Below are 57,671 nucleotides of genomic sequence, written 5' to 3' on the forward strand. Positions count from 1 at the left end.
GTTGAAGGTAAAATCAAGTCTATCACTGACTTCGGTATCTTCATCGGCCTGGACGGCGGCATCGACGGCCTGGTTCACCTGTCTGACATCTCCTGGAACGTTGCAGGCGAAGAAGCAGTACGTGAATACAAAAAAGGCGACGAAATCGCTGCAGTTGTTCTGCAGGTTGACGCAGAACGTGAACGTATCTCCCTGGGCGTTAAACAGCTCGCAGAAGATCCGTTCAACAACTGGGTTGCTCTGAACAAGAAAGGCGCTATCGTTAACGGTAAAGTAACTGCAGTTGACGCTAAAGGCGCAACCGTAGAACTGGCTGACGGCGTTGAAGGTTACCTGCGTGCTTCTGAAGCATCCCGTGACCGCGTTGAAGATGCAACTCTGGTACTGAGCGTTGGTGACGACGTTGAAGCTAAATTCACCGGTGTTGATCGTAAAAACCGCGCAATTAGCCTGTCCGTACGTGCTAAAGACGAAGCTGACGAGAAAGATGCAATCGCTACTGTTAACAACAAACAGGAAGAAGGCAATTTCTCCAACGCAATGGCTGAAGCATTCAAAGCAGCTAAAGGCGAGTAATCTTACGCATTTGGGTTTAACAACCTGAATTGTGATTAGTTTACTTGACAGATTGCAGGTTTAGGCCTGTAATCTAGCACAAAGGGCGGCTACGGCCGCCCTTGTTTAATAAGCTGTTAGCTAATTTTCCGTTAAAGGAAACCGGAGGAATCATGACCAAGTCAGAATTGATTGAAAGACTTGCCAGCCAGCAATCCCATATCCCTGCTAAAGCAGTGGAAGATGCGGTGAAAGAGATGCTGGAGCATATGGCTTCAACCCTGGCACAGGGCGAGCGCATTGAAATCCGCGGTTTCGGCAGCTTCTCTCTGCACTACAGAGCACCACGTACCGGGCGTAACCCGAAGACTGGCGACAAAGTGGAACTGGAAGGCAAGTACGTGCCGCACTTTAAGCCGGGTAAAGAACTGCGCGATCGCGCCAATATTTATGATTGAGTTTCACCTGCCATCTGGCGGTAAACTTGGTTGAGAAAAAAGCACCTACGGGTGCTTTTTTCATTTCTGTCGTCCAGCTTTTTTCCTGTCATCTGGAATCAGCCTCCACACTTTTACTGCAACGGCTGCATGCAGCGAATGTTCTTCTGAATCCTTCTCGTAATCGCGACGGATGATGCGCGACAACGCAAACGGTGTGCGCAACACTTCGGCCAACAAGGAGGTGTTGATGCGTCTACCCGAGCTTGCATGCTGCATACTGGCAGGTGTTTTACCGCTTACTGTGCTACCGGCCTTACCGCCGCTTAACGCCATCTATATTGCCATTCCAATTCTGATTGTGTTGGGCACGTGCAGCAAGATAGGGCGGAGAGTAGGCATTACTGGTTTGGTCTTCTGCTGGGGTGTCCTGGCGGCGTGGCAGGTTCAATGGCCTGCTGAAGCTATTCCAGCGAAAAATCGGCAGGTCGAGATACTGCTCACGCAGACCGATGGGCAAACGACACATCAGGGAAAGATTACGACGCTGGAAGGGCATCGGTTGTTTGTCAGCCCGGCAATTGCATTGTACGGCAGCTATCTGCCGCAATCGTCCTGTGCTGGCCAGCGCTGGCGTATGACGATTCGCGCCAGGGCGGTGCACGGTCAGCTCAATGATGGTGGGTTCGATTCTCAACGCTATGCGTTGTCTCAGCATCGATCGCTGACCGGGCGGATTATTGACGCGCAGGTGCTGGATAGTACCTGTAGCCTGCGGGCTCGTTATCTTAACTCGCTAAAAACTACGCTTGCTGATTTCTACTGGCGCGATGTGATGCTCGCACTAGGCATGGGCGAAAGGCTTTCCGTTTCTCCAGAGATTAAAGCGCTGATGCAGGAGACCGGAACATCACACCTGATGGCGATATCCGGCCTGCATATTACGCTAGGCGCATCCATTGGCTGGCTGCTTATTCGCGCGATTCAGTTTTTCCTGCCGGGCTGGCTGATTAACTGGCGCTTACCGCTGCTGGTCTCACTGTCAGGGGGGGTTGCCTACGCCATGCTGACAGGCATGCAGCCACCCGCGCTGAGAACCGTTATCGCCGCGCTTGTCTGGTGCCTGCTGCGGCTCAGCGGCCTGCGCTGGACGGGGTGGGAGGTATGGCTATGCTGTCTGGCGATTATCGTATTCATTGATCCGCTGGCGATACTCTCCGATAGTCTGTGGTTATCAGCATTTGCGGTTGCGACCTTAATATTCTGGTATCAGTGGTTTCCGCTGCGCACGGAGGGTTTTCCGCGCCTGGTGCGTCCCTTGATGAGCCTTGTCCACCTACAGTTGGGGCTGATGCTGCTACTGGCACCGTTGCAGATTCTGCTTTTTCACGGCGTTAGTATGACATCGCTCTTTGCTAACCTGATTGCGGTTCCGGTCGTCACGTTTATTGCCGTGCCGCTGATTTTATGCGCCATGTTAATGCATTTATGTGGGCCTACTGTTATCGAGATGGCGGCCTGGCATAGCGGCGATTGGGTGATGTCGGTAGTCTTTGGCTATCTTAGGCTCCTGCCTACGGGATGGTGGAGGATTGGAAGCGCCTGGCTAGGTATGTCATTGGTGCCGTGGCTGGTGCTACTGATGTGGAAACTGAATGGCTGGCTTCGCTTTCCAGCGGTTGCTGTGTCGTTGTGCACGCTACTTTCATTCCCCGTCTGGCGACAAACGCCACCGGACCGCTGGCAGGTCACTATGCTTGATGTCGGCCAGGGTTTGGCCATGGTTATTTCCCGGGGAGATAACGCGCTTCTCTATGATACGGGACTGGCATGGCCCGATGGCGACAGCGGTGAACAGCTTATTATTCCCTGGCTGCGCTGGCACCAGCTTACGCCACAGGGGATTATTCTCAGCCACGATCATCTGGATCACCGTGGCGGGCTGCATTCGTTGCAAAAAGCCTGGCCTGGAATGTGGGTGAGAAGCCCACTGGGATGGCAGGGGCATCAACCCTGTGCCCGGGGCGAGCGCTGGCAATGGCAGGGGCTTACGTTTCAGGCGCTCTGGCCGTTACCCGGGCCACCAGCAAAAGGCAATAACGGCTCATGCGTGGTCAGGGTTGATGATGGCAAGAACAGTATCCTGCTGACCGGAGATATTGAATTACCGGCGGAAATGGCCATGATACGCCATTACTGGCAGCCGTTTGCGTCTACAATTATTCAGGTTCCACATCACGGCAGCTCGACATCATCGGGAATGGCACTGCTACAACGGGTGGGCGGCGTTGCCGCTCTGGCTTCCGCATCCCGCTATAACGCGTGGCGACTGCCTTCCACTAAGGTGAAGACGCGCTATCTACAGCAGCGATATGCCTGGTTTGATACCCCACATCAGGGGCAGATAACGGTGACATTTAGCGCAAATAGCTGGCGGATTGAAGGCTTACGAGATCAACTTTTACCACGTTGGTATCATCAGTGGTTTGGCGAGACTCGCGATAACGGGTAGAATATGCGGCTATTTCAACACAAGCTGGTTTTTTGAATGCAGAACGACAAAGATCTCTCCACGTGGCAGACCTTCCGCCGACTCTGGCCGACTATTGCACCGTACAAAGCTGGGCTGCTCGTGGCGGGCGTTGCGTTAATCCTTAACGCAGCCAGCGATACCTTCATGCTATCGCTTCTTAAACCGTTACTGGATGATGGTTTTGGTAAAACGGATCGCTCAGTGCTGCTGTGGATGCCGCTGGTCGTTGTTGGCTTGATGATCCTGCGTGGTATCACAAGCTATATCTCAAGCTACTGTATATCCTGGGTTTCCGGCAAGGTTGTCATGACCATGCGTCGCCGATTGTTCGGTCATATGATGGGGATGCCGGTCTCTTTCTTCGATAAACAGTCGACCGGTACGCTGCTGTCGCGCATTACCTACGACTCTGAACAGGTTGCTTCTTCGTCATCAAACGCGCTGATTACCGTGGTGCGTGAAGGGGCGTCTATCATTGGCCTGTTCATCATGATGTTCTATTACAGCTGGCAACTGTCGATTATTCTGATTGTCCTGGCGCCTATCGTTTCGATGGCTATCCGCATCGTCTCTAAGCGCTTCCGTAACATCAGTAAAAACATGCAGAACACCATGGGGCAGGTGACCACCAGCGCTGAGCAGATGCTGAAAGGGCATAAAGAAGTGCTGATGTTTGGTGGCCAGGAAGTGGAAACCAACCGCTTTGATAAGGTCAGCAACAAAATGCGTTTACAGGGCATGAAGCTGGTTTCTGCGTCTTCTATCTCTGACCCGATCATTCAGCTGATTGCGTCGCTGGCGTTAGCATTCGTGCTGTATGCTGCAAGCTTCCCGAGCGTAATGGAAACCCTGACCGCAGGTACCATCACTGTGGTCTTCTCGTCCATGATTGCGCTGATGCGTCCGCTGAAGTCACTGACTAACGTTAACGCCCAGTTCCAGCGCGGTATGGCTGCATGTCAGACGCTATTCTCTATCCTGGATAGCGAACAAGAAAAAGACGAAGGCAAACTGGATATTGACCGAGCAAAAGGCAACGTCGAATTCCGCAACGTAACCTTCACCTATCCTGGCCGCGATACGCCAGCATTGAAAAAGATAAGCCTGGCCATTCCTGAGGGTAAAACCGTTGCGCTTGTGGGTCGTTCTGGCTCAGGTAAATCCACCATTGCGAGCCTGTTGACCCGTTTTTACGATATCGATGAAGGAGAAATTCTGCTCGATGGTCACGACCTGCGCGAGTACAAGCTTTCCTCTCTACGTAACCAGGTCGCGTTGGTATCGCAAAATGTGCATCTGTTCAACGACACGGTGGCTAACAACATTGCCTATGCGCGTACGGATGAATTCAGCCGTGAGCAGATTGAAGAAGCCGCCCGCATGGCCTATGCGATGGACTTTATCAATAAGATGGATAACGGCCTCGATACCGTGATCGGCGAAAACGGCGTGCTGCTTTCCGGTGGCCAACGTCAGCGTATCGCTATTGCGCGTGCGCTGCTGCGCAACAGCCCAATCCTGATCCTTGATGAAGCCACCTCGGCGCTGGATACGGAGTCCGAACGTGCGATTCAGGCCGCGCTTGATGAGCTCCAGAAGAACCGCACTTCGCTGGTGATTGCCCACCGCCTGTCGACCATTGAACAAGCTGACGAAATTATCGTTGTTGAAGATGGCCAGATCGTTGAACGTGGTAACCATAACGACCTGCTTGCCCATCGCGGCGTCTACGCGCAGCTGCACAAAATGCAGTTTGGCGAATGATAGCGAAAATCTGGTCAGGCGAATCGCCGCTTTGGCTACTGCTGCTACCGCTCTCCTGGCTGTATGGCCTGGTGAGCGGCATCATCCGCCTGTGCTATCAGCTTGGTATTAAGAAATCCTGGCGGTCGCCTTGTCCCGTTGTGGTGGTGGGAAACCTCACGGCGGGCGGCAATGGTAAAACGCCGGTTGTCATCTGGCTGGTGGAGCAGCTACAGCGTCAGGGGATTCGCGTTGGTGTCGTGTCGCGCGGCTACGGCGGTAAAGCCGAACGTTATCCGCTGTTGTTAACGGCGCAAACAACTACGGCTCAGGCCGGCGATGAACCAGTCCTTATTTTCCAGCGCACGGGGGCTCCCGTCGCTGTATCTCCGATCCGCGTCGATGCCGTGAAAGCTCTGCTGGCAGCGCACGATCTCCAGCTTATCGTCACCGACGATGGCCTGCAGCACTACCGCCTGGCACGTGATAAAGAGATTGTGGTTATCGACGGCGTACGCCGCTTTGGTAACGGCTGGTGGCTTCCCGCAGGGCCAATGCGTGAGCGGGCCTCAAGGCTGGATTCAGTCGATGCACGCATTGTGAACGGCGGCGAAGCGCTGTCGGGTGAAATTCCGATGCACCTTAAGCCTGGCGATGCCATTAACCTGTTAACCGGCGAGCGTCGTCCGGTATCAACCTTACAGAATGTGGTCGCAATGGCCGGTATCGGCCACCCCCCACGCTTTTTCGCCACGCTTAACGACTGCGGCGCGCATCCCGTGCGTACGGTGGCGTTAGCGGATCATCAAGCGCTGGTCGAAGCAGACGTGCTGGCATTGGTTAACCCCGACCAGACGCTGATAATGACGGAAAAAGATGCGGTGAAATGCCGCCGCTTTGCGCATGAAAACTGGTGGTATCTGCCGGTGGACGCCGTACTGTCCGGTGACCGCGCACAGACGCTGCTTCAGGAACTGATTACCCTCGCACGACGCTAAACGGCCTCGGCGACAATTAGGGGAGTCCGCATGTCTAAGTTGCATCTTACCCTTCGTGCCGCACGCCATCTTCATCTCGCGGCACAGGGGTTGCTTAACCGCCCGCGCCGCTTGGCTAGGGCGGCCGATATTCTTCCTGCTATTCAGCAAATGTCCCTGTTGCAAATTGACACCATCAACGTGGTCGCGCGTAGCCCCTATCTGGTGCTCTTCAGCCGTCTTGGTGCTTATTCGCCATCGTGGCTGGATGAGGCGCTTTCTCGCGGTGAATTAATGGAATACTGGGCACATGAAGCCTGCTTCCTTCCGCGAAGTGACTTCTCTCTGGTCAGGCATCGTATGCTTGCCCCACACAATATGGGCTGGAAGTATCACCAGAGCTGGATGGACGAACACGCCGATGACATCGCCGCGTTGAAATCCCATATTGCACAGAATGGCCCGGTGCGCTCGGCTGATTTCGTTCACCCACGTAAGGGGGAGAGCGGTTGGTGGGAATGGAAACCGCATAAACGTCATCTCGAAGGCCTCTTTACCGCCGGGGAAGTGATGGTTATCGAACGTCGCAACTTCCAACGGGTCTACGATCTAACTGAACGCGTTATGCCTTGCTGGAACGATGAAACCGATGCGCTGGCCCAACCACAGGCCGAGGCCGTTATGCTGGAAAACAGTGCTCGCAGCCTGGGCATTTTCCGCCCAGAGTGGCTGGCGGATTATTACCGTCTGCGCCGCCCCGCTCTCGCTTTACTGCTGGCTGAGTGGCAGGAGCGCCAGTTGGTGGTGCCGGTTGACGTCGAACAGCTTGGTGAAATGTGGGTACACCAGAGCCTGCTGCCGGAATTGAAGCGTGCGGCGGAGGGGAAGCTGAACGCGACGCATAGCGCCGTGCTTTCACCGTTTGATCCCGTGGTGTGGGATCGCAAACGTGCAGAGCAATTTTTCAACTTTACCTACCGCCTGGAGTGCTACACGCCAGCGCCGAAACGCCAGTACGGCTACTTTGTGCTGCCATTGCTGCATCGTGGGGAAATCGTTGGGCGTATGGACAGCAAGATGCATCGTACAGATGGGGTGCTGGAAATTTTTGCACTGTACCTGGAAACGGGCGTGCGGGTCAGCCAGCATCTGGAAAAGGGGCTCATTCAGGCCATTAACGATTTTGCCCGCTGGCAGGGTGCGACGCGGGTGAAACTCGGTGCGGTGGCTGAAAAACTCTTTAGTGAACAACGACACGGTTGGGAGATTGACGTAGACCGGTAGCGCTCTATGATATGCTGCACTGGTTTTCGATACGGCCCATCAGGAGGAACCATGGATCACCGTCTACTTGAAATTATTGCCTGCCCGGTTTGCAACGGCAAACTCTACTACAGCCAGGACAAGCAAGAACTGATTTGCAAACTTGATAATCTGGCGTTTCCCCTGCGTGACGGAATCCCCGTATTGCTGGAAAACGAAGCCCGCGTTTTAGCTGCTGAAGAGAATCGACCATGAGTTTTGTCGTGATTATTCCCGCTCGTTTTGCGTCCACGCGTCTGCCGGGAAAGCCGTTACAGGATATCAACGGCAAACCGATGATTGTGCACGTACTGGAACGCGCGCGTGAGTCTGGAGCCGATCGCATCATTGTGGCAACTGACCATGCTGACGTAGCGAAAGCCGTTGAAGCGGCCGGTGGCGAAGTGTGCATGACCCGTGCCGATCATCAGTCCGGAACCGAGCGTCTGGCGGAAGTGGTCGAGAAATGCGGTTTTAGCGATGATACCGTTATCGTTAACGTGCAGGGCGACGAGCCGATGATCCCGGCGGTAATTATCCGTCAGGTAGCGGAAAACCTGGCGGCCAGCCATTCCGGTATGGCAACGCTGGCGGTGCCGATCCATGATGCAGAAGAAGCTTTTAACCCGAACGCGGTAAAAGTGGTCATGGATAAAGACGGCTACGCGCTGTACTTCTCCCGAGCCACGATCCCATGGGATCGCGATCGTTTTGCCAACAGCCGCGAAGCGATTGGCGATACGCTGCTGCGCCACATTGGCATTTACGGCTACCGCGCTGGATTTATCCGCCGCTACGTCAACTGGGCGCCAAGCCCGCTGGAGCACATTGAGATGCTCGAACAGCTGCGCGTGCTGTGGTACGGAGAAAAAATTCACGTTGCGGTGGCAAAAGAAGTGCCGGGCACAGGGGTGGATACACCGGAAGATCTGGCCCGCGTTCGCGCTGAGCTGAAGTAATCCCGTCGCCCCCTCGTTCTGAGGGGGCAACATTATTGACTACATCTCGGGTATTTCCTGACTTTCTGTTTCAATTTTGATCTTGTCTGGTGAAATTCATATTTCATATGCTCATTATGAAAGCAATGGCTTTCATAGGGGTAATCTGACATGGAACAGCTACGTGCAGAACTCAGCCACCTGCTGGGAGAATCGCTCAGCCGTGTGGAATGTATTAACGAGCAGACGGATACCGCGCTGTGGTCGCTGTATGATGCCGAAGGAAATCCCATGCCGCTGTTGGCGAGGAGCTTTTCATCGCCAGGCGTAGCGCGCCAGCTGGCATGGAAAATCTCCACGCTGGCTCGTCACGGCACCGTGCGGATGCCGGTGGTATATGGGGTGATGACGCATGAAGAACACCCAGGGCCAGACGTACTGTTGCTTGAGCGCCTGCGCGGCGTACCCGTTGAAGCACCCACCCGTAACCCTCAGCGGTGGGACGCGCTAAAAGATCAAATCGTGGAAGCGCTGCTGGCATGGCATCGGGTAGACAGCTCAGGCTGCGTCGGCTTTGTTGACGGTACGCAGGAAAATAGCTGGCCGCACTGGTATCGCCAGCGTATTGAAGTGCTGTGGGGAACGCTCAATCTTTACCAGAATACCGGGCTGACCATGCAGGATAAGCGGCTGCTGTTTCGCACCCGTGAGTGTCTCGATGCGCTGTTTGAAGGTTTTAGCGATAACTGCGTTCTGGTGCACGGGCATCTGACTTTGCGCAGCATGCTGAAAGATTCCCGCAGCGATCAGCTGCTGGCGATGGTAGGACCGGGGGCGATTCTCTGGGCACCGCGTGAATATGAGTTGTTCCGGCTGCATGAGAGCGGGCAAGCGGAACAGCTGCTCTGGCACTATCTCCAGCGCGCGCCGGTCTCAGAGGCGTTTCTCTGGCGGCGCTGGCTATATCTGCTGTGGGATGAGGTTGAGCAGTTGGTTAATACCGGCAAATTCAGCCGGGCCAACTTCGATCTGGCCTCAAAATCACTGCTCCCCTGGCTCTCCTGAGCCCCCTTTCAACCACTGCCAGATTCGTCCCAGCGTCTCATATCCGACCCGGTCGCTGTGCATCAGCCAAACCGGGGAAGGGATGATACGCTCCCACGGGTTAAGCGGAGAGGTGATGGCCAACTGGTTGGCTGGCGCAGGCAGCGGGTGCAGCCCGGCGTGTTGAAAGAAGATCATCGCACGAGGCAAATGAGACGCTGATGTCACCAGTAGGAAAGGGGCGTCGCCGATGGCAGCCTTCACGGCGCCGGCCTCTTCTTCGGTATCTTTCGGGGTATCGAGCACGATGATTTCGCTGCGCGGTACGCCAAGGCTCTCAGCAACTCTGGCCCCCGCTTCTGCGGTGCTTACCGTATTCGTGGTTGCCCGCGCACCGGTGAAGATAATCTTCGCGTCCGGATTGGCCTGCCACAGACGAATACCTTCAGTAAGCCTTGGCAAACTGTTGTTGATAAGGTTTGAACTGGGCGCCCACTCCGGGTTCCAGGTATACCCGCCACCGAGTACAACAACGTACTTCACGGGTTCTTCACCGCGCCATGTCGGGTATTTATCTTCAATCGGTTTGAGTAACCCATCAGCGACCGGCTGAAGACTGAGCAGCAGCAGCGCCAGCCATCCTACGGTAATGGCCCCTTTGCCCAGTTTTTGAAAGCGGGTGAACCAGACCAGGAATATTCCCAAACCTATCAGCAACAGAAGCAGGGGCAGCGGCAGCATCATGCCGCCAATATACTTTTTCAGCGTAAAAAGCATTCGGCACCGTTCCTTTTTTAACCATCCGACCGTATGAATGCAGCGATATTACACCAGATAGCTTCATTATCGCCGTGGGTGTGACAAAATAGCCCCTTTGTCACTGGCGATGTGAGGATGTCCTGTGAAGGATCGCAATTTCGATGACATTGCGGATAAATTTTCCCGCAATATATACGGCACCACGAAGGGACAGCTGCGCCAGGCTATTCTGTGGCAAGATCTTGACGCGCTGCTGGCTAAAATGGGGCCGCAGCCGCTGCGTATCCTGGATGCCGGTGGTGGTGAAGGCCAGACGGCCATCAAAATGGCGGAGCGTGGTCATCACGTAACGCTATGCGATCTTTCCGAAGAGATGATCGCCCGGGCAACGCAGGCCGCCTGCGAGAAAGGTGTGAGCCACAACATGCATTTCGTACAATGCGCGGTCCAGGATGTGGCTGAGCATTTGGAAAGCCCGGTTGATCTGATATTGTTCCATGCTGTGCTGGAGTGGGTGGCCGAACCGCAGGACGTGCTTAACACGCTGTGGTCGGTGCTGCGTCCGGGCGGCGCATTATCATTAATGTTCTACAATGCAAACGGCCTGTTGATGCGTAACATGGTGGTCGGCAACTTCGATTACGTGGCGCTAGGCATGCCTAAAAAGAAAAGACGTACGCTGTCGCCGAACTACCCGCGCGATCCGCAACAGGTCTATCGCTGGCTGGAAGAGAGCGGCTGGCAAATTGACGGGAAAACCGGCGTGCGGGTGTTTCATGACTATTTGCGCGATAAACAGATGCAAAAAAACAGTTTTGATATTTTGCTGGAGCTTGAAACGCGCTATTGCCGCCAGGAACCCTATATTAGCCTGGGGCGTTATATTCATGTCACCGCGCTGAAGCCGCAGACAGAAACAAGGATAAACGATGAGTGAATTTTCCCAGACAGTCCCCGAACTGGTTGCCTGGGCCAGGAAAAATGATTTCGCCATTTCGCTACCCGTCGATAGGCTCTCGTTTTTGCTGGCTATTGCAACGCTGAACGGTGAACGACTGGAAGGTGAAATGACGGAAGGCGAGCTGGTGGACGCGTTTCGTCACGTCAGTGATGCGTTTGAGCAAACCAGTGAAACCATCGGGACTCGTGCCAATAACGCGATTAACGACCTGGTTCGCCAACGTCTGCTGAACCGCTTTACCAGCGAAATCACGGAAGGCAACGCCATTTATCGTCTGACTCCGCTGGGGATTGGCATCACCGACTATTATATTCGTCAGCGTGAATTCTCCACTCTGCGCCTCTCTATGCAGCTGTCGATTGTTGCCAGCGAGCTCAAGCGCGCGGCGGATTCCGCCGACGAGGGTGGCGATGAATTTCACTGGCATCGTAACGTTTACGCACCGCTGAAATACTCGGTGGCCGAGATATTCGACAGTATCGATCTGACGCAGCGCATTATGGACGAGCAGCAGCAATCGGTGAAAGACGATATTGCCCAGTTGCTGAACAAAGACTGGCGCGCGGCTATCTCCAGCTGTGAGCTGCTGCTTTCTGAAACCTCCGGCACCCTGCGTGAACTGCAGGATACGTTAGATGCCGCGGGCGACAAGCTACAGGCCAACCTGCTGCGTATTCAGGATGCGACGTTGAGCCATAACGATCTGCACTTTGTGGACAGGCTGGTATTCGATCTGCAAAGCAAGCTTGACCGCATCGTGAGCTGGGGCCAGCAGGCGATTGACCTGTGGATTGGCTACGACCGCCACGTGCATAAATTTATCCGTACCGCTATCGATATGGATAAAAACCGCGTGTTTGCTCAGCGTTTGCGCCAGTCGGTACAGTCTTACTTCGACGCGCCGTGGGCGCTCACCTACGCCAGCGCCGACCGTCTGCTGGACATGCGTGATGAAGAGATGACGCTGCGCGACGAAGAGGTCACCGGGGAACTTCCGCCGGATTTAGAGTACGAAGAATTTAACGAAATTCGCGAACAGCTCGCCGCGCTAATTGAAGAACAGTTGGCTATCTATCGAACCAAACAGCTGCCGCTGGACCTCGGTCTGGTGGTGAAAGAATACCTGGTGCAGTATCCGCGCGCGCGTCACTTCGACGTCGCGAGAATCGTGGTAGACCAGGCGGTACGTTTGGGCGTGGCGCAAGCAGATTTCACCGGACTGCCGGCTAAATGGCAGTCGATTAATGATTACGGAGCCAAGGTACAGGCGCATGTCATCGATAAATATTGAACAAGTGATGCCGGTTAAACTGGCACAGGCCCTGGCCAACCCCCTTTTCCCGGCGCTGGATAGCGCGTTGCGCGGTGGTCGCCACATCGGTCTGGATGAACTGGACAACCACGCCTTTTTAATGGATTTCCAGGAATATCTGGAAGAGTTTTACGCCCGCTATAACGTAGAGCTGATTCGCGCGCCGGAAGGGTTCTTCTATCTGCGCCCGCGCTCTACTACGCTGATTCCTCGCTCGGTCTTATCCGAACTGGACATGATGGTCGGCAAAATTCTTTGCTACCTGTACCTGAGCCCGGAACGTCTGGCGAATGAAGGCATCTTCACCCAACAGGAGCTCTACGATGAGCTACTGTCGCTGGCCGACGAAGCCAAACTGCTGAAGCTGGTGAATAACCGCTCAACCGGTTCTGATCTTGATCGTCAGAAGCTGCAAGAGAAAGTCCGCTCCTCGCTGAACCGCCTGCGCCGTCTTGGGATGGTGTGGTTTATGGGGCATGACAGCAGCAAATTCCGCATTACCGAATCGGTGTTCCGCTTTGGCGCCGACGTTCGCTCCGGCGATGACGCGCGTGAAGCGCAACTGCGCATGATTCGCGATGGCGAAGCGATGGCGATTGAAAACCATCTGCAGCTCAATGACGAGAACGACGACAATCAGCAGGATAGCGGGGAGGAAGAGTAATGATCGATCGCGGTAAATTTCGTTCGCTAACGCTGATTAACTGGAACGGGTTCTTCGCCCGTACCTTCGATTTAGATGAACTGGTGACCACGCTTTCGGGCGGTAACGGTGCCGGTAAATCCACCACCATGGCGGCTTTCGTCACGGCGCTGATTCCTGACTTAACCCTGCTGCACTTTCGTAACACCACGGAAGCCGGGGCCACCAGCGGTTCTCGCGATAAAGGCCTGCACGGTAAGCTAAAAGCCGGCGTCTGTTATTCTGTGCTGGACGTGATGAACTCACGCCATCAGCGCGTGGTGGTGGGCGTGCGTCTACAGCAGGTTGCCGGGCGCGACCGTAAAGTTGACATCAAGCCATTTGCGATTCAGGGCCTGCCAACCTCCATTCAGCCAACGCAGCTGCTGACTGAAACGTTGAATGAACGCCAGGCGCGCGTACTGAGCCTGCAAGAGCTGAAGGACAAGCTTGATACCATCGAAGGCGTGCAGTTCAAGCAGTTCAACTCGATTACGGATTACCATGCGCTGATGTTCGATTTGGGCATCGTGGCCCGTCGCCTGCGCTCCGCGGCGGATCGTAGCAAGTTCTACCGTCTGATTGAAGCCTCGCTGTACGGCGGTATTTCCAGCGCAATTACCCGCTCGCTGCGTGACTATCTGTTGCCGGAAAACAGCGGTGTGCGTAAAGCCTTCCAGGATATGGAAGCGGCGCTGCGTGAAAACCGCATGACGCTGGAAGCGATTCGCGTCACTCAGTCTGACCGTGACCTGTTTAAACATCTGATTTCTGAAGCCACCGACTACGTGGCCGCCGACTACATGCGCCACGCTAACGAGCGTCGTGTGCATCTTGATAAAGCGCTGGAATACCGTCGCGAACTGTACACCTCTCGCTCTCAGCTGGCGGCAGAGCAGTACAAACACGTCGACATGGCCCGTGAGCTCCAGGAACACAACGGTGCCGAAGGGGATCTGGAGGCTGACCACCAGGCCGCTAGCGATCATCTGAACCTGGTGCAGACGGCGCTGCGTCAGCAAGAAAAAATTGAACGCTATGAAGCGGACTTAGATGAGCTGCAAATTCGTCTGGAAGAGCAGAACGAAGTGGTGGCCGAAGCCGCCGAGCAGCAAGAAGAGAACGAAGCGCGCGCGGAAGCCGCCGAACTGGAAGTGGATGAGCTGAAAAGCCAGCTCGCTGACTACCAGCAGGCGCTGGACGTCCAGCAAACCCGCGCCATTCAGTACACACAGGCGCTACAAGCGCTGGAGCGTGCGAAAGCGCTGTGTCATTTGCCGGACTTAACGCCGGAAAGCGCGGGCGAATGGCTGGAAACCTTCCAGGCCAAAGAGCAGGAAGCAACGGAAAAACTGCTGACCCTCGAACAAAAAATGAGTGTGTCGCAGACCGCGCACAGCCAGTTTGAACAGGCGTTCCAGATTGTTGAGGCCATTAACGGCCCGCTGGCGCGTAACGAAGCCTGGGAAGTGGCGCGTGAACTGCTGCGCGACGGCGTCAACCAGCGTCATCTGGCGGAGCAAGCGCAGCCGCTGCGCAGCCGTCTGACAGAACTGGAACAGCGTCTGCGTGAGCAGCAGGAAGCCGAGCGTCTGCTGGCTGATTTCTGCAAGCGTCAGGGCAAACAGTACGGTATCGACGAACTCGAAAAGCTGCATCACGAGCTGGAAGCGCGTATCGCTGCGCTGAGCGACTGCGTGACCGATGCCCGCGAACAGCGTATGGCGCTGCGTCAGGAGCAGGAACAGCTGCAATCGCGCATCTCCGCGCTGATGCATCGTGCGCCGGTATGGCTGGCGGCACAAAACAGCTTAAGTCAGCTGTGTGAGCAGAGCGGCGAGCAGTTTGAGTCCAGCCAGGATGTAACCGAATACCTGCAACAGCTGCTGGAACGTGAACGTGAAGCCATCGTTGAACGCGACGAAGTTGGTGCGCGTAAACGTGCCGTCGATGATGAAATTGAGCGTCTTAGCCAGCCAGGCGGTTCTGAAGACCAACGCCTTAATACGCTGGCAGAACGTTTTGGCGGCGTGTTGCTGTCCGAAATTTATGATGACGTTAGCCTCGACGATGCGCCGTATTTCTCCGCGTTATACGGGCCGTCTCGCCACGCTATCGTGGTACCGGACCTGTCGCAGATCGCCGAGTATCTGGAAGGGCTGGAAGATTGCCCGGAAGATCTCTATTTGATTGAAGGGGATCCGCAGTCCTTTGATGACAGCGTATTCAACGTCGATGAACTGGAAAAAGCGGTGGTGGTGAAAACCTCCGACCGCCAGTGGCGTTATTCCCGCTTCCCATCGGTACCGCTGTTTGGTCGTGCTGCGCGCGAAAGCCGAATTGAGAGCCTGCACGCCGAGCGAGAAGGGCTGTCCGAACGTTTTGCGACCCTGTCGTTCGACGTACAGAAAACCCAGCGTCTACACCAGGCGTTCAGCCGTTTTATCGGCAGCCATCTGTCGGTAGCGTTTGAGGACGATCCGGAAGCGGAAATCCGCAAACTGAACGCCCGTCGCAACGAACTGGAACGTACGCTCAGCAGCCACGAAAGCGATAACCAGCAGCAGCAGGCACAGTACGAGCAGGCGAAAGAGGGCGTGGCCCTGCTTAACCGTCTGCTTCCGCGCCTGAGCCTGCTGGCAGACGAAACGCTGGCTGACCGCGTTGAAGAAATTCAGGAACGCCTGGACGAAGCTCAGGAAGCCGCGCGCTTCATTCAGCAGCACGGCAATCAGCTGGCGAAACTGGAGCCGATCGCTTCTGTTCTGCAGAACGACCCGGAGCAGTTTGAACAGCTGAAAGAAGATTATGCCTGGTCACAGCAGGTGCAGCGTGAAGCGCGTCAGCAGGCGTTTGCCCTCACGGAAGTGGTACAGCGTCGCGCGCACTTTGGTTATTCCGATTCGGCTGAGATGCTCTCCGGCAACAGCGATCTCAACGAAAAACTGCGTGAACGTCTGGCGCAGGCGGAAAGTGAACGTAGCCGCGCTCGTGAAGCAATGCGTACTCACGCAGCGCAGGTTAGCCAGTACAGCCAAGTGCTGGCATCGTTGAAAAGCTCTTATGACACCAAAAAAGAGCTGCTTAACGATCTCTATAAAGAGTTGAAAGATATTGGCGTTCGCGCCGATGCCGGTGCAGAAGAGCGCGCGCGTATCCGCCGCGACGAGCTGCATGCCCAGTTAAGTAACAACCGTACGCGCCGTAATCAGCTGGAAAAAGCGCTGACCTTCTGCGAAGCGGAGATGGATAACCTGACCCGTAAGCTGCGTAAACTGGAACGTGATTATCTCGAAATGCGCGAGCAGGTGGTGAGCGCGAAAGCGGGCTGGTGCGCAGTGATGCGTCTGGTGAAAGACAACAACGTTGAACGTCGTCTGCACCGTCGCGAGCTGGCTTATCTCTCCGCTGACGATCTGCGCTCGATGTCGGATAAGGCGCTGGGTGCGCTGCGTCTGGCCGTGGCGGATAACGAACACCTGCGCGATGTGCTGCGCATGTCGGAAGATCCAAAACGTCCGGAACGTAAGATCCAGTTCTTTGTCGCCGTTTACCAGCACCTGCGCGAACGTATTCGTCAGGATATCATCCGCACCGACGACCCGGTTGAAGCCATCGAACAGATGGAAATCGAGCTGAGCCGCCTGACGGAAGAGCTGACCAACCGCGAACAGAAGCTGGCGATAAGCTCCCGAAGCGTGGCGAACATTATCCGCAAAACCATTCAGCGCGAGCAGAACCGTATCCGCCAGCTGAACCAGGGTCTGCAGAGCGTGTCGTTTGGTCAGGTGAACAGCGTGCGTCTGAACGTGAACGTCCGTGAAACCCACTCGACGCTGTTGGACGTGCTGTCTGAGCAACACGAGCAGCATCAGGATCTGTTCAACAGCAATCGCCTGACTTTCTCAGAAGCGCTGGCGAAGCTGTATCAACGCCTGAATCCGCAAATCGATATGGGCCAGCGCACGCCGCAAACCATTGGTGAGGAGCTGCTCGACTACCGTAGCTATCTGGAGATGGAAGTTGAGGTTAACCGTGGTTCCGACGGCTGGCTGCGTGCGGAGTCCGGCGCGCTGTCTACCGGGGAAGCTATCGGTACCGGGATGTCAATTCTGGTGATGGTGGTGCAGAGCTGGGAGGATGAAGCGCGTCGTCTGCGTGGTAAAGACCTGTCTCCGTGCCGTCTGCTGTTCCTTGATGAAGCCGCACGTCTGGATGCCCGCTCCATCGCGACGCTGTTCGAACTGTGCGAGCGTCTGGAAATGCAGCTGATTATCGCGGCACCGGAAAACATCAGTCCGGAGAAAGGTACGACCTACAAACTGGTGCGTAAAGTGGTACAAAACCATGAACACGTTCACGTTGTCGGTCTGCGAGGCTTCGCCGCTCAGCTGCCGGAAACCTTGCCCGGGACCGCCGACGCATCGTAGGTGTAGCATGTCGCCCGGACGAGCATAGCGAACCCGGGAAATGACACTTAATCCGAAAACAGAACCTAAGGCGACATTTATGTCGCCTTTTTTGTTATCCGTATTTAGCCTATAGCGCGTTATTATCTTTAGACTTCTTTACATTTGAACGGGCAAAAAAGTTTTTGTCTTTATATACTGAAGGTGAGCCCACGTTACGGGTCTTCGTATATTTAACAGGGGGCAAGGGATGTTGCTGAAAAAAGAAAATGGTCGTCGGTTGTCAGCGGTAAGTTTGTGTCTGGCAATGGCGTTTGCTCCACTGTTTACGGCTGTTGCAGGCGAGCCAGAACTGGTGCCGTCTGACAGTAGCGCACTGCCTGCAGAACCTTCTCCGGTACTGCTCCAGCCGGGCGCGCAATCGCCTGTGATGGCAAACCTTGTCGGTACTAAGCCACTGGCGGACGGCGCAGCGGCAAAAAGCCGTGCTGAGATCCAGTCGATACTGCCCGCTGGCTACCAACCCGTCTACATGAACCCGCTGGTAACGCTCTACGCTGCCCGCGAGATGAAACCGATGTGGGAGAACCGCGAGGCGGTTCGCGCTTTCCAGCAGCAGCTTGCGGAAGTGGCCATCGCCGGTTTCCAGCCACAGTTTACCCAATGGGTTGAACTGCTCACTAATCCTAACGTCAGCGGCATGGCGCGCGATGTCGTGCTCTCTGATGCGCTGATGGGCTATCTGCATTTTATCAGCGGTATCCCGGTTCAGGGTAATCGCTGGCTGTACAGCGATAAACCTTACACGCTGGCGACACCGCCGCTGTCGGTGATGAACAAGTGGCAGACGGCGCTGGATAATGGTTCGCTGGTGCCGTTTATTGCCTCACTTGCACCGAAGCATCCGCAGTATGCGGCGATGCATCAGGCGCTGTTAGCGCTGGTGGGGGATACCCGCCCTTGGCCTAAGCTGACGTCGACGGCGTCATTACGACCAGGTCAATGGAGCAGTGATGTTCCGGCACTGCGTGAAATCCTCCAGCGTAATGGCATGCTGGATACCAGTCCGGCGATCCCGTTGCCGGGTGATAACGTCGGCAAAACAAAAAAAGTGGCGAAAAGCGGGCCTGCGGCCTATGACCGTCAACTGGTTGATGCGGTTAAGCGGTTCCAGGCGGCGCAAGGTCTCGGCGCTGACGGGGTTATTGGTACCTCAACTCGCGACTGGCTGAACGTCTCTTCTGCCGAGCGTGCTGGCGTACTGGCGCTGAATATTCAGCGTCTGCGTCTGCTTCCTGGGAAAGTCTCTACCGGGATTATGGTGAATATTCCGGCATATTCGTTGGTCTATTACCTGAACGGTAATGAAGCGCTGGCCTCGCGCGTGATTGTCGGTCGTCCCGATCGCAAAACACCGATGATGAGCAGCGCGCTGAACAATGTGGTCGTCAACCCGCCGTGGAACGTACCGCCGACGCTGGCACGCAATGACATTCTGCCAAAGCTGCGCAATGACCCAGGTTATCTGGAACGCCATAACTATACCGTGCTGCGCGGCTGGAACAGTAAAGAAGCCATCGATCCGTGGCGCGTGGACTGGTCAACGATCACGCCGTCGAATTTGCCGTTCCGTTTCCAGCAGGCGCCGGGAGATCATAACTCATTGGGCCGCTATAAGTTTAATATGCCAAGCTCAGACGCTATTTATCTGCATGATACGCCTAACCATAATCTGTTCCAGAAAGATGCTCGGGCATTAAGTTCCGGATGCGTGCGGGTTAATAAAGCATCTGATTTAGCAAATATGCTGTTACAGGATGCCGGCTGGAATGACACGCGTATATCTGATGCGTTGAAGGAAGGTAATACCCGTTACGTTAATATCCGGCAGAATATTCCGGTTAATCTCTATTATCTGACCGCCTTTGTTGGCGCTGATGGTCAGACACAATATCGAACAGATATTTACAATTACGACGTTACGGCGCGATCCGGCGCACAAATTTTGCCAAAAGCGGAACAATTAATCAGATAAATGAAGTAGTTCAGGTAATGTAGTTGTCGAATAAAAAGCGTAGGGACCAGCCCCGAATGTCTGGGGTTGGCCTTTCTGCGCTACAGGCCGCCTTGACGCTGGCTTTGATGCCCGGTAAGGTGCAAGACGTGCGCCAGAAGTGCATATATTTCGATCACATTTACTGACTGTAGACCTGATTATCATGGACAAATTTGACGCTAATCGCCGCAAACTGCTGGCGTTAGGTGGGGTTGCGCTGGGCGCTGCCGCCATCTTACCCACGCCCGCGTTTGCGACCCTCTCGACCCCTCGTCCGCGTATTTTAACGTTGAGTAATCTACATACGGGTGAGTTGCTAAAAGCCGAATTTTTTGACGGCCGAGGCTATATTCAGGATGAATTAGCAAAACTAAACCATTTTTTCCGTGACTATCGCGCGAATAAAATAAAGAGCATCGATCCTTCTTTGTTTGATCAGCTCTATCGCCTTCAGGGATTATTAGGAACAAATAAGCCTGTGCAATTAATCTCCGGATATCGTTCCATCGATACCAATAATGAGTTGCGAGCGCACAGCAGTGGGGTAGCGAAAAAGAGCTACCACACGAAAGGTCAGGCAATGGATTTCCATATTGAAGGGATTTCGTTAAGTAATATACGCAAAGCAGCGTTATCTATGCGCGCAGGTGGTGTAGGATATTACCCTCGTAGCAACTTTGTGCATATTGATACCGGTCCGGTTCGGCACTGGTAACTCTACGCCCGACAGTTCAGGTTCACTGATGTATCTGAGCGGTGATGAGTATAAACAGGAGCAGCATGAATTATCGTATTATTCCGGTCACGGCGTTCGCGCAAAACTGTTCATTGATTTGGTGTGAGCAAACCAAACTGGCGGCCCTGGTCGATCCCGGCGGTGATGCTGAAACCATCAAACAGAAGGTCGCCGAAGCTGGCGTGACGTTGCAGCAAATTTTGCTGACCCATGGTCATCTCGATCATGTGGGTGCGGCGGCTGAACTGGCTCAGCATTATGGTGTGCCGGTTATCGGGCCGGAAAAAGAAGATGAATTCTGGTTGCAGGGTTTGCCGGCGCAAAGCCGGATGTTTGGCCTTGACGATTGTCAGCCGCTGACGCCAGATCGCTGGCTTAACGAGGGCGACACCGTCAGCGTAGGCAACGTGAAGTTACAGGTGCTGCACTGCCCTGGCCATACGCCGGGACACGTCGTGTTTTTTGATAACGAGGCACGACTGCTCATTTCCGGCGACGTGCTGTTTAAAGGCGGCGTAGGGCGCAGCGACTTCCCGCGTGGTGACCACGCGCAGCTGATTGATGCGATTAAGCGTAAACTGCTGCCGCTTGGCGATGACGTGAAGTTTATTGCCGGGCATGGGCCGATGTCGACGATTGGATACGAACGTCAACATAACCCGTTCCTGCAGGATGAACTTCCTGTCTGGTAAATAATAAAAAAGGCCGCTGATGCGGCCTTTTTTATGTCTATCCGGTAGCCCTGCGTCACTTCGTTCGGCCGGGCTACTCGAATTTTACAGCACGGCGACGATAGCTTCGCACAGCGGTGCCATGTTGTCTGGGGTCATCCCGGCAACGTTAATGCGGCCAGAGGCCACGGCGTAAACGCCAAATTCTTCACGCAGACGCAGAACCTGTTCTTTGGTCAGGCCGCTGAAGGAGAACATACCGTTCTGTTTGGTGATAAAGCTGAAGTCGCGGTTGGCACCTTTTTCTTGCAGCGTATTCACAAACAGCAGACGCATGCGCTGAATGCGTTGACGCATATCGGTCAGCTCCTGTTCCCAGATAGCGCGCAGGGCATCGTTGCTGAGAATGGTTGCGACAACGGATGCACCGTGAGCCGGTGGGTTGGAGTAGTTGGCGCGAATAACGGCTTTCATCTGGCTGAATGCGCGATCGGCAGTTTCCGCATCCGCGGTCACCAGCGTACAGGCACCCACGCGTTCGTTATAGAGACCAAAGTTTTTGGAATAGGAGCTCGCCACAATTAGCTCTTTGTGCAGTGCTGCAAACGCGCGCAGACCTTCTGCATCTTCTTCCAGACCGCGGGCAAAGCCCTGGTAAGCGAAGTCAAACAGCGGCAGCCAGCCTTTTTCAATAGAAAGCTGAGCCAGCTGTTGCCATTGCTCAAGCGTTGGATCAATGCCGGTCGGGTTATGGCAGCAGCCGTGGAACAGCACAACGTCGCCCGCCTGGGCTTCGTTCAGGCTTGCCAGCAGCGCGTCGAAATCTAACGCATGTTTTTCTGCGCTGTAATAGTTGTATTCACGTACTTCGAGGCCCGCAGCACCAAAGACGCTTTTGTGGTTCGGCCAGCTAGGGTTGCTGACCCAAACGCGCTTCACGTCGGTATTTTTAGCAAGGAAATCCGCCGCGACGCGCAGTGCGCCGGTACCGCCTGGGGTTTGCGCGGTGCGAGCACGCTTATCGCTAACGATAGGGCTACCTTTGCCAAACAGCAGTTCCTGCGTGCAGCGGCCAAACTCAGGAATACCATCAATGCCGAGATAGTTCTTGGTGGTTTCATTTTCCAGCAGATACTGTTCAGCTTTTTTTACGCTGGTCAGAACCGGCGTCTTCCCGGTTTCATCTTTATATACACCAATCCCGAGATTGATTTTGCTCGGGCGGTCATCGGCACGAAACAGATCGGCCAGGCCCAGAATCGGGTCGGCAGGGGCGGCTGTAATGTTCTCAAACATGACGAGGTTCCATTTATAAGTTCGGGGGAAATCCGCTATCAGGTTAACGGTAGATTTACAAAATGCCAACCGTTAGAGACTAAAAGCGCGAAGGTTTTCAAAAGATACGATCTTCATCTTAGGAACGTAAAAAAGCAGGACCGAGGTCCTGCTTTCTAGGCATTTACAAAGAGGGTGTGCTGATTAGAACTGGTAAACGATACCAACCGCAGCCTGATCGTCGGTCGCCAGACCGGATTCAGCTGAGTAAGTGTTGTCGTCCAGCAGGTTGAACTTGTACGCCGCGTAGACGTTCATGTTCTTGTTGAAGTAGTACCAGGTACCCACTTCGATGTATTTAACCAGATCAGCATCGCCGCCTTTGAAATCGCCACGAGCGATCAGGTCTTTACCTTTAGACTGTACGTAGCCGATGGATGGACGCAGGCCGAAATCGAACTGGTATTGAACCACAGCTTCAAAGTTCTGAGTTTTGTTCGCGAAGTTGTTGTCTGGCTCGCGAGTCATGTTCAGGGTTTCAGCGTACATTACTGCAGCGTAGACGTTGTTCGCGTCGTATTTAGCAGCAGTAGACCATGCTTCTGCTTTGCTACCGCCAGCGCTTGCCCAAGTGTGTGTTACGCCAGCAACAGTGGTGCTGCCTGGGTTAACCTGGTCGTTGGTACGGTCTGCAACTTCATAACCTGCGGCCAGCGCGATGCCGTTGCCGAAGTCATATTGTGCAGAGGTGCTGAAACCGTCGCCATTCGCTTTTGCGCCGTTACCGCCGTAACCAACATCTTTAACGGTACCGTCAGAGTTGAAGGTGGTAACTACTGGGTTGCTGCGCTCGTTTTTACCCTGGTACTGCAGCGCGAAGCTCAGACCATCAACCAGACCGAAGAAGTTGTTGTTACGGTAGGTCAGCAGGCCGGAAGAACGACCGTTCATGAAGTTGTCGGTAGCAGCCCAGGAGTCGCCGCCCCACTCAACCAACATATCGGTGTAAGCTGCGACGTCGTAGATAGCGCCGTAGTTACGACCGTAGTCCAGAGAACCCGCATCGCCAAATTTCAGACCAGCGAACGCCAGACGAGTTTTGGTGCCCTGGGAGCCTTCCGCGTTGGAGGCGTCCATGTTGTATTCCCACTGACCGTAACCCACCAGCTGATCGTTGATCTGAGTTTCGCCTTTGAAACCGATACGTGCATAGGTGGTGTCGTCGCTGGCGGTGTCACCGTTGGTGGTCCAAATGTGCTCACCAACTGCTTTACCGTAGAAGTCCAGTTTGTTGGCATTCTTGTTATAGATTTCAGCAGCATTAGCTGCGCCAGCTACCAGCAGGGCAGGGATTACCACTGCCAGGATATTACGCTTCATCATTATTTATTACCCTCATTAGGTTTTTTTTTATAGACACTCGCCACTGCCGCCAATTACTTCCGTAAATAAAAATTTACGGAACTATTGATGATAGTTTGGTGTCTTTATGTGTCTGAGAGGCATCTTTCCATCCAAAACGTTCTTCCGCCAGCCTGAAAATGCTACAAACATCGAGAATGAGTAAGCAAAAGAAATTATGTGTAACATTTTGTGAATTTTAAGGAACTTTGTGAACTATCTCAAAGTTCTGATACAGGTGCGGGAGAATTGAACCGTTCCTTATCTATCAATATGAATTTCTTATCTTTTATTTGTATAACACCTTTTCTTATCACCAATGTATGCGACGCAAACTTTTTGCTATGGCCATTTTTAGCCATCCGGATAGCTGTGTGTTTGTTCAATAAATATGCTAAGGGATTAGTGAAATCTGAACTGCAATAGTTTATAGGCTAAATTTCGTACAGAGTTGTTGCAATGACATGGGTTGTAACAAACGTCACCAGGGAGGGGGTTGATGTTTAATTTTGTTAAATTTAAAAAAGGTTTCTTTACAGTTGCCGGCAAAAAAAGGCCAGCGCGATGGCTGGCCTTTAGCAGACAATAAACTTAGAACGTAGCGCTGCGTGGCGTTCTTGGGAATGGGATAACGTCACGAACGTTCTGCACGCCGGTAACGTAAGCGATCAGACGCTCGAAGCCCAGACCAAAGCCAGAGTGTGGAACGGTGCCGTAGCGACGCAGGTCGCGGTACCACCAGTAGTCTTCTTTATTCAGACCCATTTCAGCCATACGCGCATCCAGAACGTCCAGACGCTCTTCACGCTGAGAACCACCGATGATTTCGCCGATGCCCGGAGCCAGAACATCCATTGCGGCAACGGTTTTCCCGTCGTCGTTCAGGCGCATATAGAACGCTTTAATCTCTTTCGGATAGTTTTTCACAACGACCGGCGCTTTGAAGTGTTCTTCGGCCAGATAACGTTCGTGTTCAGAAGAGAGATCCACGCCCCAGTAGACTGGGTTTTCAAACTGCTTACCGCAGTTTTCCAGAATGGTCACGGCATCGGTGTAATCCACCTGCGCGAAATCGGCGGTCACGAAACGTTCCAGGCGGTCGATGGCATCTTTATCTACGCGCTCAGCGAAGAACTTCATGTCGTCCGCGCGTTCGGTCAGCACAGCGTTGAAGACGTACTTCAGCATCGCCTCTGCCAGACGGGCGTTATCCTCCAGATCAGCGAATGCCACTTCCGGCTCCAGCATCCAGAACTCTGCCAGGTGGCGGCTGGTGTTGGAGTTTTCCGCGCGGAAGGTTGGGCCGAAGGTGTAGATTTTCGACAGCGCACAGGCATAGGTTTCGCCGTTCAGCTGGCCGGAAACGGTCAGGAAGGCTTCTTTGCCGAAGAAATCTTTGTCGTAATCGACTTTGCCCTGATCGTTACGCGGCAGGTTTTCCATATCCAGCGTGGAAACGCGGAACATTTCACCTGCGCCTTCGGTATCGGAAGCGGTAATCAGCGGGGTAGAAACCCAGAAGAAACCTTGCTCATCGAAGAAACGATGCAGCGCCTGCGCCAGCGTATGACGTACGCGGGCAACTGCGCCAATCAGGTTGGTACGTGGACGCATATGCGCGACTTCACGCAGATACTCGATGCTGTGGCGTTTTGCCGCCATCGGGTAGGTGTCCGGATCTTCAACCCAGCCGGTCACTTCAATGCTGGAAGCCTGAATTTCAAAGCTCTGACCTTGACCCTGAGAGGCGACGATCTTGCCGGTGACAATCACGGAGCAGCCGGTGGTCAGACGCAGCACTTCCTGATTGTAATTGGGCAGAGAATTATTAATAACGGCCTGTACAGGATCAAAGCAGGAACCGTCATAGACGGCGAGGAAGGAAAAGCCAGCTTTTGAATCTCGGCGGGTACGTACCCAGCCGCGCACGGTGACTTCGCTGTCAACGGCTACGCGGCCCTGGAGTACGTCGGCTACAGGCACAACGCTCATAATAGTCTCTCTATTCGTAGTCCAATAAAAAAATCGTTTTCCCCGGAACGGCGGGGGGATATCTATGTTACCTGTCATCTTCTATCAGACAAGCAGAATTAGCATCGAGAAGGGCTGTTTTCAGAAATAAATAAAGAAGAAGGGAGCCATGTGGCTCCCTTTGGTGATTAACTCGCCTTTTTGATCTGCGGAAGATCAAATGCTTTACGTAAAGCGCGAACAAACGCTTTATCGTGACAGATAGTTTTACCTGGGCTGTCAGAGAGTTTTGCCACCGGTTTGCCGTTGCACTCCACCAGCTTAATAACAATATTTAGCGGTTTAACCTGAGGAATATCACAGGTCAGGCGGGTACCGATGCCAAAGCTCAAATTGATGCGCGACGAGAAATGGCGATATAGCTCGACGGCTTTGGTTAAGTCGAGGTTATCAGAGAACACCAGCACTTTACTCAGCGGATCGATGCCGAGTTTTTTATAGTGCTTAATGGCTTTCTCGCCCCACTCAAACGGGTCGCCAGAATCATGGCGCAGCCCCTGGTAACGGGTGGCGAATTCCGGGCCAAAATCACGCAGGAAGGCGTCCATAGTAATACAGTCGGTTAATGCGATGCCGAGCTGGTCTGGATACTCTTCAAGCCAGGCGGCCAGGGCGGCGCGCTGGCTGGTGGCGAGATCGGGGCTGATTTGCTGATGCGCCTGGAACCATTCGTGCGCCTGCGTCCCCATTGGGGTGAGCGACAGACGACGCGCCAGGTCGTAGTTGCTGGTGCCGGTAAACCAGGATTCCTGCTGCAGGCGGCCCACAATGGCCTCCTGAACTTCACGGGAGAAGCGGCGGCGGGTACCAAAATCCATCAGCTTGAAAGCGGACATATCAATGTCGGCAGTCAACTGGTTAAAGTCGACGAGCTTACGCTCCAGCATTTCCAGCGCCTGTGGCACGCCGTTTTCCGGCGAGCGGTAGTGATGAACTATCTCGCTAATCACCGCCAGCAGCGGGACTTCCCACATGATAACTTCGCGCCACGGGCCCTCAAGGCGAATATTCAGCTTGCCGTTATCGTTGGTGACGGTGACCTGCTGCGGATCGTAGCGAAAATCACGTAGCCAGTTCAGGTAATCCTGTTTAAAGAAAGGAAGTCCGGAGAGCCAGTGGTATTCGTCATCCTGCAGGGTGAGTGAACGCATGGCTTCGACTTGTTCGCGAATAGCGTCAGCATAAATGCCCAGCAGATCGTCACCACGGCAGCGGAATTCAGCCGCTACGTTTACGTCGTAGTAGTGGTGAAACACAGCCTGCTGCATATGCAGTTTGTAGGCATCTGTGTCTAGCAGCGAGTGCAGCACAGGAGAAGCGAATTGTGTCATGGTGCGCAGTAGCATCCTCTCACAGGAGCGTTTAGTACAATAAACAACAGGGGAGAATCGCTGGAGTATACCTTGTTTATCGATTTATTGAACCCCGATCACACCATAAGGCACGAAGAGTCACCATGGCGTTTTGTGCGGTGTGTTACGCAAATGTATCATTTTTCCCTATTTGACTGGAAAAGATGAAGATTCTGCGTAGCGCGTTTAACACAACAGGAATAGACTGGAGGTGACATTTACAAAAGATGCTAAAGGTTTTTTATGACACAACAGCCCCAAGCCAAGTACCGCCACGACTACCGTGCGCCGGACTACCTGATTAGTGATATTGACCTGGCCTTTGACCTGGATGCCGCAAAAACCATCGTGACCGCGGAAAGCCAGGTTTCCCGCCACGCAGCGTCTGATGTACCGCTACGTCTGAACGGTGAAGATTTAACCCTTATCTCCCTTCACGTTAACGGCGAGCCGTGGGACAACTATAAAGAAGAAGATAACTACCTGGTTATTGCTGGCCTGCCAGAACGTTTCACGCTGAAGATTGTGAATGAAATCAGCCCAGCGGCGAATACGGCGTTAGAAGGGCTGTATCAGTCTGGCGAAGCGCTGTGCACCCAGTGTGAAGCAGAAGGCTTCCGCCACATTACCTGGTATCTTGACCGCCCGGACGTGCTGGCGCGCTTTACCACCAAAATTACCGCTGATAAAACCAAATATCCGTTCCTGCTCTCTAACGGCAACCGCGTTGCCGAGGGTGAGCTGGAAAATGGCCGTCACTGGGTACAGTGGCAGGATCCGTTCCCAAAACCATGCTACCTGTTTGCGCTGGTAGCCGGTGATTTTGACGTACTGCGTGATACCTTCAAAACGCGTTCTGGTCGTGAAGTGGCGCTGGAGCTGTTCGTTGACCGCGGCAACCTGGACCGCGCGCCGTGGGCGATGACCTCGCTGAAAAACTCCATGAAGTGGGATGAAGATCGCTTCGGCCTCGAGTATGACCTCGACATCTATATGATTGTCGCCGTCGACTTCTTTAATATGGGCGCGATGGAGAACAAAGGGCTGAACGTCTTTAACTCCAAATACGTGCTGGCGCGTACCGATACCGCAACGGATAAAGACTATCTCGACATTGAACGCGTGATTGGCCACGAGTATTTCCACAACTGGACCGGTAACCGCGTTACCTGCCGCGACTGGTTCCAGTTGAGCCTGAAAGAAGGCCTAACCGTTTTCCGTGACCAGGAATTCAGCTCTGATTTAGGTTCACGCGCCGTGAACCGCATCAGTAACGTGCGCACCATGCGCGGCCTGCAGTTTGCGGAAGACGCGAGCCCGATGGCGCACCCAATCCGTCCGGACAAAGTTATCGAAATGAATAACTTCTATACCCTGACGGTGTATGAGAAAGGGGCAGAAGTTATCCGCATGCTGCACACCCTGCTGGGTGAGACCAACTTCCAGAAAGGCATGCAGCTGTACTTCGAACGTCACGACGGCAGCGCCGCAACCTGTGATGACTTCGTGCAGGCGATGGAAGACGCGTCCAACGTTGACCTGTCTCATTTCCGCCGCTGGTACAGCCAGGCCGGTACGCCGATTGTCAGCGTGCATGACGACTACAACCCGGAAACCGAGCAGTATACGTTGACCATCCGTCAGCGTACGCCAGCGACCGCTGAGCAGGATGAAAAATTCCCGCTGCATATTCCGTTCGACATTGAACTGTACGATAACGAAGGTAAAGTGATCCCGCTGCAGAAAGACGGGCACCCGGTGCATCACGTGCTGAATGTGACCCAGGCCGAGCAGACCTTTGTTTTCGATAACGTCTACTTCCAGCCGGTACCATCGTTACTGCGTGAATTCTCAGCGCCGGTGAAACTGGAATATAAATGGAGCGATCAGCAACTGACGTTCCTGATGCGTCATGCACGTAATGACTTCTCTCGCTGGGATGCGGCGCAGAGCCTGCTCGCAAACTATATCAAGCTGAACGTTGCCCGCCATCAGCAGGGCCAGCCGCTGTCGCTGCCGGTCCACGTGGCCGACGCGTTCCGCGCGATTCTGCTTGATGAGCACATTGACCCGGCGCTGGCGGCTGAAATCCTGACGCTGCCATCAACGAGCGAAATTGCCGAACTGTTCGAGATTATCGATCCTATCGCCATTGCCGCGGTGCGCGAAGCGCTGACCCGTACGCTGGCGACTGAACTGGCCGATGAATGTCTGGCGGTTTATAACGTCAACAAGCTCGACAGCTATCGCGTAGAGCATGCCGACATTGGCAAGCGTTCGCTGCGCAATACCTGCCTGCGCTACCTGGCGTTTGGTGACCGTGAGCTTGGCGATAAGCTGGTGAGCGATCAGTACCATAATGCCGATAACATGACGGATGCGCTGGCGGCGCTGTCTGCTGCCGTGGCGGCTGAACTGCCATGCCGCGACGCGCTGATGCAAGAGTATGATGACAAATGGCATCATGACGGGCTGGTGATGGATAAATGGCTGATTCTGCAGGCAACAAGCCCGGCGGATGACGTGCTGGCAACGGTACGTAAGCTGCTGAACCACCGCTCATTCAGCATGAATAACCCGAACCGTATTCGTTCACTGATTGGTGCCTTTGCGGGCAGCAACCCGGCGGCGTTCCATGCGGCAGACGGTAGCGGCTATCAGTTCCTGGTAGAAATGCTCACCGTGCTGAACAGCAAAAACCCGCAGGTGGCTTCGCGTCTGATTGAGCCGTTGATCCGCCTGAAACGTTACGATGCGAAGCGTCAGGCGTTAATGCGTGCCGCGCTGGAACAGCTGAAAGGGTTGGAAAACCTGTCCGGCGATCTGTACGAGAAGATTGCGAAAGCATTAGCCTGATACGTAGCCCGGACGAGGCGTTAACGCCGACTCCGGGATTTTCTCGGCGTCGCGTTGCTCGGCCGGGCTACTTTATCGATACAAACAAAAACGCCGCTGGGTTATCCCTGCGGCGTTTTTTTTATCAAACATGTTCGGTGAGTCGTGCGGCACTTAACGTGGGAACCTGGATGTCCCGCCGATGCAATGCCTGCCAGAATGTCTCCAGCGCGCTGTCCAGTCGCGTGTGCAGATTCGGGCTGAACTGGGGCTTATGCTGATAATCGGTCACCTGGCTATCATCGGCAAAGACGCCCTGTAGGATCTCCTGGGCCTTCAACGCATTGAGCACTGGTTTCAAGGCGTAATCCACCGCCAGCATATGCGCCACCGTGCCGCCGGTTGCCAGTGGCAGCACGACTTTGCCTTCAAGCGCACGCTCAGGCAGCAGATCCAGCAGCGCTTTTAATGCGCCAGCGAACGATGCCTTATAGACCGGCGTGGCGATAATCAAGCCATCGGCGTGCGCCAACTGCTCGGTTAAGGTTTGCAGCGCGGGACTGTCAAAGCGGGCGTGAAACAAATCTTCGGGGTCGAAGTTCTGCAAATGCCAATGAAAAACTTCAACGTCGGCGGCAGAGAGTTTCTCCCGGGCATACTCCAGCAGGGCGCTGGAGCGAGAAGGAAAACGGGGGCTGCCTGCTAAAGTAATGACGCGCATGGTCTCTCCTTATAACTAAAAACAAACATTAATCTAAAATTGATAACATTTGCATCAGTGTGTCAGAGGGGAAACCCAAGGCGAAATACTTTTTCTGATGATGAATTACCAGAAAATGCATATGCGGAGTGACGTAGGGGTTGAATAGCGGGAAAACGATTGCGTTTTTTTTGCCATAGGTCAATTCCATTTTTGAGCGTTATCGCACATAATACGCCCCCGGTTTGCACACCGGGAATCCAGGAGAGTTCATGTACTATCCCTTCGTTCGTAAAGCACTTTTTCAGCTCGATCCAGAGCGCGCTCATGAATTAACGTTCCAACAATTACGTCGCGTCACCGGCACCCCGCTGGAAGCACTCGTGCGTCAAAAAGTACCGGAAAAACCGGTGACCTGCATGGGGCTGACGTTTAAAAATCCGCTGGGTCTGGCCGCAGGTCTGGATAAAGACGGCGAATGTATTGATGCCTTAGGGGCGATGGGATTCGGCTCTATTGAGATTGGAACCGTCACGCCGCGTCCACAGCCGGGTAACGACAAGCCACGCTTGTTCCGCTTGGTCGATGCCGAAGGGTTGATCAACCGCATGGGCTTCAATAACCACGGTGTTGATAACCTGGTCGAGAACGTAAAAAAAGCGCATTTCGACGGAATTCTGGGTATTAATATTGGTAAGAATAAAGATACGCCAGTAGAGCAGGGCAAAGATGACTATCTGATTTGTATGGAAAAAATCTACGCTTATGCGGGCTATATTGCGATTAATATCTCCTCACCAAATACCCCAGGGCTGCGTACGCTGCAATATGGTGATGCGCTTGACGATCTCCTTTCCGGTATTAAAAATAAGCAATCTGAACTTGAACAAAAGCATCATAAATATGTTCCAGTGGCGGTGAAGATCGCGCCGGATCTTTCTCATGAAGAGTTGATCCAGGTGGCCGATAGTTTAGTTCGCCATAATATTGATGGGGTGATTGCGACCAATACCACATTGGATCGCTCTCTGGTTCAGGGGATGAAAAATTGCGATGAAATGGGTGGTTTAAGTGGTCGTCCATTACAATTAAAGAGCACCGAAATTATTCGTATGCTGTCAGCCGAATTAAAAGGCCAATTACCTATTATTGGCGTTGGCGGTATCGACTCGGTGATTGCCGCGCGCGAGAAGATGGCAGCCGGTGCGTCTCTGGTACAGATTTATTCCGGTTTTATTTTTAAAGGCCCGCCGCTGATTAAAGAAATCGTTACCCACATCTAGTATTTTTCCCAGTATTGTGATCCAGGGCTTTATTTCCGGCCCTGGTTGCATTATATTCCCGTATTGTTGCTTATTTAAACATATTGGTCTTTTATTATTTAAGGCAAAGTAACGCAGCGGAAGAACAGACAATGCATTGGATGCGAATATGATGGGAGAGAAAAATGCGAATTAAACCTGATGATAACTGGCGTTGGTATTATGATGAAGAGCACGATCGAATGATGCTCGATTTAGCCAATGGTATGTTGTTTCGTTCGCGTTTTGCTCGCCGAATGTTAACGCCCGATGCTTTTGCGCCAACCGGTTTTTGCGTTGACGATGCCGCGCTTTATTTCTCCTTTGAAGAAAAATGCCGTGACCTTGTGCTCTCGAAAGAACATCGTGCTGAGCTGATTCTTAATGCCCTCGTCGCCATTCGCTTCCTCAAACCCCAAATGCCGAAGAGCTGGCATTTCCGCGCGCATGAAGATAGCTGGTCTCCGGTGACCGGTGATGCTGCAGCCGTTTGGTTAAGTGACGATGACAGCCAGGTGAATTTGCTGGTGGTTGAGCCAGGCGAAAACGCCGCGCTATGCCTGCTAGCACAGCCTGGGCTTGTATTGGCCGGGCGCACTATGCAGCTTGGCGACCCTATCAAAGTGATGAACGACAGGCTGCAACCTCAGCCGGGGCTGGACGGTTACAGCCTGGAACAGGCGGTTTAAAGCTTCAGCTTCAGTGCGGTTTTCGGCACACAGCTACAGCTAAGAATCGTACCATCGTTAGCTATCGCACTCTTTTTCAGCGGGCTCACTTCTCCGTCCAGCAGCGTCACGCGGCAGCTGCCGCAGATACCCGCCCGGCAGGAGTAGGGGACGCGAATACCCTGTTGCTCTAGCTGTTCCAGTAAGATCTGTTGATTATTCCCGGTAAAGGTACTGCCTTCCCAGTCAATCTCCACGAGCGCATCCCGCTGCATCTGCGGGGCCAGCGCCTCGTCGCTTTTCCCTGCACCGTACACGATGGCCGGGCCGGTGGTGAGAATTTCCACTTCATCGCCCACGCGAACCACGCCGCTGTTGCGGGCAATCAGGTTTTGACCGAAATCCACATCGCCGTTGGCGGGGTTAGTGCGAAATGACTGTAGCGTGCTCAGTGGTTCTGCTGCCGGGTGTTTTTGCCCTTTTTCTGGGCTGATAGTAGTGAAGATACAGCGGCTGCATGGCTTCACGACATCGAAGACCACGTCGCCAATGCGTAGCGTCTTCCAGCTGTCTTCTTCCCAGGCCTGCGCGCCGGTGACCACCAGATTAGGGCGGAACTGTTCCATGCGAACACTGGCGCGGCAGCGCTGTTGCAGGTCGCGCAGCGAAGCTTCGTTGGTGAGCAGGAACGGAAAACCATCGGCGAATGAGAGCGGCACCGCATCGTGGCGCTTAACGCGACGGGTGAGGTCATCACCCAGCCAGCGAAGCTGGACATCGCGTTTAAAGAACGGCGTGAGCCACTGATTGATGGCGTCAGGCGCAATACGCGAGGTAAAATGGTTGCCCCAAACTTCGGTTGGCGACGGCTGACCGATGAAATCCGCAAAACGGACTAACGCACTGCTGCCGTCGGGCGCGGTGAGGTGTAAACCATCGTGAAGGACCGCAGGGGTAAAGCGCACCATCGCCGGGAACTGACGGGCGGTAATAAAGGTGCCATCAGGCTCGGTGATCATGAAAATGCGGTCAAACGCCATCCCGCTAATATCGGCAAAGGCGTGCGTAAGCCCGATGCCGCGCATAGATTTCACCGGATGTATAAAAAGCCGCGATAATGTAGCCACAACGCTGTCCCTGAGTCGAAAATAAGCCTTTAACTTTATGACATGGGGCGCAGATTGGCTATAATGCGCAACAATTTTCTGCGAGTAAAAGTGACGATATGAATTCTCTGTTTGCCAGTACGGCCCGTGGGCTGGAAGAGCTGTTAAAAACTGAACTGGAAGGCCTGGGCGCCCAAGAGTGCCAGATTGCCCAGGGCGGCGTCCATTTCCAGGGCGATACGCAGCTTCTGTACAAAAGCCTGATGTGGAGCCGCATGGCGTCGCGCATCATGATGCCGCTGGGAGAATGTAGCGTCTGGAGCGATCTCGATCTTTACCTTGGCGTACAGGCTATTGACTGGACCGCTATCTTCACCCCGGATGCTACCTTTGCGGTGAGCTTCGGCGGCCTGAACGATAGCATTCGTAACAGCCAGTATGGTGCGTTGAAGGTAAAAGATGCGATCGTCGATGCCTTTACGCGCAAAAATCTACCGCGTCCTAACGTCGATCGCGACAATCCGGATCTGCGTATTAACGTACGCCTCAACAAAGAGACCGCCTATATCTCTCTCGATCTGAGCGGCGAAGGCCTACACCTGCGCGGCTACCGCGATCGTACCGGTATGGCGCCGATCAAAGAGAACCTGGCGGCCGCTATTGTCATGCGTTCCGGCTGGGTGCCGGGCACGCCGCTTCTCGACCCAATGTGTGGTTCCGGCACGCTGCTGATTGAAGCAGCAATGTGGGCGACTGACCGTGCACCAGGGCTGCATCGCGGCCATTGGGGCTTCAGCGGTTGGGCACAGCATGACGACGCGGTCTGGAAAGAGGTCAAAGCTGACGCCCAGACTCGCGCCCGTGCCGGCCTTGCCGCCTATGAATCTCGCTTCTTTGGTTCCGACATCGACAGCCGTGTCGTTGAGCTGGCGCGAAGCAACGCCCGCCGTGCGGGGATTGGCGAGCTTATCACCTTTGAAGTGAAAGACGTGGCGCAGCTGACCAATCCGCTGCCGAAAGGCCCTTACGGTACCGTTATCAGCAACCCGCCATACGGCGAACGTCTGGAAAGTGAACCGGCGTTGATTGCGATGCACAGCCTGCTCGGCCGCAATATGAAAAACCATTTTGGCGGCTGGAACCTGTCGCTGTTTAGCGCTTCTCCTGAGCTGTTAAGCTGCCTGCAGCTGCGCGCTGAGCGTCAGTTTAAAGCCAAAAACGGCCCGTTGGACTGCGTACAGAAAAACTACCATCTGACCGAAACCACTGGCGAGAAGCCTGCTTCTCTGGCAGAAGATTACGCCAACCGTCTGCGTAAAAATCTGAAGAAATACGAAAAGTGGGCGAAACAGGAAGGGATTGAATGCTACCGCCTGTACGACGCTGACCTGCCGGAATACAACGTGGCCGTTGACCGCTACGCCGACTGGGTAGTGGTGCAGGAATATGCGCCGCCAAAAACCGTCGATGCCAATAAAGCGCGTCAGCGTCTGTTTGATATTATCGCCGCGACCATCGCCGTGCTCGGTATTGCGCCGAACAAGCTGGTGCTGAAAACCCGTGAACGTCAGAAGGGTAAAAACCAGTATCAGAAGATGAACGAGAAGGGCGACTTCATGCAGGTGAGCGAATACAACGCGCGCCTGTGGGTCAACCTGACCGATTACCTCGATACCGGTCTGTTCCTCGACCACCGCATTGCCCGCCGCATGCTGGGTGAGATGAGTAAAGGCAAAGACTTCCTGAACCTCTTCTCCTATACCGGCAGCGCTAGCGTGCACGCGGGTCTGGGCGGCGCGCGTTCGACCACTACCGTGGATATGTCGCGTACCTATCTGGAGTGGGCGGAGCGTAACCTGCGCCTTAACGGCTTAACCGGTCGCGCGCATCGTCTGATGCAGGCGGACGTGCTGGCGTGGCTGCGCGATACCGATGAACAGTTCGACGTTATCTTTATCGATCCACCCACCTTCTCAAACTCCAAACGTATGGAAGATGCGTTTGACGTTCAGCGCGATCATCGGCGTCTGATGAAAGATCTGAAACGTCTGCTGCGTAAAGGCGGCACCATCATGTTCTCCAACAACAAACGCGGTTTCCGTATGGACCACGATGGTCTGGCTGAACTGGGACTGAAAGCACAAGATATTACCCAAAAAACACAGTCTCAGGATTTCGCCCGTAACCGTCAGATCCACAACTGCTGGCTGATTACCGCGGCCTGAAAGGAATAAAGAATGTCATTAATTAGTATGCATGGTGCCTGGCTGTCGTTCAGCGATGCGCCGCTTCTTGATAATGCAGAGCTGCATATCGAGGATAACGAGCGCGTCTGTCTGGTCGGCCGTAACGGCGCGGGCAAATCCACGCTGATGAAGATCCTCAACCGTGAGCAGGGTCTGGACGACGGTCGTATTATTTACGAACAGGATCTGGTTGTGGCGCGTCTGCAGCAGGATCCACCACGTAACGTGCAGGGCAGCGTCTACGACTTTGTCGCCGAAGGTATCGAAGAGCAGGCGGTATATCTCAAACGCTATCATGATATCTCGCACCTGGTGATGACCGATCCAAGCGATAAAAACCTGCAGGAGCTGGCGAAGGTTCAGGAACAGCTGGATCACCACGGTCTGTGGCAGTTGGAAAACCGCATCAACGAAGTGCTGGCACAGCTGGGCCTGGAGCCGGATATGGAGCTGGCGGCGTTGTCCGGCGGCTGGCTGCGTAAAGCCGCATTAGGTCGTGCGCTGGTTAGCGCGCCACGCGTACTGCTGCTCGACGAACCGACGAACCACCTGGATATTGAAACTATCGACTGGCTGGAAGGCTTCCTGAAGACCTTCAAAGGTACGATTATCTTTATCTCCCACGACCGTTCCTTTATCCGCAATATGGCGACCCGTATTGTCGATCTCGATCGCGGCAAGCTGGTGACCTATCCGGGTAACTACGACCAGTACCTGCTGGAGAAAGAAGAAGCGCTGCGCGTTGAAGATCTGCAAAACGCCGAGTTCGATCGCAAGCTGGCACAGGAAGAAGTGTGGATCCGCCAGGGCATCAAAGCACGTCGTACCCGTAACGAAGGCCGCGTGCGCGCGCTGAAAGCGATGCGTAACGAACGCAGCGCTCGCCGTGAAGTGATGGGTAGCGCGAAAATGCAGGTCGAAGAAGCATCTCGCTCCGGCAAAATCGTCTTCGAGATGGAAGACGTTAACTACCAGGTTAACGGCAAAGTGCTGGTGAAAGACTTCTCGGCGCAGGTTCAACGCGGCGACAAAATTGCGCTGATTGGCGCGAACGGATGCGGTAAAACTACGTTGCTGAAGCTGATGCTGGGCCAGTTAGAAGCTGACAGCGGGCGTATTCACGTCGGCACCAAGCTGGAAGTGGCCTATTTCGATCAGCACCGCGCTGAGCTGGACCCGGATAAAACGGTGATGGACAACCTCGCCGAAGGAAAGCAGGAAGTGATGGTTAACGGTAAGCCTCGCCACGTGCTGGGCTATCTGCAGGACTTCCTGTTCCACCCGAAACGCGCGATGACCCCGGTTCGTGCGCTGTCCGGTGGTGAACGTAACCGCCTGCTGCTGGCAAGATTATTCCTGAAGCCAAGTAACCTGTTGATTCTTGATGAACCAACCAACGACCTGGATGTCGAAACGCTCGAACTGCTTGAAGAGTTGATTGATGGTTACCAGGGTACCGTCATGCTGGTTAGCCACGATCGTCAGTTTGTTGATAACACCGTGACCGAATGCTGGATCTTCGAAGGTGAAGGCCGTATTGGTCAATATGTCGGCGGCTATCACGACGCGCGCGGTCAACAATCGCAGTCACGGGCGCAAAAACAGACGACCGAGAAAAAAAGCGCGGAAGTAGCTCAGCCAAAAGCAGAAACTGTCAAACGAGCCAGTGCCAAACTAAGCTATAACCTGCAGCGCGAATTAGAGCAGCTACCGCAGAAGCTGGAAACGCTGGAAGCGAACCTTGAGGCGTTACAGACTCAAGTTGCCGATGCGTCCTTCTTCAGCCAGCCTCACGACCATACCCAAAAGGTATTGGCCGATATGGCTCAGGCTGAGCAAGCGCTGGAAGAAGCGTTTGAGCGGTGGGAATATCTCGAAGCATTAAAAAACGGCGCCTGATTGAGGAGTATTCATGTGCGATCAACATCATGCTGCGCAGCATATCCTATGTCCACAATGTGACATGCTGGTGGCGTTGCCGCACCTTGAACACCGACATAAGGCGAACTGCCCACGCTGTGGTACGACGCTAACCACCGCGTGGGATGAGCCCCGTCAGCGTCCGACGGCCTATGTTCTGGTCGCGCTTTTTATGCTGGTGTTGGCGAACCTGTTTCCCTTCATCAGTATGAATGTGGCGGGGGTCAGTAGTGAAATTGAGCTGCTGGAAATCCCGGGTGTTATGTTCTCGGAAGACTACGCCAGCCTTGGCACTTTCTTCCTGCTGTTTGTCCAGTTGGTACCTGCATTCTGTCTGATAACCATCCTACTGTTGGTTAACCGGGTGCGTATGCCGCTCCGGCTGAAGGTGGTTCTGGCGCGCATTCTGTTCACGCTAAAAACCTGGGGGATGGCGGAAATTTTCCTCGCCGGGGTATTGGTGAGCTTTGTGAAGCTGATGGCTTACGGCGATATTGGTGTCGGCAGCAGCTTCTTGCCCTGGTGCCTTTTCTGCCTGTTACAGTTGCGTACCTTACAATGCGTTGATCGTCGCTGGCTGTGGGACGATATTGCCCCGATGCCAAAACTTGAACAGCCGCTGAAACCCGGCGTGACCGGCATTCGTCAGGGGTTACGCTCCTGCGCGTGCTGTACGGCGATTTTACCGGCCGACCAGCTTGAGTGCCCGCGCTGTCACAGCAAAGGCCACGTCCGGCGCAAAAACAGTCTGCAGTGGACGATGGCGCTGCTGGTGACATCGATTCTGCTTTATCTCCCAGCCAATATTCTGCCTATCATGATTACCGATTTATTGGGCGATAAGATGCCGTCGACCATTCTTGCCGGGGTCGTGTTGCTGTGGAGTGAAGGGTCGTATCCCGTGGCGATGGTCATTTTCCTCGCCAGTATTATGGTGCCGACGCTGAAGATGATCGCCATCGCCTGGCTATGTCTGGATGCGAACGGCATGAAGCGTAAACATCGGGACAGCGAACGAATGCACCTGATTTATGAAGTGGTGGAGTTTGTTGGTCGCTGGTCGATGATCGACGTCTTTGTTATCGCAGTACTTTCAGCCCTGGTACGTATTGGGGGCTTAATGAATATCTATCCGGCGATTGGTGCGCTGATGTTTGCGCTGGTCGTCATAATGACCATGTTCTCGGCAATGACATTTGATCCGCGTCTTTCGTGGGATCGGGAACCTGAATCAAGCCATGAGGAGTCGTAAAAGCATGGAAACCAAGAGTGGGGAGGCAAAGGTGCAGAAAGTGAAAAACTGGTCTCCCGTCTGGATCTTCCCGATCGTCACGGCGCTGATTGGGGCCTGGATCTTATTTTATCACTACAGCCATCAGGGGCCGGAGGTGACACTTATCACCACCAATGCTGAAGGTATTGAAGGTGGTAAAACAACGATCAAGAGCCGCAGCGTGGACGTTGGCATTGTCGAAAGCACCACGCTGACCGACGATCTCACGCACGTTGAAATTAAAGCGCGACTGAATTCGGGCATGGAAAAGCTGCTGCATAAAGACTCAGTATTCTGGGTGGTGAAGCCGCAGATTGGCCGTGAAGGCATCAGTGGATTAGGAACACTGCTGTCGGGCGCTTATATCGAGCTGCAGCCAGGAACTAAAGGTTCTGCACCGAATGACTATCAGCTTCTGGATTCACCGCCGCTTGCACCACCAGATGCAAAAGGTATCCGTGTGCTGCTTGATAGTAAAAAAGCAGGGCAGCTCAGTCCGGGCGATCCGGTGCTGTTCCGTGGCTATCGTGTAGGGTCCGTTGAGACGAGTACTTTTGACTCGCAGACCCGTACTATCAGCTATCAGTTGTTTATCAGCGCGCCAAACGATCGACTGGTTACCAGCAACGTACGTTTCTGGAAAGACAGCGGCGTAGCGGTCGACCTGACCTCCGCAGGGATGCGCGTAGAAATGGGATCGCTGTCGACGCTCTTTAGCGGTGGCGTCAGCTTTGACGTGCCGGAAGGCGTCGACCTGGGCCAGCCAATTGCTGAGAAAACGGAGTTCAAACTCTACGACGATCAGAAAAGTATCCAGGATTCGTTGTATACCGAGCACATCGATTATCTGATGTTCTTTAAAGACTCTGTTCGCGGGTTGCAGCCTGGCGCACCGGTCGAATTCCGCGGTATTCGTCTTGGAACCGTGGCGCAGGTGCCTTATTTTGTGCCGGGCTTACGTCAGGCATTGAACGACGATTATCGTATTCCGGTGCTGGTTCGCATTGAACCAGAGCGTTTGGCGAGCGAGCTTGGAGAACAACCTGATGTTGGCGCTCACTTAACGAGCCTTATCCAACGTGGTCTGCGCGGTGCGCTGAAAACGGGTAACCTTGTGACGGGTGCGCTTTACGTTGACCTTGATTTTTATCCAAAAGATCCGCCAGTGACCGGCATGCGTGAGTTTGGTGGTCATATGATAGTACCGACCGTCAGCGGCGGTCTGGCGCAGATCCAGCAGCGCCTGATGGATACGCTTGATAAGATCAACAACCTGCCGCTGACCCCAATGGTTGAGCAGGCGACGAATACGCTGAGCGAAAGCCAGAACACTATGCGCCGTCTGCAGACTACGCTGGATAATCTGAATAATATTACCGCCAGCCAGTCAGCACAGCAGCTGCCAGCCGACATGCAGAAAACGCTGCTTGAGCTTAACCGCAGTATGCAGGGCTTCCAGCCGGGTTCCGCCGCTTATAACAAGATGGTGGGCGACATGCAGCGTCTGGATCAGGTTCTGCGTGAACTGCAGCCGGTGCTGAAAACGCTGAATGAGAAGAGCAACGCGCTGGTGTTCGAAGCGAAGGATAAAAAAGATCCAGAGCCTAAGAGGGCGAAATAATGAAAAAGTGGATAGTTCTGGCCGCGGTGTGTCTGTTAGCTGCCTGTAGCAGCACGGAGAATAAGACCTACTACCAGCTGCCGCAAGCAACGGGGACGGTGCAAAATAGCGCGAGCTCCAGCCAACGTTTGCTGTGGGTGGAACAGGTTAACATCCCTGATTTCCTTGCAGGCAGCGGTGTGGTCTATCAGACCAGCGACGTACAGTATGTGATTGCCAGCAATAATCTGTGGGCAAGCCCGCTGGATCAGCAGCTGCGAACCACGCTGGTGGCGAACCTCAGCAATCAGCTACCGGGTTGGGTGGTCTCCTCGCAACCGTTAGGCAGCGACCAGGATACGCTCAACGTCTCGGTTAACGGCTTCCATGGGCGTTACGATGGTAAAGTGATAGTGAGCGGTGAATGGTTGCTTAACCATCAAGGGCAGCTGACTAAACGCCCGTTCCATATTGAACTGGCGCAGCAGCAGGATGGTTATGACGCGATGGTGAAAGTGTTGGCGCAGGCCTGGAGTCAGGAAGCGACCTCGATAGCTCAGACCATCAATCGCTAACCATAAGTAGAATTAATAGTTCTAAAGACCGTCGACGGTGCAAAACCTCGGCGGTTTTTTTATGCCTACGCTCAATTGCTTACTTAACCCACTTCACATTTTTTGTACAAATGATCTTCTGAGTAGCTCACAAATATGACATTGGTATGAATTCTGCGCATTGACGGGAAGATTATTTAGCGGTATTCGTATTGTGTGGCTGCACACTTTGTAACCACTGTTTTCTTTTCCACCAGACCAAGATATGAGGGAAACGAGGCATGAAGAGACAAAAACGAGATCGCCTGGAGCGGGCACATCAGCGTGGGTATCAGGCCGGGATTACCGGGCGGCCAAAAGAAATGTGTCCATACCAGACCATTAACCAGAGGTCTTACTGGCTGGGAGGCTGGCGAGAAGCCATGGAGGACAGGGCGGTAGTCGCCTGACACTGTCTCTTTAAAAAGAAACCTCCGCATAGCGGAGGTTTCGCCTTGAAATTCTCAACGCTTATCCGTCGTTAGATCCTCTAACGACAAGCAGTATCAGAATGCAGAAGTGTCCTGGAACAGGCCCACTTTCAGATCGTTAGCCGTGTAGATCAGACGACCATCCACCAGTACTTCACCATCCGCCAGACCCATGATCAGACGACGGTTAACAATGCGCTTGAAGTGAATACGATAGGTCACTTTCTTCGCGGTTGGCAGAACCTGACCGGTGAATTTAACTTCACCCACGCCGAGCGCACGGCCTTTGCCTTCACCGCCCAGCCAGCCGAGGTAAAAACCAACTAACTGCCACATTGCGTCCAGACCCAGACAGCCTGGCATTACTGGATCGCCGATAAAGTGGCAACCAAAGAACCACAGATCTGGATTGATATCGAGTTCAGCTTCAACAAAACCTTTGTCAAAGTTGCCGCCGGTTTCGGTCATTGAAATGACACGATCCATCATCAGCATGCTCGGAGCTGGCAACTGCGGGCCTTTAGCGCCAAACAGTTCACCGCGACCAGAGGCAAGAAGATCTTCTTTAGTATAGGATTCGCGTTTATCTACCATGTTTTAAGTAAGCCTTATTTTGAGTTCGGGACGCAGGATAGCTAACACGTGTACGCTGAACAAGTCCGATCAGTTGGAAGCTGAACGATTTAACCAGCGTAACGGCCACGGATAGCGGTAGCGAGGCTCCTGCTGTGTGGCTTGTGCAATACGTTCCTGAATAGTTTGCAGCAGCGTCTGACCTTCTCCGTCCCAGTTCAGCTGCGTAAGAAGCGGCAGCGCATCAGTGACATCATCAATGGCCCAGATTGAGAATTCTCCTGCTTCTACCGCTTCCTGCACCTCAGCCGCAAGGCTCAGATGACGTACGTTGGCGGAAGGAATGATGACCCCTTGTTTCCCGCTCAAACCGCGTTGGGCGCAGATGGCAAAGAAGCCTTCAATTTTTTCATTCAGACCGCCAACTGGCTGAGCACGGCCAAACTGGTCAACAGAACCGGTCATGGCGATGCTTTGATTAATCGGAACGTTTGCCAGGGCGCTGATAAGCGCACAGAGCTCGGCCATAGAGGCGCTGTCGCCGTCAACTTCGCTGTATGACTGTTCGAAGGTGATAGAGGCAGAGAACGGGAGCTGCTGGTCTAGATCCAACTCGGCCATTAAGAAGGCCTGCATCAGCATCATCCCTTTGGCGTGAATATTGCCACCAAGTTCCGCCTTGCGTTCAACGTCGGTAAACTCACCGTCGCCAATATGTACGACGCAGCTTATTCGTGACGGCTCACCGAATGGGCGAGGGTGACCAGGGAAATCAATGACCGACAGGGCGTTGATCTGACCGATGCATTCGCCTTCGGTTTCAATCAGGATCTGCTCAAGCAGAATTTCATCCTGCATACGTTCGGCCAGGAATCCTTCACGCCACTGGCGCTGCACCAGCATCGTTTTCAGCTGTTCGGCGTTGATGGTGTTATCCGTGGTAAACGGTGCGGCTTCGCGTAGCTGGCGGCTAATCCACAGCGGGCAAAGCGGCATAATTTCCTGGTCACCGCTGTAACGTGCGCCTTCCTGCATCAGGAGCGGCCAGGCATCAGCGGCAAGCATCGGCAGGGATTTCTCACGGGCTACGCTTGATACCCACTGACACCACTGTCTGAGCGCTTCTTCGTCTGTCAGCTGCAGGCTGTCTTCAAACTCGCTGTACAGTGAGGATTCCGCTAACTCAGGCTCCATCTCCTGGAAGTCAGCCAGCGATTCGCGTTCACCGACCAGCATGACCTTAAGCGTTAACGGCATCGAAGGGATGCTCACCGGCAGCGGACGCGCATCATCAAAGGTGAGCCAGTCAAAGCGCTGCTGCGTGACGATATTCTTTAAACGCATCCACAGCAGTGGCTGTGACATCAGCGTTCGTAAAGAGAGGATGAGAATGCCGCCGTTAGCCTGATGGACCAGACCTGGCTGCAGGCTGATTTCGCCATTAAACTGACGAACACAGCCAAAAAGTTGTTCAGCTTCGGCCCAGTCGGCAAAAATGATGGGGCCGGTACTGGCGAAATTATCCTCTGCACTTTTGGCTGGCTGCATCGTGACTTTGCCACCGATAGCCTGATAATCAACGCCCGTAAGAGCAGATTCATCGCTATTGCGCAGAGAGAGGGCCGTTTGCGAGAGCAGTTGCAGGTACTCTTTTTCTTCTGGGGCTTTCACCAGTAAGAAGGGTGAGATCCCCTGTGGGTGGAGAAACTGCTCCAGCGCGTAGTGTAAACGGGCCTGGAGTTCGCTGAATAATGCGTCGTTTTCTGAGGCTAAGTCAGGCTGGGCAAATAGCGCCTGGTAAGCTTCAGTCGCGGGGGCGAGAAAGCGCCGGGAAAGAGTATTTATAGTCAATGTCGCTATTTTTAGTCAGATGTAAAGTGCGTGATTATACCTGATGCCGCAGGGAAGCTCACGGAGAATAGGGGAGTATCTTCGGCCCTTGGCTTTATCCATATCACAGTTGCAGATTTCTTCTCAGCACATTGAGAAAAAACTGTTATCCTGAAAAGAGTTACACGGTCACACTGAGATCGCAATGAAATATCAACAACTGGAAAATCTTGAAAGCGGCTGGAAGTGGAAATACCTGGTGAAAAAACATCGGGAAGGTGAGTCCATTACCCGCTACATTGAAGCCAGCGCCGCACAAGAGGCTGTCGATGTTTTGCTGAAACTGGAAAATGAACCAGTTCAGGTGAATGGCTGGATTGCTCAGCACATCAACCCGCAGCTGGTAAACCGTATGAAGCAGACGATTCGTGCACGCCGTAAGCGTCATTTTAACGCCGAGCATCAGCATACCCGCAAGAAGTCTATCGATCTCGAGTTTGCCGTCTGGCAGCGTCTAGCAGGGCTTGCTCAGCGCCGGGGTAAAACGCTGTCCGAAACAGTGGTTAAGCTTATCGAAGATGCTGAGAATAAAGAGAAGTATGCGACGAAGATGTCTAGTCTGAAGCAGGACCTTGAGGCGATGCTGGGAAAAGAGAAGTAGCCACTACCCGTGTCTCGATAGCTTGTCTGATTAAATTCAGGACAAAAAAAACCCCGCAGCGCGGGGTTTTTTATTAGACGGGAACTTAAGCCTGAGGCTGAGTTACAACGTCTTTGCTACCTTTAACTTCGATCTCTACGCGACGATCTGGTGCCAGGCAGTCGATCAGCGCAGCTTTCGCTTTCACGCCGTCACAGGTGTTGCCAGTAACTGGGTTAGATTTGCCCATGCCACGTGCGGAGATTTTGTCAGCTGGGATACCTTTAGATACCAGGTAATCAACAACGGACTGTGCACGTTTTTCGGACAGACCCTGGTTGTAAGCGTCAGAACCGATACGGTCGGTGAAGCCCAGAACCACTACGGAACCTTCTTTAGGATCCAGGTTGCTCAGCTGGGTGTACATCTGATCCAGAGCCTGTTTGCCTTCTGGTTTCAGAGTAGCTTTGTTGAAGTTGAACAGAACGTCAGACTTCAGAGTGAAGTGTTTGGTCTGTACTTCTGGAGCTGGAGCTGGAGCTGGCGCGATAACTGGCGCTGCTGCATCCTGCTGGCCGAAACGGTAGGAAACACCTACGCTCAGCATGCCGTTGTCTGGACGTACGCCAACGCTGTTTGCGTCGCCGATGTTGTTAACCCACTGGTATTCCAGACGGGTAGCGATGTCACGAGTAACAGCCCACTCAACGCCGCCAGCGAATACTGGGGAAACGCCAGTGTCGTGGTTGTCGCCGATTTGGTTGTTGCTGGAATCAGCACGCCATACCATACCACCCAGACGAGTGTAGATATCCAGATCGTCAGTTACTGGGTAACCCAGTTTAGCGGTCAGCTGTACGCCCTGAGCTTTCAGTGCGCCATTGGTCTGGCTACCGGTGTATTTCATACGGCCCAGCCAGTCGTAACCCATTTCGAAACCAACATACGGGTTAACCTGGTAGCCACCGAACGCGCCTGCGCCCAGCTGGCTGTTGTGGGTAGAACCGTTGTTGTTCAGGTCACTCTGGTACCAGCCGGTGTCATGGAACTGGGACCAACCCAGTTTACCACCCGCATACCAGGTGTTGTCTTGCGGAGCGGCTTGCGCTACGGAAGCGAAACCTGCCAGTGCCACTGCAATCGCGATAGCTGTCTTTTTCATTTTTTGCGCCTCGTTATCATCCAAAATTTGCCATGAAGTTCTAAATAGATTCACGGTTAAATCCTTCCACCGGGGGCGTGGCTTAGTAATTACTCAGCAGATATCTGCGGTGTTAAGCTGAGCACCCCTGGCGATGTAAAGTCTACAACGTCGCTGGAAACTTACAAGTGTGAACTCCGTCAGGCTTATGAAAAAAAAAGAGTTGTATACGCAATATTTAACAAATGTGTCGAAAATTTAAACGATGCAAAACACCCAGAACCGCACCAGACAAGCGTTCTACCTAAAATCATTCATAAAATCGAGGAGATAAAAAAACTGCAAAAAAAAGGCCAGGAAAATTCCTAATTTTCTTCAATGATACAAATTTGAGTGAATTTTTAGCCCATTAAATTGTCCAGCACAACGAGAGGCAGAGTGAACTGGTCGCATAATAAACACCATCGCGTTACCGTCTTCGGCAGCCTGTTGTAATCGGGCATGTTCTTCCGCTGATAAATCTTCCGTCAACCAGCCGATAACCACACTATAATTCCCCGTACGAGATGCGCGAACCATGGAGTCGAGCATGTCGCCTGGAGGCATCTGACGTAGCTGCATCACTTTTGTCAGCGGTAGGCCAGATGCTTGCACCCACTGGCGGCTGAGCTTTTGCTGCGGTGTTAACCACAGCTGCCAGCGAGACTGCTGACCGAGCTGCTGTAGCAGGGGCAGTAGCAATAGCTGCGCCATCATCGGCTGATCTTCCCGATAAAGCACTTCGCTAACCAAAGCGGTTGAGGAATCTTTTACTGATGTAAAAGTATGGGAAGCGGTAGTCGAGACCGCAGCAGAAGAATGATTTACAACACCAGAAGTATACATAGTTAATCCAGCCCTGTGGGTTACTGTATGAATATACAGTACTACCCTGAAGATTAAAGATCAACCTCATTTTCTGAAAGCAACTCGCAAAATTGCACTCTAAATGCCTACAAAGGCAAATTCACCTTGCCGTGTCGAACGAACGCGCCTATGTTGCTTGTTATGTCTTCCATTAACAAATTTAATGCATCCATGTCCATGATTATTAAGGATTAATCATGAAGAAAATATCATATAAACGGATTTATCAGTCCCAGAAATATTTTTCGCTGTTGGGCAAAATCAAGTCGCGGGCGCTGTTTGGTGGCTATAGTCTTGCCGTCAATGATGCGGTATTTGCAATGGTCTCTGAAGGGGAACTCTACCTGAGGATGTGCGAGGAAAGTGCGACCTATCAGGCTCAGCATTCGCCTCCATTACTGACATTACGTAAGCGAGGGTGTTCACAGCAGTTAAAGTATTTCCATGTTGGCGAGCGGCTCTGGTCTGACGAACCGGTCTTACTTCAGCTTGGCAAATTTTCTCTCGAGGATGCGCTTCGAGAAAAGAAACAACAGAAATCATTACGGATAAAAGATCTGCCTAATCTCTCATTTCATATGGAGCTGTTGTTAAGTGAAGCGGGAATTAAAGATGCTCAAATGCTTCAGCATCTGGGGGCAGAAATGGCATGGATTCGGCTGCGTAAGATTCGTAAGCAGCTGAGTATTAATGTGCTGTATTCTCTGGAAGGGGCGATTATGGGCGTTCACTCAGCCGCGCTCCCGGCGCAACGGCGCCAGGAGCTACAGGAATGGGCATTAGCCCACGTGAAAACGGAGGGGGTCAGGCCATAACCTGTTTTTGCAAACGACAGATTTCAGGTAGCAACGAAATCATCAGGCCAATTTGTTGTAAGACCAATGGCTCTTTGCTGTCCGGGCGAGGTTCGAGATGTTGGATTCGTGCGGCTAAGTTAGATAAAGCTTGCTGCACCCGTTCCTCATCAGAAGGCTGGTGGTGTAGCGCATCATCGACATAGCACACCGCATCGTCCAGAAGAGCCAGTATTTCTGCTGTAGCCAGTTTTTCCCGATGGGCACCTAAAGCGGAAATATAGCTGGTCAGGGTGTGGTTGAGGCAGAGCAGCCGAAACGCAGTTTCTCGCATTTCCGGGGTGACCTTAGGTTCCGTCGACATGTTTGAGACCACTGAGGCGAGCTCTGCATCCCGGTTATGCGCATCACGACGTGCAATTCGATAGGCCAGACGGTTATCGCGCCCCTGGTGATACTGTTCCAGAATTGCGTCCAGGTAGCGGCAGTTTGCGTCAACTGCGCGCTCCAGCACGCGAGGCAGATTGCGGAATTTCCAGTCAGGCCAGATAAAACTGACGGCAACCCAGGCAATACCGCATCCAATCAGCGTATCCACCACACGCGGCAATGCTACTTCGAAGCCCTCACCAAGCAGGTTAAAGCACAGCAGAACCAGCAGCGTGATAAACATCGTCGCGTGCGCGTATTGAACGTTGCGAAAAGCGAAGAAGAGAACCCCGGTGATGACAATCAGTGCCAATTGTCCCTCAAGCGAAGGGACCAGCCACAAAATCGGCAGACCTAGGGCCACGCCGACCAGCGTACCGATGATACGCAGCGCCAGGCGGTGACGGGTGGCGTTATAGTTGGGCTGACAGACAAACAGGCTGGTGAGCAGGATCCAGTAGCCGTGTTGCAAACCGGTAAACTGAATGAATGCGTAACCTGCGCAGAGTACCAATGACATACGCACCGCATGGCGAAAAAGCGCCGACTCCGGTGACATATTACGACTCAGACGCGACTGAATATCGGCAAAACCATGCAGGCTATCGTCTGCGAGCAAGGTTTCCGTCTCGCTTTGCGCCTGTGATTGCAGTTGCTCGGACTCGATAGTCGCAAGCTGGGCGTCAATAGCGCGCAAATTGTTCAGTAAAAAACCAAGTGCTTTCATCTGTTCTGGCGCGGCACCACTGGCGCGTACGCGGTCTAACGCAGCATCGAGGTGGGAGAATGCGCGCTCAAACCGCGCATCGTGCTGATAGGGGGTACGGAGCAATATTGATTTTGCCAGATCCTGACAGGCGATGGACTGCATAGAGAGCAGGCGCTGGAAGCGAAACATGACATCGCTGTAGCGGAAGTTATCGCGCAGCGCCTGGTACTGGATATGCGATGAACTGGCTCGTTCGTGAATATCCTGGGCGACGAAATAGTAATGTAACGTTCTTCGGGTACTCCGCTGGCCCCGGTCGCCGCGCAAACGCGTTAATAGCGACACTTTGGTTTGGTTAAGCGTTGCCATCAGTTGCCCATTTGCCAATGCCAGCTCATAAAGTGGCGCCTGGTCTTCGTCATCGAGGTCCGGGTCAAACAATCGGGATTTCAACTCGAGATAACGAGAAAGCTGTTCGTAGCTACGGGCGAGGTTATCCTGCAGTGGACGGATAGGGAAGATGAGGTGCCCGGTCAGAGTCAGTAGGTTATACCAGACGGCACCGGCAATCAGCAGCAGCGGTTGTTGATACCAGTGTGCGTAAAGCGATACCCCCAGCATGGTATAAATAGCAATAAGCAGCGCACCAAATGCGATGGTGGCGTAGCGCTGACCAAGGCCGCCGAGCAGGATAAACCCGATCGTCGAAATCGTTAAACCCAGCGCAAACAGCCATGGCCACGGAAACAGCAACTCCACTGATGCCGAGGCAATGAAGAAACAGATAAGCGTGATAACCAGGTTGCGTAACCGTCCGGTGAGTCGATCGTCGAGGTCGGTCAACGCCGCGGCGACCACGCCCAGGGTGAGCGGAATGGTGAGCTTAGCATCGCCCAGCCACCAGGGCAGGGCGGTAGTACCGATAAGCGCAATAAAGATTCTGGCGTTATAAAGCCAGGTACTGTTCCATGTATAGCGGCGAAGCAAAGGGCTTAGCATAGCGTGTATTCGTCCTGATTACTGAAAACGGCGGCGTGCATTTGCTTCGCGAGCCGCGCGCGCTACTTCCACGGGAACCACACGACGGCCAACCGGCCAGAGTGCGATGGCGGCAATTTTAAAGTTAGCGATGCCAACAGGAATACCAATGATCGTCACGCACTGCGCAATCCCGGCGAGAATATGAGTCAGACACAGCCACCAGCCGAACAGTACGAACCAGACAATATTAAGCACGGTTCCGCCCGCATTCATCACGCTGCTTTTTGTTCCTGGCTCCAGTTCATCAACATGAACGGCCTCATTACCGTAGGGCAGCAGTGAGAGTTTGGTGATTTCCCAGCAGGAGCGAGTGAGCGGTAAGGTAATAATCAAAATGATACTGACCAGCGTTGCAAGCAGCCAGCCTAGCGTTGTCAGAAATCCACCTAACACAAAATTCAAAATATTCAGAACTGTACGCATAAACCCTCTGTGTAGCACTGTGAATAATAAGACCTGATGATTGTAACGTTTTTTTACGCTGGAGCACCTATTCTCTGGCGGTTACACTGTGAGGTATCGAAAAAGTCAGGATTCGACACGACATGGAATTAAAATCAACAACGCTGGGCAAGCGCATGGCGCAGCATCCTTATGACCGGGTTGAGATCCTCAACGCCGGCGTCAGGGTCTCCGGTCCTCAGCATGAGTATCTCATTCCTTTCAATCAGCTTCTGGCCATCAACTGCAAACGCGGTCTGGTGTGGGGGGAGCTGGAGTTCGTTTTGCCTGAAGATAAAGTCGTACGCCTGCACGGAACCGAATGGGGAGAAACGCAGCGCTTCCACCGCCATTTGCTGGGGCTCTGGCAGCAATGGGGCGAAGAAATGAGCGCGATTGCCGCTGAACTTCTCGAAAAGCAGCTAGCGGTAATTGCAGGCAGCAGCGCAGAAACCCAATGGCTCACCCGCCAACAGGCGCAAAAAATACGCCAGCAGGTGGTCACGGCGCTGGAAGGGCTACCGTTACCGACCGAACGTCTTGAAGCATTTGATAACTGCTGTGATGCCTGGCGTCAATGTCAGGCATGGCTGACCGATAAAGAAAACGGTCGTGCGCAGCATAATCAGCGATACACCGAAGCGATGCTGGAAAAGTACGCTGAATTTTTCGAACAGATTGAGTCATCGCCACTTAATACTTCTCAGGCACGAGCGGTGGTGAATGGTGAACGTTCGCTGCTGGTGCTGGCCGGGGCTGGCAGCGGAAAAACGTCCGTGCTGGTGGCGCGGGCGGGTTGGCTGCTTGCGCGGGGTGAAGCGTCGGCGGAGCAAATCCTTCTGCTGGCCTTTGGTAAAAAAGCCGCGCAGGAAATGGATGAGCGCCTGCAAACGCGGCTGCATACGGACGCCATTACCGCGCGTACTTTCCACGCCCTGGCGCTGCACATTATTCAGCAGGGTAGCAAAAAAGTTCCGGTTGTTAGCAAGCTGGAGAACGATTCCTCTGCCCGCTACGCGCTATTTACCCAATGCTGGCAGCAGCAGTGTCGGGAGAAAAAGGCGCAGGCTAAAGGCTGGCGTTTGTGGCTGCAGGATGAGATGGGTTGGGACGTCGCCGAAGATAATTTCTGGGAAGATGAAAAACTCATTAAACGCATGGGGAGCAGACTCGATCGCTGGGTAAGCCTGATGCGTATGCACGGCGGTTCACAGGCAGAGATGATTGCCGGTGCGCCGGAAGAGGTACGCGACCTGTTTGGTAAACGCGTGAAGCTGATGGCGCCGCTGCTGAAGGCGTGGAAAACGGCGCTCAAAGACGAAAACGCCGTCGACTTTTCCGGGCTTATCCATCAGGCCATCAATATTCTGGAAAAAGGTCGCTTTGTCAGCCCGTGGAAACATATTCTGGTGGATGAATTTCAGGATATCTCTCCACAGCGAGCCGCGCTGCTGGCGGCGCTGCGTAAGCAGAACTCACAAACCTCGCTCTATGCCGTGGGCGATGACTGGCAGGCCATCTATCGCTTCAGCGGTGCGCAGCTTTCGCTGACCACCGCGTTTAACCACTATTTTGGTGAAGGCGATAACTGCGCACTGGATACCACCTACCGCTTTAATAGCCGTATTGGCGAGATAGCCAATCGGTTTATTCAGCAAAATCCGCACCAGCTCAGTAAACCACTCAATAGCCTGACCGCGGGCGATAAACATGCTGTGACGCTGCTGGAGGATGACAAGCTTGATGCGCTGTTTGATAAGCTCAGCGGTTACGCCACTGAGGATCAACGAATCCTGGTGCTGGCGCGTTACCATCATCTGAAGCCTGCCGCGCTTGATAAGGCCGCTACGCGCTGGCCTAAGCTCAATATCGATTTTATGACCGTTCATGCCAGCAAAGGCCAACAGGCGGACTACGTCATCGTGCTGGGGCTTAAAGAAGGGTTTGACGGTTTCCCGGCGCCTGCACGCGAGTCGATTATGGAACAGGCGCTGCTGCCTGCGCCGGAAGATTTCCCGGATGCCGAGGAGAGACGTTTACTGTACGTGGCCATTACTCGCGCGCGTTTACGTGTCTGGCTGCTGTTTAATCAGCAACAGCCGTCGCCGTTTGTGGATATTTTGAAGCAGCTGTCAGTGCCGGTGGCGCGAAAACCTTAAGATAAGCCGGAGTCATGACTCCGGCTTGCTTCTGGCGCTTATTTCAAGCGCTCAGCGAGGTAGCGTTGGTAGTCCGGAATCAGGATATCGACCGGCTCGCTGAAGTTCGGTGACTGGATAATAAAATCAGCGGTGGAGGCGTTGGTAGCAACCGGGATATTCCAGACGGTTGCCAGACGGAGCAGCGCCTTGACGTCAGGGTCGTGTGGGACGGCGTTAAGCGGATCCCAGAAGAAGATCAGGACGTCGATTTTACCTTCTGAAATCAGCGCGCCTACTTGTTGATCGCCGCCCATCGGGCCGCTCAGCATAGCTTTCACTTCCAGGCCGGTGGCGCGTTGCACCAGGTTACCGGTGGTGCCGGTGGCCGACAGCGTATGCTGCGCCAGACAATCCCGGTGGCGCTCTACCCATTTCATTAGCATATCTTTGCAGTGGTCGTGCGCAACCAGCGCAATGTGTTTACGCGCCGGTAAGGTGCGAGTGGTGAGTTCCATAAACCATTCCCTATATGTGTAATCCAGACAGATTACTGCAAGCGAATCAGCCTGCAAGCTCTGATTAGCAAAAATTTGACGCGCGACATCGGCGTGCTCGCGTACACTTAAACGATTAGCCAGGAGGATAATGATGACAGAACATGATATTGCCAACATTTTGACCACTACCCACACCATTGCGCTGGTGGGGGCAAGCGATAAACCTGACCGCCCAAGCTATCGGGTCATGAAATATCTGCTGGATCAAGGCTATCGCGTGATCCCAGTGTCACCGAAGGTAGCTGGCGGCACGTTGCTGGGCCAGAAAGGCTATGCCACGCTTGCCGATGTGCCGGAAAAGGTCGATATGGTTGATGTCTTCCGCAACTCTGAAGCGGCGTGGGGTGTGGCACAAGACGCTATCGCGATTGGCGCTAAAACGCTGTGGATGCAGCTTGGAGTGATTAACGAGCAGGCGGCAGTGCTGGCGCGCAATGCGGGTCTGCAAGTGGTGATGGATCGCTGCCCAGCGATTGAGATCCCGCGTTTAGGGCTGGCAAAATAATCAGAGTCACGCGAGGGCATTCCCGGCGTCGCTTCGCTTGGCCGGGCTACGGAATGTTATCTGTACTTCATAATAAAAAACCCCGCAGTGCGGGGTTTTAGCATTAACGCGGCGGTTAGTTACGCAGCCGCGGTGCCTGTAGCTGTCGGCGGATGGTACGCGCCAGTTCATCCATCGTAGGTTGCTCTGGGTGATCTTCGCGCGGTTCGCTGCTCAACTGGGCTTCGGCCAGATAGGTATGTACCGGCTGACCATCGTCATCTTCCATCACCACGTGATACCAGGGCAACGCGCGAAGCTCATCGTTGGCCGCAAGATCGTCGGGATCAGGATCGTCAAGCGAGTAAACCGGGTCGATATCTACCACCACGCCCAGGTAGCCCAGCAGGGAGTGACGCACCTGCTGGCCAATACCGAATTTGCTGGTAATCATCATACTCACCTCCCGGGAAATGGCGTTATCTCTGTATCTCTACATATATAGACACCATTTCGCTTTTCAAGTTACATGATGCGGCAGGCAAATCCTTTCAGGTACAGTCCTTCCGGGTAGGTTGCAATCACCGGGTGATCGGCTGCCTGACGGAACTGCTCTATAAATTGTACATCACGACCAGCATCTACTGCGGCATCAGCAATGATTTTCTGGAACAAATCTGAGGTCATCAGGCCGGAGCAGGAGAAGGTCAGCAGCACACCGCCCGGGTTCAGCAGCTGAATAGCCAGCATGTTGATGTCTTTATAGCCGCGGCAGGCACCCATCAGCTGGCTTTTATTTTCCACAAATTTCGGTGGGTCCATAACGATCACATCGAACTTCTCGCCCTGGTCGCGATATTTACGCAGCAGTTTGAAGACATCGTCGCGAACGAATTCGGCTTTGCTCAGATCCAGTTTGTTCAGCTCGACGTTTTGACGTGCCACGTCCAGCGCTTCCTGGGAAGTATCTACGCTGGTGACCTGGCTGCATCCGCCCATCAGCGCAGAGACCGCAAAGCCTCCGGTGTAGGAGAAGCAGTTCAGAACGCGTTTATCCGCCACGTAGCGACGAGTCGCCAGACGGCTGTCGCGCTGGTCAAGGTAATAGCCGGTTTTATGGCCACCCCGAATATCTACCAACAGCTTCATGCCATGTTCTTCAATAGGCAGCAGGGCAGGTGGCAGTTCGCCGGTGACTGGCCCTTGAGTCAGTTCCATACCTTCTTTTTTACGCACGGCAACGTCGCTACGATCGTAAATCGCACATTGCGGGTACAGCGTTTGCAGTGCGCTAATCAGCGCTGCACGCTGGTATTCCGCACCGGCGCTCAGCAACTGTAGCACCAGGAAGGAGCCAAAGCGGTCGATGGTGACGCCAGGCAGGCCGTCAGACTCGCCGGCGATCAGACGATAGCTGTCCAGCCCGTCTTTCTGCGCCAGCCAGTCGCGCCAGGTTTGTGCTTGCTGCAGGCGACGCACGAAAAAGTCGATATCGATGGTTTCCTTGGCATCGAACGTCCACACGCGAGCGCGGATTTGCGAAGCTGGAGAATATGCGCCGCGGGCTAACCATTTCCCCTGATGGTCGACAATATCAATGGTCTCGCCGAGGCTGGCTTTGCCTTCCATGCGCGCAACCGCACCGGAAAAGACCCAGGGATGACGGCGCAGCAATGATTTTTCGCGCCCTTTGGCTAACACTAAACGTACACTCATAGTTTTTTTATCTGACTATATAGGAAGGGATCAGGCTGCATTTTCCTGACTTCCCTGCATAAATGCAACGAACAGCGGAAGAATGTCAGGCCAATTGACGCTAAAGTGGAATAAATCGTCTGAACTATACCGGAGGAAAGCCGCATGGATAAATGCGTAATTTGTTGGGTTTACGGCCAGGTACAGGGCGTCGGTTTTCGCTTTTTTACCCAGCAGGAGGCCGTGCGTCTGGGCCTGCGAGGCTACGCGCTGAATCTGGATGATGGCAGCGTGGAGGTTGTCGCCTGCGGCAGCGAAGAGCAGGTCGAGAAGCTATTGGCGTGGTTGAAAGCGGGCGGGCCGCGCAGCGCCCGGGTTGATAAAGTTCTGGCGGAACCCCATCAACCCGAAAAAGCGTGGAGCAACTTCAGTATTCGCTATTAGATGCACTTCACTGGCTTAGGCAGGCCCGCGATTTTGGTGGCCTGTTTGGCCGGGCCTTTCGGGAACAGGCGATACAGGTAGCGGCTGTTGCCTTTCTCTTCGTCGAAGGTATTCGCCATCGCTTTGACCAGCATACGAATTGCCGGAGAGGTGTTGAACTCCAGATAAAACTCACGCACAAAGCGTACGACTTCCCAATGTTCAGGGCTCAGTTCAATACCTTCATTGGCGGCAATCGCCGCCGCTAGTCCTTCGCTCCACAGCGTAGTGTCTTTAAGATAGCCTTCGCTATCGGTCTCGATTTCAGTGTTTTCGTAGATAAGCATAATATTTCACGTAACAAACAGATGGCGGCAAGTGTAGCAAATAAAAAGGCCCCGCATAAGCGAGGCCTTGGGTCCGTTGAGCTGGGATTAATCGCGGCTTGCGAAGCCCAGAATGCTCAGCAGGCTGACGAAGATGTTGTACAGCGAGACATACAGGCTAACGGTAGCACGGATGTAGTTGGTCTCACCGCCGCGGATGATGTTGCTGGTCTCATACAGGATGGCCCCGGAGGAGATCAGGATAAACACCGCGCTAATTGCCAGGTGCAGGGCAGGCAGCTGCAGGAAGATGTTCGCCACCATACCAATCAGCACCACCACGATACCGGCCATCAGCATACCGCCGAGGAAGGACATGTCCTTACGGGTTGTCAGCACGTAGGCCGAGCAGCTGAAGAACACCAGCGCGGTACCGCCCAGCGCCATACCGATAACGTCGCCCATGCCCGCAGACAGATAGGCGTTCAGAATCGGCCCCAGGATGTAACCCAGGAAGCCCGTAAAGGCGAAGGCCGACAGAATACCGACCGGCTTATCCGCCGTTTTATAGGTCAGGAACATTAAACCATACATGCCAACCAGCGTCAGAATAAGGCCCGGAGACGGCAGCATCAGCACGGTGCTGGCGGTCGCAGTAATGGCGGAAAACGCCAGCGTCAGGCTCAGCAGAAAATAGGTGTTACGCAGAACTTTGTGTGTGCTCAGCAGCGATGAGCGGTCACGCGATGAAGTAATTATGCGATCCATAAGTCACCCTTTATATGACAGATGTTATTAGTGAGACAGAATAAAAAATCTCTTCTTTATTCCCTAATGATTTTACCCATCTTTACTCTGTCGAATCAGGGTATTACTGGTGGGTCACAAATTCCATTAATAAAATCACGAAGATCGAGATCAAACTCTTATAGGTTGTTGAAAGCATTTGCGTTGTTGCGGCTTCATGCTAACAGTGAAGAGGGTTATAACAACAAGGCAATGGAAATGAAATTAAAACACTATAACAACGTCACGATCGCGCTATTGGCGCTAGGTATAACCGCAACCGTTCAGGCGGCAAACGTGCCGGAAGGTACCGTGCTTGCCGATAAACAGGAGCTGGTACGCGGCAACGGCAATGAACCTGCCTCGCTTGATCCGCATAAAGTTGAGAGTGATGTTGAGTTCAACATCCTCAACGATATGTTTGATGGGCTGGTGGCGGTGAAGCCCGACGGTAGCATTGAGCCGCGGCTGGCGGAATCCTGGGACAATAAGGACAATACCGTCTGGACGTTCCATCTGCGCCCAGGCATTACCTGGTCTGATGGTTCAGCGATTACCGCACAAGATGTGGTCTGGAGCTGGCAGCGTCTGGTCACGCCAACCACCGCATCGCCTTACGCCAGTTACCCAGGCAATATGCATATAGTGAACGCGGCGGATATCGCCTTAGGTAAGAAGGCCCCGGATACCCTCGGCGTGAAGGCGCTGAATGACACCACGGTCGAAGTTACCCTGACGCAGCCCAACTCCGCCTTCCTCGCCATGCTGGCGCACCCGTCAATGGTGCCGCTGGATAAAGTGCTGATCGGCCAGTTTGGTGATAAATGGGTGAAGCCGGAGCACTTTGTTAGCAGCGGTGCCTACACACTGTCGCAGTGGGTGGTTAACGAGCGCATTGTGGCCGAGCG

The 57,671-nt window shown here is 53.7% G+C and carries 49 protein-coding genes (1 of these 49 running past the window's edge); 31 read left to right on the top strand and 18 right to left on the bottom strand.

Going from position 1 to position 57,671, the window contains the following annotated elements; all coding sequences use genetic code 11:
• From RDN66_RS03035 to RDN66_RS03075, 9 genes are all read left to right on the top strand, one after another.
• Positions 1 to 576 (top strand): S1 RNA-binding domain-containing protein (locus RDN66_RS03035; RefSeq protein WP_308537542.1); only part of this gene is annotated, 576 nt, incomplete at its 5' end.
• Positions 577 to 728: 152 nt separating this feature from the next.
• On the top strand, positions 729 to 1,013 hold the full coding sequence (gene ihfB, locus RDN66_RS03040; RefSeq protein ID WP_015965094.1) for an integration host factor subunit beta: 285 nt from the start codon (positions 729 to 731) through the stop codon (positions 1,011 to 1,013).
• 229 nt (positions 1,014 to 1,242) lie between these two features.
• Positions 1,243 to 3,504, top strand: a complete 2,262-nt coding sequence (locus RDN66_RS03045; RefSeq protein ID WP_202216135.1) for a ComEC family protein — start codon at positions 1,243 to 1,245, stop codon at positions 3,502 to 3,504.
• A gap of 36 nt (positions 3,505 to 3,540) precedes the next feature.
• Positions 3,541 to 5,289 carry a lipid A ABC transporter ATP-binding protein/permease MsbA gene (gene msbA / locus RDN66_RS03050; protein WP_035892433.1) on the top strand — a complete coding sequence of 583 codons (1,749 nt, stop codon included), beginning with the start codon at positions 3,541 to 3,543 and terminating at the stop codon, positions 5,287 to 5,289.
• Positions 5,286 to 6,266 (top strand): tetraacyldisaccharide 4'-kinase, encoded by a 981-nt coding sequence (gene lpxK / locus RDN66_RS03055; protein WP_202216134.1) that lies wholly within the window; start codon positions 5,286 to 5,288, stop codon positions 6,264 to 6,266. The genes msbA and lpxK overlap by 4 nt, the downstream gene beginning before the upstream one ends.
• Before the next feature lie 30 nt (positions 6,267 to 6,296).
• Positions 6,297 to 7,529 carry a winged helix-turn-helix domain-containing protein gene (locus RDN66_RS03060; RefSeq protein WP_202216133.1) on the top strand — a complete coding sequence of 411 codons (1,233 nt, stop codon included), beginning with the start codon at positions 6,297 to 6,299 and terminating at the stop codon, positions 7,527 to 7,529.
• 51 nt (positions 7,530 to 7,580) lie between these two features.
• Positions 7,581 to 7,763, top strand: coding sequence for a protein YcaR (ycaR, locus tag RDN66_RS03065; protein ID WP_035892430.1), 183 nt, complete (start codon positions 7,581 to 7,583; stop codon positions 7,761 to 7,763).
• A complete protein-coding gene (kdsB, locus tag RDN66_RS03070) occupies positions 7,760 to 8,506 on the top strand; it encodes a 3-deoxy-manno-octulosonate cytidylyltransferase (protein WP_035892428.1) in 747 nt (248 codons plus the stop codon). Before ycaR ends, kdsB begins: the two co-directional genes overlap by 4 nt.
• 150 nt (positions 8,507 to 8,656) lie before the next feature.
• A complete protein-coding gene (locus RDN66_RS03075; protein WP_035892427.1) occupies positions 8,657 to 9,550 on the top strand; it encodes a YcbJ family phosphotransferase in 894 nt (297 codons plus the stop codon).
• Here the strand turns inward: RDN66_RS03075 and elyC are convergent.
• Complete coding sequence (gene elyC / locus RDN66_RS03080; RefSeq protein ID WP_308537543.1) at positions 9,527 to 10,306, bottom strand: envelope biogenesis factor ElyC; 780 nt, start codon at positions 10,304 to 10,306, stop codon at positions 9,527 to 9,529. The genes RDN66_RS03075 and elyC overlap by 24 nt on opposite strands.
• 124 nt (positions 10,307 to 10,430) lie before the next feature.
• Here elyC and cmoM point away from each other — a divergent pair, with 124 nt between their 5' ends.
• The 7 genes from cmoM to RDN66_RS03115 all read left to right on the top strand — a co-directional run bounded on the left by cmoM (position 10,431) and on the right by RDN66_RS03115 (position 21,136).
• On the top strand, positions 10,431 to 11,225 hold the full coding sequence (cmoM, locus tag RDN66_RS03085; protein ID WP_123651311.1) for a tRNA uridine 5-oxyacetic acid(34) methyltransferase CmoM: 795 nt from the start codon (positions 10,431 to 10,433) through the stop codon (positions 11,223 to 11,225).
• Positions 11,218 to 12,540 carry a chromosome partition protein MukF gene (mukF, locus tag RDN66_RS03090; RefSeq protein ID WP_035892424.1) on the top strand — a complete coding sequence of 441 codons (1,323 nt, stop codon included), beginning with the start codon at positions 11,218 to 11,220 and terminating at the stop codon, positions 12,538 to 12,540. The genes cmoM and mukF overlap by 8 nt, the downstream gene beginning before the upstream one ends.
• Complete coding sequence (gene mukE, locus RDN66_RS03095; RefSeq protein ID WP_035892423.1) at positions 12,521 to 13,225, top strand: chromosome partition protein MukE; 705 nt, start codon at positions 12,521 to 12,523, stop codon at positions 13,223 to 13,225. The genes mukF and mukE overlap by 20 nt, the downstream gene beginning before the upstream one ends.
• Positions 13,225 to 17,673, top strand: coding sequence for a chromosome partition protein MukB (gene mukB, locus RDN66_RS03100; protein WP_202216131.1), 4,449 nt, complete (start codon positions 13,225 to 13,227; stop codon positions 17,671 to 17,673). Before mukE ends, mukB begins: the two co-directional genes overlap by 1 nt.
• A gap of 229 nt (positions 17,674 to 17,902) precedes the next feature.
• Positions 17,903 to 19,687, top strand: a complete 1,785-nt coding sequence (gene ldtD, locus RDN66_RS03105) for a L,D-transpeptidase (RefSeq protein WP_202216130.1) — start codon at positions 17,903 to 17,905, stop codon at positions 19,685 to 19,687.
• Positions 19,688 to 19,871: 184 nt separating this feature from the next.
• On the top strand, positions 19,872 to 20,423 hold the full coding sequence (locus tag RDN66_RS03110) for a YcbK family protein (RefSeq protein ID WP_123651308.1): 552 nt from the start codon (positions 19,872 to 19,874) through the stop codon (positions 20,421 to 20,423).
• 65 nt (positions 20,424 to 20,488) lie between these two features.
• Complete coding sequence (locus tag RDN66_RS03115) at positions 20,489 to 21,136, top strand: MBL fold metallo-hydrolase (protein ID WP_035892418.1); 648 nt, start codon at positions 20,489 to 20,491, stop codon at positions 21,134 to 21,136.
• A gap of 84 nt (positions 21,137 to 21,220) precedes the next feature.
• Here the strand turns inward: RDN66_RS03115 and RDN66_RS03120 are convergent, their stop codons facing one another.
• From RDN66_RS03120 to pncB, 4 genes are all read right to left on the bottom strand, one after another.
• The gene (locus RDN66_RS03120; protein WP_035892417.1) at positions 21,221 to 22,411 is read right to left on the bottom strand and encodes an amino acid aminotransferase; all 1,191 of its coding nucleotides are present in this window, start codon (positions 22,409 to 22,411) and stop codon (positions 21,221 to 21,223) included.
• A gap of 183 nt (positions 22,412 to 22,594) precedes the next feature.
• Positions 22,595 to 23,773, bottom strand: a complete 1,179-nt coding sequence (locus RDN66_RS03125; protein ID WP_115074628.1) for a porin — start codon at positions 23,771 to 23,773, stop codon at positions 22,595 to 22,597.
• A gap of 609 nt (positions 23,774 to 24,382) precedes the next feature.
• Positions 24,383 to 25,783 carry an asparagine--tRNA ligase gene (asnS, locus tag RDN66_RS03130; RefSeq protein WP_035892415.1) on the bottom strand — a complete coding sequence of 467 codons (1,401 nt, stop codon included), beginning with the start codon at positions 25,781 to 25,783 and terminating at the stop codon, positions 24,383 to 24,385.
• A gap of 167 nt (positions 25,784 to 25,950) precedes the next feature.
• A complete protein-coding gene (pncB, locus tag RDN66_RS03135; protein ID WP_035892414.1) occupies positions 25,951 to 27,153 on the bottom strand; it encodes a nicotinate phosphoribosyltransferase in 1,203 nt (400 codons plus the stop codon).
• A 264-nt stretch (positions 27,154 to 27,417) separates the two neighbouring features.
• Here pncB and pepN point away from each other — a divergent pair, with 264 nt between their 5' ends.
• The gene (gene pepN, locus RDN66_RS03140) at positions 27,418 to 30,030 is read left to right on the top strand and encodes an aminopeptidase N (RefSeq protein WP_308537544.1); all 2,613 of its coding nucleotides are present in this window, start codon (positions 27,418 to 27,420) and stop codon (positions 30,028 to 30,030) included.
• A 124-nt stretch (positions 30,031 to 30,154) separates the two neighbouring features.
• Here the strand turns inward: pepN and ssuE are convergent, their stop codons facing one another.
• Positions 30,155 to 30,730, bottom strand: coding sequence for an NADPH-dependent FMN reductase (ssuE, locus tag RDN66_RS03145; protein WP_035892412.1), 576 nt, complete (start codon positions 30,728 to 30,730; stop codon positions 30,155 to 30,157).
• Between the two features lie 251 nt (positions 30,731 to 30,981).
• On the opposite strand from ssuE, the gene pyrD reads away from it, so the two are divergent.
• Together pyrD and zapC are read left to right on the top strand one after the other, a co-directional pair.
• Positions 30,982 to 31,992 (top strand): quinone-dependent dihydroorotate dehydrogenase, encoded by a 1,011-nt coding sequence (pyrD, locus tag RDN66_RS03150; RefSeq protein ID WP_035892411.1) that lies wholly within the window; start codon positions 30,982 to 30,984, stop codon positions 31,990 to 31,992.
• 164 nt (positions 31,993 to 32,156) lie between these two features.
• Positions 32,157 to 32,699 (top strand): cell division protein ZapC, encoded by a 543-nt coding sequence (gene zapC / locus RDN66_RS03155; RefSeq protein ID WP_035892410.1) that lies wholly within the window; start codon positions 32,157 to 32,159, stop codon positions 32,697 to 32,699.
• On the opposite strand, the gene RDN66_RS03160 is transcribed toward zapC, so the two are convergent.
• Positions 32,696 to 33,805 (bottom strand): YcbX family protein, encoded by a 1,110-nt coding sequence (locus RDN66_RS03160; protein ID WP_308537545.1) that lies wholly within the window; start codon positions 33,803 to 33,805, stop codon positions 32,696 to 32,698. The two genes, zapC and RDN66_RS03160, sit on opposite strands and share 4 nt — an antisense overlap.
• Positions 33,806 to 33,903: 98 nt before the next feature.
• Here RDN66_RS03160 and rlmKL point away from each other — a divergent pair, with 98 nt between their 5' ends.
• From rlmKL to rmf, 6 genes are all read left to right on the top strand, one after another.
• Positions 33,904 to 36,009 carry a bifunctional 23S rRNA (guanine(2069)-N(7))-methyltransferase RlmK/23S rRNA (guanine(2445)-N(2))-methyltransferase RlmL gene (gene rlmKL / locus RDN66_RS03165; protein WP_202216127.1) on the top strand — a complete coding sequence of 702 codons (2,106 nt, stop codon included), beginning with the start codon at positions 33,904 to 33,906 and terminating at the stop codon, positions 36,007 to 36,009.
• A 12-nt stretch (positions 36,010 to 36,021) separates the two neighbouring features.
• On the top strand, positions 36,022 to 37,929 hold the full coding sequence (locus RDN66_RS03170; RefSeq protein WP_308537546.1) for an ABC transporter ATP-binding protein: 1,908 nt from the start codon (positions 36,022 to 36,024) through the stop codon (positions 37,927 to 37,929).
• A 13-nt stretch (positions 37,930 to 37,942) separates the two neighbouring features.
• Entirely contained in the window at positions 37,943 to 39,202 is a 1,260-nt protein-coding gene (gene pqiA / locus RDN66_RS03175) for a membrane integrity-associated transporter subunit PqiA (protein WP_035892405.1), read from the top strand.
• A 4-nt stretch (positions 39,203 to 39,206) separates the two neighbouring features.
• Positions 39,207 to 40,844: an intermembrane transport protein PqiB gene (gene pqiB / locus RDN66_RS03180; protein ID WP_202216124.1), complete on the top strand. Its 1,638-nt coding sequence runs from the start codon at positions 39,207 to 39,209 to the stop codon at positions 40,842 to 40,844.
• Entirely contained in the window at positions 40,844 to 41,398 is a 555-nt protein-coding gene (gene pqiC / locus RDN66_RS03185; RefSeq protein ID WP_035892403.1) for a membrane integrity-associated transporter subunit PqiC, read from the top strand. Before pqiB ends, pqiC begins: the two co-directional genes overlap by 1 nt.
• A gap of 260 nt (positions 41,399 to 41,658) precedes the next feature.
• Positions 41,659 to 41,826: a ribosome modulation factor gene (rmf, locus tag RDN66_RS03190; RefSeq protein WP_035892402.1), complete on the top strand. Its 168-nt coding sequence runs from the start codon at positions 41,659 to 41,661 to the stop codon at positions 41,824 to 41,826.
• Between the two features lie 96 nt (positions 41,827 to 41,922).
• On the opposite strand, the gene fabA is transcribed toward rmf, so the two are convergent.
• Positions 41,923 to 42,441: a bifunctional 3-hydroxydecanoyl-ACP dehydratase/trans-2-decenoyl-ACP isomerase gene (gene fabA, locus RDN66_RS03195; protein WP_035892401.1), complete on the bottom strand. Its 519-nt coding sequence runs from the start codon at positions 42,439 to 42,441 to the stop codon at positions 41,923 to 41,925.
• A gap of 69 nt (positions 42,442 to 42,510) precedes the next feature.
• The gene (locus RDN66_RS03200; RefSeq protein ID WP_202216123.1) at positions 42,511 to 44,271 is read right to left on the bottom strand and encodes a Lon protease family protein; all 1,761 of its coding nucleotides are present in this window, start codon (positions 44,269 to 44,271) and stop codon (positions 42,511 to 42,513) included.
• Between the two features lie 184 nt (positions 44,272 to 44,455).
• Between RDN66_RS03200 and matP the strand changes: the two genes are divergently transcribed.
• A complete protein-coding gene (gene matP / locus RDN66_RS03205; RefSeq protein WP_202216122.1) occupies positions 44,456 to 44,911 on the top strand; it encodes a macrodomain Ter protein MatP in 456 nt (151 codons plus the stop codon).
• Between the two features lie 85 nt (positions 44,912 to 44,996).
• Here matP and ompA read toward each other — a convergent pair whose 3' ends face one another.
• Entirely contained in the window at positions 44,997 to 46,052 is a 1,056-nt protein-coding gene (gene ompA, locus RDN66_RS03210; RefSeq protein WP_202216121.1) for a porin OmpA, read from the bottom strand.
• Positions 46,053 to 46,406: 354 nt separating this feature from the next.
• Complete coding sequence (sulA, locus tag RDN66_RS03215) at positions 46,407 to 46,916, bottom strand: SOS-induced cell division inhibitor SulA (protein ID WP_035892397.1); 510 nt, start codon at positions 46,914 to 46,916, stop codon at positions 46,407 to 46,409.
• A 218-nt stretch (positions 46,917 to 47,134) separates the two neighbouring features.
• Here sulA and RDN66_RS03220 point away from each other — a divergent pair, with 218 nt between their 5' ends.
• On the top strand, positions 47,135 to 47,752 hold the full coding sequence (locus RDN66_RS03220; RefSeq protein ID WP_035892396.1) for a TfoX/Sxy family DNA transformation protein: 618 nt from the start codon (positions 47,135 to 47,137) through the stop codon (positions 47,750 to 47,752).
• Here the strand turns inward: RDN66_RS03220 and yccS are convergent.
• Complete coding sequence (gene yccS, locus RDN66_RS03225) at positions 47,742 to 49,868, bottom strand: YccS family putative transporter (RefSeq protein ID WP_202216120.1); 2,127 nt, start codon at positions 49,866 to 49,868, stop codon at positions 47,742 to 47,744. The two genes, RDN66_RS03220 and yccS, sit on opposite strands and share 11 nt — an antisense overlap.
• 18 nt (positions 49,869 to 49,886) lie before the next feature.
• Positions 49,887 to 50,333, bottom strand: coding sequence for a YccF domain-containing protein (locus tag RDN66_RS03230; RefSeq protein ID WP_035892393.1), 447 nt, complete (start codon positions 50,331 to 50,333; stop codon positions 49,887 to 49,889).
• Positions 50,334 to 50,455: 122 nt separating this feature from the next.
• Here RDN66_RS03230 and helD point away from each other — a divergent pair, with 122 nt between their 5' ends.
• Complete coding sequence (gene helD, locus RDN66_RS03235; RefSeq protein ID WP_202216119.1) at positions 50,456 to 52,510, top strand: DNA helicase IV; 2,055 nt, start codon at positions 50,456 to 50,458, stop codon at positions 52,508 to 52,510.
• Between the two features lie 38 nt (positions 52,511 to 52,548).
• Here helD and mgsA read toward each other — a convergent pair whose 3' ends face one another.
• Complete coding sequence (gene mgsA, locus RDN66_RS03240) at positions 52,549 to 53,007, bottom strand: methylglyoxal synthase (protein WP_035892391.1); 459 nt, start codon at positions 53,005 to 53,007, stop codon at positions 52,549 to 52,551.
• Between the two features lie 133 nt (positions 53,008 to 53,140).
• On the opposite strand from mgsA, the gene RDN66_RS03245 reads away from it, so the two are divergent.
• The gene (locus RDN66_RS03245; RefSeq protein ID WP_248538954.1) at positions 53,141 to 53,554 is read left to right on the top strand and encodes a CoA-binding protein; all 414 of its coding nucleotides are present in this window, start codon (positions 53,141 to 53,143) and stop codon (positions 53,552 to 53,554) included.
• Positions 53,555 to 53,669: 115 nt separating this feature from the next.
• Here the strand turns inward: RDN66_RS03245 and hspQ are convergent, their stop codons facing one another.
• Both hspQ and rlmI read right to left on the bottom strand, forming a co-directional pair.
• A complete protein-coding gene (hspQ, locus tag RDN66_RS03250; protein WP_035892449.1) occupies positions 53,670 to 53,987 on the bottom strand; it encodes a heat shock protein HspQ in 318 nt (105 codons plus the stop codon).
• Between the two features lie 71 nt (positions 53,988 to 54,058).
• Positions 54,059 to 55,249 (bottom strand): 23S rRNA (cytosine(1962)-C(5))-methyltransferase RlmI, encoded by a 1,191-nt coding sequence (gene rlmI / locus RDN66_RS03255; RefSeq protein ID WP_035892389.1) that lies wholly within the window; start codon positions 55,247 to 55,249, stop codon positions 54,059 to 54,061.
• Between the two features lie 144 nt (positions 55,250 to 55,393).
• Here rlmI and yccX point away from each other — a divergent pair, with 144 nt between their 5' ends.
• Positions 55,394 to 55,672 carry an acylphosphatase gene (yccX, locus tag RDN66_RS03260; RefSeq protein WP_035892387.1) on the top strand — a complete coding sequence of 93 codons (279 nt, stop codon included), beginning with the start codon at positions 55,394 to 55,396 and terminating at the stop codon, positions 55,670 to 55,672.
• Here yccX and tusE read toward each other — a convergent pair.
• Positions 55,669 to 55,998 carry a sulfurtransferase TusE gene (gene tusE, locus RDN66_RS03265; RefSeq protein ID WP_308537547.1) on the bottom strand — a complete coding sequence of 110 codons (330 nt, stop codon included), beginning with the start codon at positions 55,996 to 55,998 and terminating at the stop codon, positions 55,669 to 55,671. The two genes, yccX and tusE, sit on opposite strands and share 4 nt — an antisense overlap.
• Positions 55,999 to 56,085: 87 nt before the next feature.
• Positions 56,086 to 56,745, bottom strand: a complete 660-nt coding sequence (gene yccA / locus RDN66_RS03270) for an FtsH protease modulator YccA (protein WP_052284078.1) — start codon at positions 56,743 to 56,745, stop codon at positions 56,086 to 56,088.
• A gap of 237 nt (positions 56,746 to 56,982) precedes the next feature.
• Between yccA and RDN66_RS03275 the strand changes: the two genes are divergently transcribed.
• Positions 56,983 to 57,671 carry the 5' portion of an ABC transporter substrate-binding protein gene (locus RDN66_RS03275; protein ID WP_202216117.1) on the top strand. The gene runs 931 nt beyond the window's last position, so 689 of the gene's 1,620 nt are visible here — the first part of the coding sequence; the start codon lies at positions 56,983 to 56,985; its stop codon lies off the right edge, out of view.

It is taken from the genome of uncultured Kluyvera sp. (genome assembly GCF_902485085.1).
GTDB classification, from domain to species: Bacteria; Pseudomonadota; Gammaproteobacteria; order Enterobacterales; family Enterobacteriaceae; genus Kluyvera; species Kluyvera ascorbata.

What these genes read in the sequence shown, in the direction of transcription:
- ihfB (WP_015965094.1), top strand. Translation starts at nt 729, where the DNA reads ATGACCAAGTCAGAATTGATTGAAAGACTTGCCAGCCAGCAATCCCAT.
- RDN66_RS03045 (WP_202216135.1), top strand. Translation starts at nt 1,243, where the DNA reads ATGCGTCTACCCGAGCTTGCATGCTGCATACTGGCAGGTGTTTTACCG.
- msbA (WP_035892433.1), top strand. Translation starts at nt 3,541, where the DNA reads ATGCAGAACGACAAAGATCTCTCCACGTGGCAGACCTTCCGCCGACTC.
- lpxK (WP_202216134.1), top strand. Translation starts at nt 5,286, where the DNA reads ATGATAGCGAAAATCTGGTCAGGCGAATCGCCGCTTTGGCTACTGCTG.
- RDN66_RS03060 (WP_202216133.1), top strand. Translation starts at nt 6,297, where the DNA reads ATGTCTAAGTTGCATCTTACCCTTCGTGCCGCACGCCATCTTCATCTC.
- ycaR (WP_035892430.1), top strand. Translation starts at nt 7,581, where the DNA reads ATGGATCACCGTCTACTTGAAATTATTGCCTGCCCGGTTTGCAACGGC.
- kdsB (WP_035892428.1), top strand. Translation starts at nt 7,760, where the DNA reads ATGAGTTTTGTCGTGATTATTCCCGCTCGTTTTGCGTCCACGCGTCTG.
- RDN66_RS03075 (WP_035892427.1), top strand. Translation starts at nt 8,657, where the DNA reads ATGGAACAGCTACGTGCAGAACTCAGCCACCTGCTGGGAGAATCGCTC.
- elyC (WP_308537543.1), bottom strand. Translation starts at nt 10,306, where the DNA reads ATGCTTTTTACGCTGAAAAAGTATATTGGCGGCATGATGCTGCCGCTG.
- mukF (WP_035892424.1), top strand. Translation starts at nt 11,218, where the DNA reads ATGAGTGAATTTTCCCAGACAGTCCCCGAACTGGTTGCCTGGGCCAGG.
- mukE (WP_035892423.1), top strand. Translation starts at nt 12,521, where the DNA reads ATGTCATCGATAAATATTGAACAAGTGATGCCGGTTAAACTGGCACAG.
- mukB (WP_202216131.1), top strand. Translation starts at nt 13,225, where the DNA reads ATGATCGATCGCGGTAAATTTCGTTCGCTAACGCTGATTAACTGGAAC.
- ldtD (WP_202216130.1), top strand. Translation starts at nt 17,903, where the DNA reads ATGTTGCTGAAAAAAGAAAATGGTCGTCGGTTGTCAGCGGTAAGTTTG.
- RDN66_RS03110 (WP_123651308.1), top strand. Translation starts at nt 19,872, where the DNA reads ATGGACAAATTTGACGCTAATCGCCGCAAACTGCTGGCGTTAGGTGGG.
- RDN66_RS03115 (WP_035892418.1), top strand. Translation starts at nt 20,489, where the DNA reads ATGAATTATCGTATTATTCCGGTCACGGCGTTCGCGCAAAACTGTTCA.
- RDN66_RS03120 (WP_035892417.1), bottom strand. Translation starts at nt 22,411, where the DNA reads ATGTTTGAGAACATTACAGCCGCCCCTGCCGACCCGATTCTGGGCCTG.
- RDN66_RS03125 (WP_115074628.1), bottom strand. Translation starts at nt 23,773, where the DNA reads ATGATGAAGCGTAATATCCTGGCAGTGGTAATCCCTGCCCTGCTGGTA.
- asnS (WP_035892415.1), bottom strand. Translation starts at nt 25,783, where the DNA reads ATGAGCGTTGTGCCTGTAGCCGACGTACTCCAGGGCCGCGTAGCCGTT.
- pncB (WP_035892414.1), bottom strand. Translation starts at nt 27,153, where the DNA reads ATGACACAATTCGCTTCTCCTGTGCTGCACTCGCTGCTAGACACAGAT.
- pepN (WP_308537544.1), top strand. Translation starts at nt 27,418, where the DNA reads ATGACACAACAGCCCCAAGCCAAGTACCGCCACGACTACCGTGCGCCG.
- ssuE (WP_035892412.1), bottom strand. Translation starts at nt 30,730, where the DNA reads ATGCGCGTCATTACTTTAGCAGGCAGCCCCCGTTTTCCTTCTCGCTCC.
- pyrD (WP_035892411.1), top strand. Translation starts at nt 30,982, where the DNA reads ATGTACTATCCCTTCGTTCGTAAAGCACTTTTTCAGCTCGATCCAGAG.
- zapC (WP_035892410.1), top strand. Translation starts at nt 32,157, where the DNA reads ATGCGAATTAAACCTGATGATAACTGGCGTTGGTATTATGATGAAGAG.
- rlmKL (WP_202216127.1), top strand. Translation starts at nt 33,904, where the DNA reads ATGAATTCTCTGTTTGCCAGTACGGCCCGTGGGCTGGAAGAGCTGTTA.
- RDN66_RS03170 (WP_308537546.1), top strand. Translation starts at nt 36,022, where the DNA reads ATGTCATTAATTAGTATGCATGGTGCCTGGCTGTCGTTCAGCGATGCG.
- pqiA (WP_035892405.1), top strand. Translation starts at nt 37,943, where the DNA reads ATGTGCGATCAACATCATGCTGCGCAGCATATCCTATGTCCACAATGT.
- pqiB (WP_202216124.1), top strand. Translation starts at nt 39,207, where the DNA reads ATGGAAACCAAGAGTGGGGAGGCAAAGGTGCAGAAAGTGAAAAACTGG.
- pqiC (WP_035892403.1), top strand. Translation starts at nt 40,844, where the DNA reads ATGAAAAAGTGGATAGTTCTGGCCGCGGTGTGTCTGTTAGCTGCCTGT.
- rmf (WP_035892402.1), top strand. Translation starts at nt 41,659, where the DNA reads ATGAAGAGACAAAAACGAGATCGCCTGGAGCGGGCACATCAGCGTGGG.
- fabA (WP_035892401.1), bottom strand. Translation starts at nt 42,441, where the DNA reads ATGGTAGATAAACGCGAATCCTATACTAAAGAAGATCTTCTTGCCTCT.
- matP (WP_202216122.1), top strand. Translation starts at nt 44,456, where the DNA reads ATGAAATATCAACAACTGGAAAATCTTGAAAGCGGCTGGAAGTGGAAA.
- ompA (WP_202216121.1), bottom strand. Translation starts at nt 46,052, where the DNA reads ATGAAAAAGACAGCTATCGCGATTGCAGTGGCACTGGCAGGTTTCGCT.
- sulA (WP_035892397.1), bottom strand. Translation starts at nt 46,916, where the DNA reads ATGTATACTTCTGGTGTTGTAAATCATTCTTCTGCTGCGGTCTCGACT.
- RDN66_RS03220 (WP_035892396.1), top strand. Translation starts at nt 47,135, where the DNA reads ATGAAGAAAATATCATATAAACGGATTTATCAGTCCCAGAAATATTTT.
- yccS (WP_202216120.1), bottom strand. Translation starts at nt 49,868, where the DNA reads ATGCTAAGCCCTTTGCTTCGCCGCTATACATGGAACAGTACCTGGCTT.
- RDN66_RS03230 (WP_035892393.1), bottom strand. Translation starts at nt 50,333, where the DNA reads ATGCGTACAGTTCTGAATATTTTGAATTTTGTGTTAGGTGGATTTCTG.
- helD (WP_202216119.1), top strand. Translation starts at nt 50,456, where the DNA reads ATGGAATTAAAATCAACAACGCTGGGCAAGCGCATGGCGCAGCATCCT.
- mgsA (WP_035892391.1), bottom strand. Translation starts at nt 53,007, where the DNA reads ATGGAACTCACCACTCGCACCTTACCGGCGCGTAAACACATTGCGCTG.
- RDN66_RS03245 (WP_248538954.1), top strand. Translation starts at nt 53,141, where the DNA reads ATGACAGAACATGATATTGCCAACATTTTGACCACTACCCACACCATT.
- hspQ (WP_035892449.1), bottom strand. Translation starts at nt 53,987, where the DNA reads ATGATTACCAGCAAATTCGGTATTGGCCAGCAGGTGCGTCACTCCCTG.
- rlmI (WP_035892389.1), bottom strand. Translation starts at nt 55,249, where the DNA reads ATGAGTGTACGTTTAGTGTTAGCCAAAGGGCGCGAAAAATCATTGCTG.
- yccX (WP_035892387.1), top strand. Translation starts at nt 55,394, where the DNA reads ATGGATAAATGCGTAATTTGTTGGGTTTACGGCCAGGTACAGGGCGTC.
- tusE (WP_308537547.1), bottom strand. Translation starts at nt 55,998, where the DNA reads ATGCTTATCTACGAAAACACTGAAATCGAGACCGATAGCGAAGGCTAT.
- yccA (WP_052284078.1), bottom strand. Translation starts at nt 56,745, where the DNA reads ATGGATCGCATAATTACTTCATCGCGTGACCGCTCATCGCTGCTGAGC.